Origin of the sequence: Nocardia sp. NPDC050175, from assembly GCF_044459885.1 — a bacterium.
Lineage (GTDB): Bacteria > Actinomycetota > Actinomycetes > Mycobacteriales > Mycobacteriaceae > Nocardia.
In genome coordinates, this window is sequence record NZ_JBITJI010000020.1 from 57476 (window position 1) to 111353 (window position 53878).

Here is a 53878-nt window from a genome sequence, read left to right on the forward strand (position 1 = left end):
TGGCGGTCGGCGAGTACGTGTCGGTCAGTACCCAGCGCGATTCCGAGCGGGCCCTGCTCGCGAAGGAACAGCGCGAACTGCGTGACGAGCCGGAATTCGAGCTGGCCGAGTTGGCGGGCATCTACGAGCGCAAGGGACTGTCCGCGGCCACGGCACGCAAGGTCGCCGAGGAGCTCACCGCGCACGACGCGTTCACCGCACACGCCGAGGCCGAGCTGGGGCTCAATCCCAATGAACTGACCAATCCGTGGCAGGCGGCGTTCTCCTCGGCGGTGTCGTTCACGCTCGGCGCGCTGCTGCCGTTGCTCGCCATCCTGCTGCCGCCGGTTTCGGTACGGATTCCGATCACCTTCGCCGCGGTGCTCGTCGCGCTGGCGGTCACCGGTTCGGTGAGTGCCCGCCTCGGCGGCAGCGAGCGTGGCCGGGCGGTGCTGCGGGTGGTGATCGGCGGGGCGCTGGCCATGGCGGTCACCTACGGCATCGGGCAGCTGGCGGACGTCGCCGGGATCTGATGCGCTGGCAGGGATTTCCAGCCCATCAGATCCCGAGGGGGGAAGCGACGATCAGGCAACGGCACTGACCGGCTGCGCTTCAAAAGTGGCGTCGAGCCAATCGAATACCCGCTGGTTGGTCAGCAGCATCGCGCCCATGTGGCAGTGCGCGCCCGCCCCCTCGGCGTTGGTGCCGACGATCAGCTCCTTCTGGCAGGTGAGCGCCGCGTAGACGCGCTGTGCCTCACCTCGGAAGAACAGATCGTTCTCGGCGTCCAAAACCAGTGTCGGGCAGTCGATCTGGTGCGCGATGCCGTCCAACGTGTAGGGCTTGGTCTTGCGAATGTAGTCGGCAGGTGAGTCGGCGCCGAAGGTCCAGGTGCCATTGCGCAGCGCCCACCGAGCGGTGGTGTTGAATGCCATGACCATTCCGATGACCGGGAGCGCTTCGGCGTCACGTCCGGCTTCGACCCACTCGGCGAGGAACTCGGGCAGCGAGTTCATGTTGCCCGCGTGGTAGTCGAAGAGACCATCGTTGAGCACCAGCGCGGCCAGCCGGTGGTCGAAGGCGGCGGCGCGGGCGACCAGGTAGCCGCCGAGGCTGTAGCCGTACAACGCGATTCGCGTCGGATCCACCTCCGGCAGGCCGAGTGCGTAGTCGACCACCGGGGTGATGACGGCCTCCCAGTCGGGCCGGAAGGTCAGGCCCTGCTGCCGGATGGCCGCGCCCTGGCCGGGGCCGTCGAAGGCGAGCACCTGGTAGCCGCGCTCGACCGCGGCGGCGGCCAGCACGAACCAGGCTTCCTCCAGGGTGGAGTCGAAGCCGCTGTTGAAGATCACCGTCGGCCGTGGCGCGCCGGAATCGTCGACGAGAAAGAGGTAGCCGGGAAGGGTGGTGTCCTGGAAGGGAATCGACACCGAGCGCACCGGGGTGTCGAACAATTCCGCTGCCTGCGCGAATGTTTCGCGCGAGCGGTTGGACAGGTCGCGAGCCTCGGGGTCCTCGGCCGGGTTGTCGCGGCGGTAGAACTCGGCGGTGCGGTAGTAGTTCGAGGCGCGCAGCAGGGCCTGGCGGGCGCTCACCCTGCGGCCCTTCGCCAGGCAGTCGGTGCCGATCGCGTGTACCCGCTCGGCGGTGGCCCGCCACTCGCGCAGCCACGCCGCCTCGTCGCCGTCGGTGATCCGGCTCGCGGTGGCCAGTACCTCGCCCAGCTCGGCGCCGCCGTAGCTGGCGAAGCCCGCCGCGCGCAGCGCCTCGAAGTCGAAGGACTCGTCGTCGAAGAGGAATTTCATGGCTCTACCTCGTTCTTAGCGTCGATACGGTTGCGTTTCGTCGTACGAGAAGAACGGTACGACTATCTACGACGAAACGCAACCGTATCGACGTTGCTAGGCTGTGGACATGACAGAGCCACTCCCCGACCGCAAGCGCGTCCCCGCCGGGGCCGCGGTGATGCAACCGCAAGTCACCACCGCGATCACCAGCGCCGCGTTCACCGAGTTGGCCGAGGTCGGCTACGGCAAGCTGACGATGGAGGGGATCGCGCGGCGCGCGGGCGTCAGCAAGCCGACGCTGTATCGGCGGTGGGCGACCAAGGAGCAGATGGTGCTCGCGCTCGTCGAGCAAGTCGCGGTCGCAGCCGCCGAGGTGCCTGACACCGGGTCGCTGCACGGTGATCTGCGGGCGTTTCTCGAGGTGACCGCAGGCGGTTTCAGCCATCCGCTGGCCGCGCGGATCATCCCCGACCTGCTGGCCGAGGGCATCCGCACGGCCACGGTCGCAGATGCACTGCAGACCGTCGGGCACAGCCGGCGCGAGAAGGTCGGGCAGCTGCTGCGGCGCGGGATCGATCGCGGCGAACTCCCGGCGGATCTCGATACCGAGCTCGCGTTGGACCTGTGCATCGCCCCGCTGTTCTGGCGGCAGCTGATGGGCGGCCAGCCGACCAGGCCCGATTACCTGGATACCCTGACGAATACGCTGATCGCAGCCTTCCGCGGCTGAGGCCGCCACGCGGATCAGAATTGCCCAGCGAACCTTTCGCTATCATGGTGCGTGCAGGTCTCCGGGCGGTGGCTCCGTTCGTGGACACGTCTCCGCCTTGGGATATGGGTTAGGCGCAGGCGGCCTGGTACGTCGACCGAAACCGGGGTCGATGCCGCCGGGTTCGCGATCGATGCCCCGTCGATCGTTCGCCGCCCCGGTCCGGCTAGCAGGACGGAGGTGGGTGCTGCCTATGTTCGGCACCGGAACATCATGTCGCAGAAGGACTTACGCGGCCAGTGCGGTATTCGCTGCCGCGCTGATGATCGGAACGGGCGCACCGGCGTACGCGTCGAAAATCGTGGCGGCACCGGCGCCCGCGATCACCGAAGCACATGCGGTGAACGATCGGACCGTGCAGCTGCTGGTCTATTCGGCGGCCATGGGACAGGACATCACCGTCAATGTGCAACGTGCGGCCGATGACTCGGTGCCGCGACCGACGTTGTATCTGCTCAACGGCGGCGGTGGCGGCGAGGACGAGGCGACCTGGCAGCGCAACACCGACGCGCTGACCTTCCTCGGCACCAAGGATGTCAACGTGGTGCAGCCGGTCGGTGGGCAGTGGAGCTATTACACGGATTGGCGGGCACCCGACCCGAAATTCGGGCCGTACAAATGGAAGACGTTCCTCACCGAGGAATTGCCGCCGCTGATCGACGCGAAGTTCGGCACCAACGGCCTCAATGCCATTGCGGGGCTGTCGATGTCGGGGACGTCGGCGTTGCAGCTGCCGATCGCGAAGCCGGGTCTGTATCGGGCCGTCGCGGCTTACAGCGGGTGCGCGCAGATCAGCGATCCGGTGGGCCAGAGCTTCGTGAAGCTGGCCGTGGAGATGTGGGGCGGCGGCGATACGGTGAATATGTATGGGCCGCCGAATGATCCGATGTGGGCGGACAACGATCCGTACCTGCACGCGGACCAGCTGCGTGGCCTGAAGTTGTTCCTGTCCACCGGGACCGGCGTGCCGGGCAGGTACGACTTGCCCGGCGGCAAATACGTACAGCAGGGGCCGAACGGCTTCATCGATCAGGTCGCCGGTGGCGGCGTGATCGAGGCGGCGGCGGACTGGTGCACGCGGAATATGCAAAATCGGTTGAACGGCTTGGGTATTCCGGCGACCTACGATTTCCAGCCGACCGGAACCCACTCGTGGGGTTACTGGCAGGACGCGTTGAAAGCGTCATGGCCGGTGTTGGCCGAGGGGCTTGGATTGCCCCTCGGCTGACACCGGCCATCAGGTCAGCGCTTGAACGCGGCCCGTAGTTTGTCCGCGGCGCGTTTCACGTTGCCGCTGGCTTGTTCTCGACGTCCCTCGGATTCCAGGCGGCGGTTTCCCATCGCCCGGCCGAGGTATTTCTTCGCATTACCCCTGGCGGCTTGCACCTGGTGCGCGATTCTGTCTTCGAACTTGGTCATGATCGGCACCTAGTAATACCAGCGCCGACCACCGACCGGGCGGCCCACCGATCCGGCGACCATCAGCACGAGGCCGATGACGAGGATGATGATGCCTGCGGTGGTGAGCAATCCGATTCCGAGCAGCCACCCCGCGATGAGGAGGACAAGTCCGAGAACAATCATGGTCGTATTTCCTTTTCTCGATGACTATTTCGACGCCGGCGCCTGCACGCGGGGCGTGCTTGCGACGCGCGGGGTGTCACCCGCGGGAGCCGTGGCCGGACGGCGCACGAACCGACTCCAGACGGGTTCGCGGTGCGGCTGCGATACGGGCTCCTTGCGGACCGGCGGTGTGCCGCCCGCTAGATCGCGCCGGACCGCCGCCATTTCGCGGCGGGATTGCCTGAGCTCACGACGTGCCGCCATGCTGCGGCGGGAGACATGCCAGACACCGGTCAGTAGGAGGGCAAGGCCCGCCATGCCGATGGCGCCGAGGACGATGCCGTAGCCGAACAGCAAACCGCTGGAACCGTGGAAGTGGTAGTCGAAAACGGCGAAATCACTTGGTAGGAAGTTGGCTTCGCCGTTGTTCGCCACCACGCCGGCGACTCCGACGATCACTGCTGCGATCAAGACGACGAGCCCGATGATGATGATCATGACAATCCTGTTGTGTCGAGTTGTATGACATCCCGGCTATTCCCGGGGACCCGACGACCAAACGTAGGGAATCGAACTCGACTGTTCGTCGGCGTTTACGGCCGTCGAATCGGTCTATTCGATGGTCATGAGTTCGTACACCTTCTCCTTGCCCAACGTCACCCACGAGTCCGCCTCCGCCATCGAGTCCACGTTGCGCGGGGTCAACGGCGTCGATTACGTCGATATCAACGTGCCGTCCGAGTCCGCCACGGTCAACTCCGACCTCACCTACAACGAGGTGCTCGAGGCGATCCGCAATACCGGCGTGGCGGCCAGCTGATCTTGTTGCCCGCCTGGCCAACTCGCTGACGGCGACTCAGCGCCTGCCGAGATCGAGGCGCCTGGTTACCCGGTCGACGAGATCCGGCGGCATGCCGGGTTCGCGGCGGGCATTGAGGGCTTCGCGGCGGCCCGCTTCGACGACGTCCTCGCGGATGCCACGAAACTTTTTGGCCAGCTTAACGTTTCGTGCGGCTTCCGACTTGGCATCCGCGTCCGCGGCCTGCGGGTCGGCGCGCGTCATGCGTTGGCGGAAGCCGTCGCGGAGCCGTTCGTAGACATCGTCGGGTAGATCTTGTTCGGCGGCAATCTCTTTCAGGCGGGCCATTTCCGCCTTGATCACCCGCTCCCACAGCTGGCGTTCGAGTTCGCGCTCCTTCTGGGTGTCCGCGTGCACGCCGGTGAGCCGGACGACGAGCGGCAGCGTCGGCCCCTGCAGCAACAGGGTGAACAGGACGACTACGAAGGCCGTGAACAGGATTTCGGTGCGGCCGGGGAAGTCCTTGCCGTCGTCGGTGATAAACGGAATGGCCAGTGCCAGCGCGACAGTCGCGACACCGCGCATCCCGGCCCACCAGGTGACGACCGTCTCCCGCCAGGTGTATGGCTCATCCGCGTTTGGCCACCAGGCTCGGCCGATCGCCCAGGTGGTGAGCAGCCACACCAGCCGGAGGGCGACCACGACGGCGACCACCGCAGCAGCACCGCCGAGCAGTTTCGGCCAATCATGGCCTGTCGCATCGAGTACCGCGCCGAGCTCCAGGCCGATGAGGCCGAACGCGAAGCCGCTCAACAGCATTTCGATGATGTCCCAGAACGAGGCGCCGACCAGCCGGTAGTCCGAGTCGGCGAACTCGGTGACGGCGTCGGTCAGATACAACGCGCAGACCAGCACGGCGAGCACGCCGGACCCGTGCCACGCCTCGGCGAGTCCGTAGGCGGCGAACGGCAACAGCAGGCTCAGCGCCACCTGCCAGGTCGCCTCCGCGAGATAGTTGGTCAACCGGCTGCCCGCCCAGCCGAGCACCAACCCGACGGCGATCGCGACCACCGCCGAGATCACGAATTCCGCAGCGGCATGCGGAGCGGAGAACTTGCCGGTGACGACGGCTTGGACCGCGACACCGTAGATGACGATGGCCGTGACGTCGTTGAACAGCCCCTCCCCACCCAGCACCACCACCAGTCGGCGCGGTAAGCCGAGACTGCCCGCCAACGCGGTCGCCGCGACCGGATCGGGCGGTGCGACCAACGCGCCCAACGCGACAGCGGCCGCGATCGGCAACGCCGGGTACCAGGCATGGAACACCGCGGCCACCGCGGCTGCCGTCGCAATCACCAGGCCGAAGGCACGCAAGGCGATCAAGCCCCAGTTCTCCGCGAACTGCCGCCACGAGGTCCGCCGCGACGCCGCATACAACAGCGGCGGCAACACCAACGGCAGAATCAAATCGGGCGGAATGTCGATCCGCGGAGCGAACGGAACCAGCGCCACCACACACCCGAACACCGTCATCAACACCGCCGACGCCACCCCGAGCCGCTTACCGAGCGGCTCAGCAAAGATCGCGGCAAACAAGATGACAAACATCAGCACCAACTGGTCCATGACCGTCCAGTCTGCGATGCCGGTCCTGAGTTACCCGCCTGGCGCGCCGTACCGAGGCCGCCGGTGAAGCTCGGCTGATCCGCCGCCAGACCACACCCGATGCCGGTCCGGTGATCGCGTGCCATCGCGTATGCGAACCTGCGGTGCGCCCAATCCATGCTCTCGGCAGGATCGAATGCCTGGCGAGTGATGAAAAGCGCGGCCGAAAATAAGGGGGATCTGCGATGCAGCTTCTACGACCAGGAACGTATGGACCTGTTCGATCTGGTCTACGTACCGCTACCGGCGGTACAGTCGACGGTATGGCTGGACGGAAGACGTCGATTTCGCTCGATGAGGAGACGCTCGAGATTCTCAAACGGCGGGCTGAGGCCGAGCAGTTGGATCGCTCCGCATATCTTGCTCGGCTGATTCATCGCGACGACCTCCGGCAGCGGATCGCTGCGGACAGCGCCACGCTCAATGCCGCTGGCCACACTCCCGACCGCGCCACCGCGGTCACTGCCGCTCTCATCGCGCAGCGGCGGTCCGCCGACTGATGGGACTGCCTCGATTCGGCGAGGTCTGGCACGCCCCGTCCGGTTCCGTGCTACCCGGTGGCATGCTCTGCCTCATCGTGAGTTCAGATGACTACCACCGCATTCGGCGTCAGTACATCATTGTCGAAGTCGTCACCGATCCGCTGTCGGGCGATGCGATCATCTGTCCGCTCGGGCCAGTTGGGGCGGCCCTTACCGGCGCCCCGTTCACAGTCGGGCCGGGGTGGTTCGCCGGTACCGATGAACCCATCGCCGTCATCGACGAGGCCATCGCCCGCCGTGCCGCCGACCAGATCCGGGCGATACTCGGGCCATGACCAAGCCGGTGGCCTCGGTCAGCGATACCGGACGGGTTCCGGTAGGCGGCGGGCGGGGACGAGTTCCCACCAAGTGATGCAACGCCAGATCCATTCGACGGGGCCGTAATAGAACAGCTTCAGCCAGGCCCAGCTGGCGATCGCTTGGATGGCGATGATGGTGGCGGCCAGGCATAGGAGGACGCCGTACTTGTCGGAGCCGGAGAGGTGGAGGTGGGGTTCGGCTAGGAGGATCAGGGCGGTTGCGGAGATGTAGTTGGTTAGGGCCATTCGGCCCATTGGTTCGAGTACCTCCGAGAGGACTGCGCCGGTTTCGGTGCGGAGGATGAGTAGTAGGCCGGTTAGGTAGGTGAGGGCGCCGAGAAGGCCTGCGATTGGGGGTGCGGTGCTTACCAGGAGGTCCTGGTAGGGGGTGTGGTATTCCCACATTGCTGTCAGTACTGCGGCGGGGAGGGCTAGGGCGAAGACGGCGGTGAGTTGCCAGGTGCGTTCGTTGAGGGTGTCGGCGATGCCGTAGCGGTCGGCGGCCAGGCCGAGGAGGAAAAGGCCTGGTACGAGGGCGAGGCCGCCGCCGAGGGTTAGCGCGACGCCGATGGTTGCGGCGAGGCCGGCGACCAGGATTGCCAAGCGCGGCAAGCCTGTTGCGGGTAGGAGGACCACCAAGCCGACTAGCGCGTAGGGCAGTAGCGCTTCGCCGGATTGGAACTGGTGGTGGATGAGGCCGAGGATGCCGAGGGCGACGAGGCGGCGGATCAGGATGAGGCGGGGGCGATCGGTGCGTTGCGCCGCGCGGTCGAGGAACAGCGCGAAGCTGAGGCCGAACAGGAACGAGAAGATCGGGAAGAAGCGGCCCTCGAACAGGACCGAGAGCAGGTGTCGCAGCGGGACCATTTCGCCGGGTGCGCGCACCTCGGTCATGTCGGTGAGCTGCCAGATGTTGACCACCAGGATTCCGCACAGGGCGAATCCGCGCACGGCGTCGAGCTCGTGGATGCGGCCGGTGTCGTTCTGCATGGGTCTCAAACTAATGATCACCGGCGCCGGAACCACGCTTCTCCGGCGTGATGTCGCGCATATACTTCATGCACTAACTGTTTGTGCGTTAACATTGAGGGCAGTTCGACAGGAGGCCAGATGGACGATCCGTTGCAGCTCGACCGGCAGGTGTGCTTCGCGTTGGCGGTGGCCAATCGCGCGGTGCTCGGCGTCTACCGGCCGCTGCTGGAACCGCTCGGGCTCACCCACCCGCAGTATCTGGTGATGCTCGCACTGTGGGGCGAGGCGCCGATGTCGGTGAAGGCGATCGCCGAGGCGATTCAGCTGGACTCGCCGACGCTGTCGCCGCTGCTCAAGCGGTTGGAGAGCGCCGGGCTGATCACGCGCGAGCGGGACAGCCGCGACGAACGGAACCTGGTGGTGAACCTGACGCAGGCCGGTGTCGCGATGCGCAAGCAGGCCGAGCGGATCCCGCCCGCGGTGGTCGAGCGGCTCGGCGTCACCCTCGCCGATCTGGAGGAACTGCGCGAGGTGCTCACTCGCGTCAACGAGGCCGCGCGCAGGTCCCTGTCGGTCCAACCCACTTCGTAACACCCGTCAGGAGATCGCGCATGACCCGAAAAACACGGCGGCCCAACCCGATCCAGTGGATCGGCTACGCATTCGGTCGCCGCCTGCCCGATTCGATGACCGACTGGGTGCGCAACGACCTCGCCGGTAAGCACGCGACCAGCAGGCACATCGTGCGCGGCATGATCCCGTTCACCCCACTGTTCGTCGTCTTCCTACTTTTCCCGGGCGAACTGTGGTTACGCGGTTCGATGGTGCTGCTCGCCGTGCTCCTCGCGCTGTTCTACACGGCGGCCTTCATGCCGATGAACCGTGCCCATCGTCTGGCCAAGCACGGACTCCCCGCCGACTTGGAGAGCCCGGAACGCACGCGGCGGCGCGCGCTCGAACGCGCGAGGTACGCCGCACAGCACCCGCACTGACCGCCGCGCACGAGCTGTTGCGCCGCGCATGAAGTTGCCAGCAATTCAGTGCGCGAGTTGATGATTCGTGCGCGAGGTCAGCTGATGGTCAAGACGAGGCGCTGGTGGCGGCGGACGAAGATGCTCGGAACCCATTGGGCAGCACCGGGAACCAGGCGGTACGTATCGGTGCGGTCGAGGAGCGTGGCGAGCGCAATCCTGGCTTCCAGCCGCGCCAGTGCGGCACCGACGCAGAAATGAATGCCCTTGCCGAAGGCCAGATGTCCGCGCGGGACAAGCCGATTCAATTGGATCTCGTCCGGATCGGCGAAGACCGCCGGGTCGCGGTTCGCGGCACCCCACAACAACAGCAGGTGACTGCCTGCGGGCAGCTCGACGCCGCCCAGCTCGGTATCGGTGACAACGTGGCGATGGTGGGCGCGGAACGGCGATTCCAGCCGGAGCGTCTCCTCGAGGAACGGCTCGAGCAGATCGGGATCCGCACGGACGCGTCGTTGCATGGACTGGTCGGCGAGGAGCCGAGCGGCATTGCCGATCAGACCCGCGGTGGACTCACCGCCCGCGCCGACCAACTGAACCAGCATCACCACGGCGACCTCCCGGCTGAGATCGCCTGCGGCACAGGCACGGGCGAGGTCACCGAGCAGATCGTCCTGCGGATCGTCGCAGGCCGAGGCGAACTTCTCGTACAGGTAGCCCGCCAACTCCACCGAGGCTGTCACGACCGCGCCGAGGCGGTCGGTCGTGACTACCCCGGCGAGCAACTCGGTGCTGGTGTATCCCCAATTCATCAGCCGCGCAACGTCGCTGTCCGGCAGACCGAGCAGACCGGCTACTACGGTCATCGGCAGCTGGTCGGCCACCGCCGACATCCACTCGATACCGCTGCCGTCGAATCCCTTCTCCCACAATCGATCAACGATCGCAGCGATCGTCGCCTCCAGTGCTCGAATACGTTTCGCGACCAACGCGGGTAGCACGGTTTTGCGGTGCGACAGGTGCGCGGGGTCGTCTCCGGTGGCCAGAACGTGTACGGCCGCACCGCGATCGTCCAAACCGAATACCGCCGAGGACCCATCCGGCTGGCGGACCAGCGCGCCGGTCAGGTTCGAGGAGAAGTCCGTGACACGGGAGGTCGCCTCGACCACCAGGTCCCACCGGCTGACCAGGAAGAAGTCGGTGTCTGCCACGCGATACACCGGCGAGTCCGTCCGCAACCGCGCATAGAACGGGTACGGGTCGTCGAGCACGCTCGGCTCGAACAGGTCGATCGCGTCCAGCGCATTGGTCATCGCCGCCGCCTTTCCGTTGGGCCGATAACTGTTTCTCTACAACAGATTTCGCATGTTCCCGGCACGAGTCAACCGTTTCGGAAAAGTGAGAATCCGCTGCTCATCGCCTATATCGGCCGATATCTCGCACGTCGAGGAGACCTGCGGATACCTGTGGCAAACTGGTCCGATCCGTCTCACCGTGAGACAAAATTGTTCGACCGTATCTCGACCGAATCGAGGCCCGTGATGCCCGGACAGCCCGATTGGCTCGCCGGCGGCGACCGCCAGGCCCTCGCCATCGAGCGCATTCACGCAGCCGCCGCCGACCTGATCGGCCGCAACGGCATGGGCGGACTGACTATCGACCAGGTCGCCGCGCAGGCCGGATGCTCACGGGCGACGGTGTACCGGTATGTCGGCGGGAAGTCCGCCCTGCGTGCGGCGGTGCTGGCCGGGGCGACCGCCCGGGTCGCCCAGCTCATTCAGCGCTCGGTCGCACCACTCAGCGGACCGGAACGGGTGGCGCAGGCGATCCTCGCCGCGCTGACGGCGGTCCGCGCCGATCCGGTGGCGGTCGCCTTCCTGAACGCGAGCACACCGCAGGAGATCGACGCGTTCCTCGCGGGCAATCCCGACCTCGCCGCGACCGCCCTCGCGCTCACCGGAATCGCCACCGCCGACCCCGCCGCAGGGCAGTGGATCGTCCGGGTGGTGCTGTCACTGTTGTTTTGGCCCGCACCCGATCCCGCCACGGAGCGTGCGCTGGTCGAACGGTTCGTCGTGCCCAATTTCGCCGCATAGCAAGCAGACTCAGCGCAGGGCCCACGGCGCGATGTCCCGCACCGCGAAGTAGCCGTCGTCCTCGAGATCGTCGTCGTCCAGGAAGTCCAGCCAATTGCGCAGGGCGCGAACGAGTGTCCACGCTCTGGCACGATCGGGGTCGAGGCCTGCGCCGTCGACGATCGCGGCGAACCGATCGTCGATCGATGACTCGGTTCGGCGGTTCCAGATCAGCGACAGGGTGGTGAATTCGGGGTCGCCGACGAGTGGTTGCGGATCGATCACCAACCAGGGCTCGCGCGTCCCGCCGAGCACGTTCTCGTAGTGCAGATCCTCGTTGGCTAGTAGCCGGGCCGCGCTGGGGCCCAATTGATTACACGCATCGACCGCCGCGTCCAGCAGCTTGCGCGGGAATGGCTCACCGAGGCGCGCCCAGTCCTCGGGGAGTTCGGCGGCGTATCGCTCGGCCTCGTGCCGCAGGTCGCGGCTGAGGCCGGACGGGGCAGGAATCGCGAGCCGGCGCAGCAGGCCGGTGGCGATCCGCACGGCCTCGTCGATCGGTTCGGTCAGCAGCGACCGGGTCGGATCGAGGCGCTCGAGCAGCAGGACGCCGCGCTCAGGGTCGCTGTCCAGCAGTCGCACCGCGCCCACGCCGTTCCAGGCGGCGAGTGCGAGCGGTTCGTCGCGGGTCTCCGGCGTCATGAGGCTCAGTTTCAGCACGACCGCATTGCCGTCGGCCCTGGTGGCGGGCAGCACCAGCCCGGCGTAACCGTGCATGACGGGACCGTCGAGGCTCAAGTGCCACCGTCGCAGGTATTCCTCGGCCAGCCCGGGCAGCCGGTCCAGAAAGTCCCGCGCCTCCTGCCCCTCATTCCTGGCAAGGCGCTCAGCGAAAAACTCAGGAACAATGTTCACGTATCGAGCCTCTCAGCCCTGTCCAGCCAATTTCAGCGGACGCGCACGCCGAGGACCGCCAGTTGCACGCGGTTGGTGGTCCCGGTTTTGGCCATCAGGTTGGTGATGTGGGTTTTGACGGTGGTGATGCCGAGGTGCAGGCGGGTGGCGATGTCGGCGTTGGCAAGGCCCCTGGCGACCAGCGCCAGCACCTCCGCTTCGCGGGTGGTCAGGCCCTTGGGGGCGACGAAATCAGTCGCGGGCGCAGTGGTGCGTGCCGCGAGGGCGGAGTCGACGACACGGCGCAGGACGTCGGGCGAGAACGGGTGATCTCCGGCGGCGGCGCGGTGGATGCCCTGGAGTAGGTCGGTGGGTGAGGCGTCCTTGACGAGGAAGCCGCAGGCGCCTGCCGCCAAGGCCGGATAGAGGTGATCGTCGTCGTCGAAGGTGGTGAGCGCGAGCACGCGGGCAGTGGGTCGAGCCGCGAGAATCGCTGCGGTGGCACGGATTCCGTCCATGCCGGGCATGCGTAGGTCCATCAGGACGACGTCGGGAGTCAGTTGCTCCGCGAGCCGGACGGCATCCGTCCCGGTGGCCGCCTCCCCCACCACTTCGAGATCGTCGTCGGTCTGACAGAGCATGCGCAGGCCCGCACGGACCAGGTGCTGGTCGTCGACGATGAGGACGCGGATCGTCATGACGACACCGGCCTGCCGAACGGAAGACGCGCTGCGAGTTGCCATTCCGCGCCGACGGCGCTGGCGGCGAATTCGCCGCCGAGCAGTTCGATGCGCTCGTGCAGTCCGATCAGGCCGAGCCCGTGGCCGCCGGACCGATTCGCCGCAGCACCGTTGCCAGCGCTCGACTTCGGCGAAGATCCCTTGTCGCGCAACATGAATCGAACATCACCGTCCTGCATCGCAATGGTCAACCGCGCGGTCGCTCCCGATCCGGCGTGCTTCGCGATGTTCGAGATGCCCTCCTGGGTGAGGCGCAGCAGCGTAAGGGCAAGTACCGCATCGACATCGATGACGTCGTCAGGCACCTCGGCAACCACGGTGATCCCGGACTGCCGTGCACGGTCTACCACGGCGGCGAGCGCGGCGGGTAGATCGGCGGGCGCGATGAACGAGTCGCCGGTCATCGCGGGATCACGCAGGATGGCGACCAGCCTGCGCAGGTCGGTGAGGGTTTCTTTCCCGCTGGCGTGGATGTCGTCGAGCACTTCGAGCGCACCGGGTGGCGCGTCGGGCATGGCATGCCGGGCAACGCCGACGCGCAACACGGTCGAGGACACGTGGTGCGCGACCAGGTCGTGCAATTCCCGTGCGATGGCGGTGCGTTCGAGCGCTCGGGCGGCAGCGACCTCGGCATCGCGGCGCTGGGCGATCTCGTGCGCCTCACGTAACGCGTGGTCGGCACCCTCGCGCGCCGTGCGCAGCAGGACACCGATCAGCACCGGCGCGCCCGCCATGACGACCGCGCGATAACCGTGCGCGGCGAGGTCACCGTGCGGATGCAGCAGATAGGCACCGGCCAGCACGCCCGCGGCCAGCCACGGCTGCCAGCCGGATCGACGGGCCGACAATTCGACCAGCGCTATCGCGGCGGCCACCTTGGCGACCACCGGGCCCGTGTCACCGACCTCGAAACCGAGCACCAGCAGACCGCTGACCAGCAACGACGTGACGAACGGCCAGCGCACCCCACCCGCGCTCACCAGCACCGCGAGCAGCCCGATCGTCCAGTCGAGCACGCTCGGTGAATCGGCCAGGAACAGCAGACAGCCCATCGCCGCGATCACCAGCACCAGCAACCGCACCGGCAAGAACCGCACGTCGAGCCACGATTCCACCCCACGCGTCACCCCTGCCGAACTCACCACGAAACCCATCATGCCGTGCGCATAGCCGGCCCGGCTCCGCCCTCCGGAGGAGCGCCCTCCTCCTCGCGGCCGAGATTCGGGCCCGCGGGCGGAGTCGCCGGACCTCGGTTGCCGCGAAGGTTTCTGGCATGACGAACCAAGACGACTCGGCGCGAGTGTCCGACGGTGGCGAACTCCGCGATTCCCCGAGCGAGGCAGACCGACCCGACCGCGCGGCCGAGAACAAGAAGCCGAGCCGCAGGCGACTGCTCGGGACGATGGCTGCGTCCGGTCTCGCGGTCGGCGCGGCCGCGGGTCTCGCCGGAGGTGTTGCGCTGGGCGCGAATTCCAACCCACCCCGGTACACACCGACCGCGTTGCGGCGGTTCGAGGGCAAGACCGTGTTGATCACCGGCGCGACCTCGGGCATCGGCGCGGCGGCGGCGCATTTGTTCGCGGCGGAAGGCGGGCGAGTCGCGTTCTGCGGGCGACGTGAGGACCGCGGACGCGCAGTGGAGCGTGAGATCCGAGCGACAGGCGGTGAGGCGACCTACATCCGCGCGGACGTCCTGATCGAGGAGGATGTCCGTAATTTCGTCGACGCGACCGTGAAAACCTATGGCGGACTGGATGTCGCGTTCAACAATGCCGGCATCACCGTGCAGAAGAAGCTGCACGAGTACAGCACCGCCGAATTCGATCGGGTGCTGAACACCAACCTGCGCGGAACCTTTCTCGCGATGAAATACGAAGTGCCGCACATGCTTCAGCGCGGCGGCGGCACCATCGTGGTCACCTCGTCGAGCAACGCGCTCGCCACGGATGCAGGCCGAGGCGCGTACACGGCGAGCAAGCGTGGCCTGGTCGGCCTGGTCCAGGCCGCGGCGCTCGACTACGCGGCCAACGGCATCCGGGTCAACGCGCTGGTCCCCGGCACCACGGACACCGAGTTGGTGCGCCGGGCAGGCGGATTCGAGAACATCCCCGATGACGTGTACCAGGTGATGATGAAACAGTGGGCGAGCAGCAATGTTCCAGGGCTCGGCCGATTGGCGACAGCAGCGGAGATCGCCGCGTTCGCGCTTACTCTCGCCTCCCCCGAGCATCCGTATCTCACCGGCGCTCAACTCGTCATCGACGGCGGAAAGACCGCGCATGCTTAGGGTTCAGCGCAGCGCCCACGGTCCGATCTCCTGGACGGACGGGTAACCGGGGTCGTCGCAGTCTTCGTCCTCGACGGCCGCGTCCAGCATCTTGCGCGGGTACGGTCCGCCGAGCCGGGCCCATTCCCTGGGCAGTTCCTCGGCCCAGCTTGCGGATTCGGTCCGCAGGTTCCGCGAAATGCCTTGTGGCACTGGGATAGCCAGCCTGCTCAGTAGTTCGCAGGTGATCCGGACGGCGTCGTCGATCGGCTCGGTGTGCAGCGAACGTCCGGCATCCAGACGCTCCAGCAGCATCGCTCCGTTCTCCGCGTCGCTCTCGTAGAGCAGTACCGCACCGTCGCCCTGCCAGGCGGCCAAGGCGAATTTCGGCGGGCCTAATTGGGGGCGGGCTGCGGGCCCGGATTCGGGGGTGGCGGCACCGGAATGAACGGTGGCAGCCCAGGAATGATCGGCGGCGGAGCCGGATTCGCAGGCTGCGGAACTGGATTCGCGGGCGGCGGACCCGAATTCGCGGGCGGTGCACCTGGATCGGCAGGCGGCGGGACCGGGTCCACCTGGGGCGGTGGGCCCGGATTCTGCGGCGGTCCCGGGTTCGCGGGCGGCGGCGGATTGGCGGGCAGCCCGGCCGGCCCACCGCCTTGCTCCTGCGGGAGGCAGACCCAACGACCATCCGGCGGCAAGAACCACTGAGCGACGATCCCGTCGTGCGTACAGTCGTCGCCGACCGCGTGGACGTCCAGACCGGACCCTTGCGGTAGGCAGACCGAGCGTCCGTCCGGGCCCCGGCCCCACCGCGCGATGATCCCGTCGTGCGAGCAGTCGTCGCCGATCCGGTGCACGTCCTGCCCGGCCGGGACACACGCCCATTGACCGGCGCGCAGATCCCACCGCGCGAGGATGCCGCCCGCCGAGCAGTCGTCACCGAGCTTGCGGGCGGGCTGTGGCACCGGCGCGACCGGCGTCGCGGGCCCTGGACTCACCAGGTGCGGCGCCGAGGCGGCGGTGCCGCTGGACGACGGGCTCGCGGTGCTGGTCGCCGCGGCCGATTTCGTGTCCTTCGCGTCGTCATTCGACCCGAGCAGCAGCCCGATCGCGACCACGAGCACCAGCGCCGCCGCGATCACCGCCGCGACGACCAGGCCACGGTTGTCGGCGCCGCCTTCGGGTTCGTGACTGCCGCCGGGTGCCACCATCGAAACCGCCTTCACTGTATGGACAGGGAAATACCGGCACGAAAGTTGATCTTCACGGCACGCTACCCGAAGGTTGCTGAGTCGATGCTCACTTTATGCAATTTTCATTTACGCAGGTAGAAGCCATTTACCAGGATTAGCTACCGATAAACGCGTTTGCTGGCGGTACCGGTCACTGCTTGGGCAGCGCGCCGGCCACCCCGCCGACGTCGGCGACCTTCCAGCCGTTGTCCGGATCCACATTCACCGTGTAGGTGACGGTGGTCTGCGCGCCCTCGGGCGTCTGCGCGCTGGTCGAGGTGACGTTGAGGAAGACGTTCACCTTGTAGATCCCGTTGTCGGTGTTCATCACCTTGGCGGTGATCGGGGTCGAGGTCGAGGTCCACTTCAGCGGGACCAGGATGTCCTGCAGCTTGGGCGCGGTGGCGTCGAACTTGCCCGCCAGCTGCGGGGTGGTGTTGGTCTTGAGCTTGGCGACCCAGGCGTTGACGTCCTGGAAGTTGATGTTGGAGGCGCCGACCGCGTAGTCGGTGGCGACCTGCTCGGCGTGCTTGTCGGCGGCGGCCGCGGCGTCGCGATCGCTCACGTCACCGCGCGCCGATACCCACAGCGCGGCGAACACCGCGGTCGCAGCGCCCAGTGCCACCAGCGCGGCACCGACCGCGACGGTCGAGACGCGGATCGACACGGTCCGCGCGGCCTTGGCGGGCGGGGCCGCGGTGACGTCCTCGTCGGTCGTCGGCTTCGGTTCGGTCACAACGTCGTTCGACATCGCGGCCTCCTTTCCTACTTGATAGCGACCCGCACCTTGACGGCGCCGTCGGCGTCGACCTCGGCGAGGGCCTGGGCGATCAGGGCTGAGATATCGATCCGCGGCGCGGCCGAGACGGTCGCATCGACCAGGGGACGCAGGATCGGCGCCAGCGAACTCAGCTCCGGTTGGAGCTCGCGCAACGCGGCGATGGTCTTCTCGGTGAACGGGGCGAGCCCGTTGCCGGTGGTGTACTGATCGATCGGCTCGCCGTCGACCATCGTGCCCACGTGGGTGACCAAATTGCTCAGCGTCTGGGCGAACTTGGTCCACTCGGGTGCGGCGGCGCTGAAGGACGGGCCGACCCAATCCATGTTGGTTGCCGTGTTCTGCAGGCTGTTGAGCAGCGAGACGATCTGCGGGTTGCGGCTCATGATGGCCGCGGCGAGCAGGTCGCCGGAGCGTGCCAGGTTGGGGATCGCGGCGTCGGTGCCGACCAGGGACTGCTCGGCCGTGCTCACCAGCGAGCCGACCACCTTCGGATCGAGCTGGTTCAGCGTCGCGGTGGCCAGCCTGGCGACCTCCGGAATCGACAGCGGCGTACGCACATTCGCGGTCTTCAGCTGCTGACCGTCCCGAATGTAGGGTCCGCCATCGGAATTCGGCCGGAACTCGACGTACGGCTCGCCGAGCGCCGACAGATGTTCGATGGTGACCACGCTGTCGGTGGGCACCCGGCGGTCGGCGACCAGCTTCATCCCGACCTCGACCCCGCCGACGCTGTTGGTCACCGAGTTGACCCGGCCCACCTCGATGCCGGTGAGCAGCACCGGCGAACCGACCGCCAGCCCACCGGAATTGGCGAGCACCATGCTGGCGTGGGTGTAGTCGGCCAGCGGATCGACCCGCACCACCCCGAAGGTCAGATAACCCGCGCCGAGCACGATGATGGCGGCGATGCCGCCCAGCGAGGCGAGGTGCCCGAGCTTCATCGGACGACTCCGATCATGCGTAGCGTCTGGATGATTCGGTCGGTCTGGTCCTGCACGGGCACCGCTGCCGCGCCGTCGGTCTTGACCCCGACGATGTTCACCTTCGGGCCGCGCTCGGCGAACGGAATGATCTTGTCGCGGATCAGCGAAACCAAGGTCGGCAGATTCCCAGGCCGGCTCAGATCCAGCGGCCGGCCCGAGGCGAGCAGGGGCAGGAAGGCCTGCACCGTGCCGTCGGCGCTCTTCAGCAGCGGGCCGAGCCAGGTGAGCCCGGTGCCGATCGGACCGAGCGCGTTGAAGATCTTGGTCACCCCGATGATGGACGGCGCGATGCCGTTCATCTGATCCACCGACTCCTGGGTCAGCAGCTGGGCCAGCTCCGGCCGAATCTCGTGCAGGACATTGGAATTGTTGTCGATGCCGTCGAGCAGCGAATCGAGCTTGTCCAGGTGATTGCCCAGATCGACCGCGTCGTCGGACATGGTCTTGCCGATCTGCGCGGTCCGGCCGACGTCCTTGGGCAATACGTCGTTGAGCTGTTCGATGGTGTCCTGCACCTGCTGCACCGCGCCGCCCTGGGTGAAGGTGGCGAGCGCGGCCATCGTATCTTCCAGCTGCACCGGCGGTTTCGTCTGCGACAGCGGAATGGTGCCGTTCTCCGGCAGCAGCTTGTCGAAGCCGTTCGGCGGGGTGATCAGCGCGAGATGGATATCGCCGAGCACCGTGTTCTGCCGCAGTTCGGCGCGGGTGGCCGCCGGGAGCCGCACCGACTTCGAGATGCGAGCGTCGACAATGACATAGCCGCCGCGACCACCGGCCTTGGCCGAATCCACCACCGAGACATCGGAAACCGTGCCGACCTGCGCGCCGTTGGCCATGATCTTGGCGCGGGCAGGCAGATTCAGCACGTTCTCGAACTGGATCCGAATGTTGTAGGTGGCGCCGGAGACCTCGGCGCCTGGCACGGGAACCGAGGAGGGGTCGAAGGCACAGCCTGCGGCGGGCAGCACGGCCGCCATGGCCACTGCCAGACCGGCAACGAAACGCGCACCACCCTTAGGGCTTTCGTATCTCCGCTGAAATACGATGTGCAACCGCCCCGTTTCGTCTCGATGGAACTTCATCGCGCACCTGCCGATCCGAACACCAGGGCCGCCATATCGACCTTCACCAGACCGCCGTCCGCGGTGCAGCGCCCCGGCGCGATGGCATTCGCCGCCGCGCAGACCAGGTCGGCATTCGGCTGCGGAATCGCGACCTTCGGTGGGGCGTAAGCGATTCCGGAGTTGCCCACCGAGCGGAACGCGTCGGTCAGCACCGGCATCATCGACACGACCTGGGCCAATGAGCCGACCCTGGCGCGCAGGAACTTCACCAGCGGCACCGTGAAATCGAGGGCCTTGCCGAGCGGGCCACCGAAGGCGGTGGTGAGGTCGTTGAGCACCGGGAGCAGCTGCGCGAGACCATCGATCACGTCGGCACCCGGCATCAACAGGTCGTCCCGTGCCGTGACGAGTACCGGCGTCAACCGGGTGAACATGGATTCGATATCGCCCCAATGCTCTTCGACCTTCTTGCCGACCGAGGAGAAGGCATCGAAAACACCGACCAGGTGCGCGATGTCGGCGTCGGGCGAGGCCATGGCGCCGCTGAGCTGGTTGATGATCGCGTTGATCTGCGGGCCGGTGCCCGCAGTGGCCGCGTTCAACTGAGACAAGCCGTTGGAGAGCGCGTTGGGTGTCTTGGAATCCGGACCCGAGATCTCCGCCGACAGCTGCGCGACGGCGTTCAACGTCTCGGTGACGCTCTTGGGCGTCATCGTCTTGGTGATGCATTGCGAGGAGTTCCAGCGCGCGGTGTTCTTACCGCTCGACACCACGGCCAACTGCCGAGCCGCGACGATGCTGTCGGCCAGCGTGGTGGCGCCCGCGTCGGCGTACACCGGCTTGTCGGCCTCGACAGCGAACTCCACCTTCACCGATTTGCCCTGCGCGGCAATGGAAGTCACTGTCCCCACCGGAATGCCGCGCATGGTCACCTGATTGCCGACGTACAGGCCGACGGTGTCCGGCATGATCGCGCAGTAGCTCTCGGTCTTCTTCAGCGGATCGAAGGCGATGAAGTAACCGACCACGACCAGCACCACCGCGACGGCGGCACCCGAGACCGACATGAACGCCCGTGAACCGAGGACCTTGTGCAGCATCAGCAATCCTTCCCCGGTAGCGGCACGCACACCCGCGTGATCGCGTCGGCGGGCGCGGTGATGGTCTGACCGGACTGATCGACCGTCACGCCACCGTCCGGTATGGCCAGCGCCGACACCTTCTGCTGCATGTCCTGCACCGAGCCGATCACCGGATCCAGCCGATTCAGCAGCTCCTCCATCCGCGGCAGCACGTCGAAGAGCGGCTGCAGCTTCGGCTTCGCCTCCGCGTAGGTCGGCGCGATCGCCGCGGCCTTGGTGATGACCTGCTTCAGCAGCCGAATGCCCTCGGCCAGCTCGGCGCGCTTGCTGAGCACCAGGTCCTCCAGCAGGTTGGTGGCCTGCACCAACTTGCCGAGCGAGCCCTTGGCGCCGTCGTACATGGTGGTGTACTCGTCGGCGTTGGCGATCGCCTTGGAGATCATCACGTGCTGGCGATTGAGGTCGTCGACGAAGCTGTTGAGGCTGTCGAGGGTGGTGCGCAGCGTGTCGGGCGCCTGTGCGACGGAGGTGCCGAGCGCGGCGAGGTTGCGCCGCAAGGTATCTCCGTCGATCTTGCGCAGCGGCTCGGCCGCGTCCTGGAAGGTCTGCACCAGGCTGTACGGCAGCCGGACCCGGTCGGTCGGAATGTGCTTGCTGCCCAACGGGTTCGTCCCCGACGGGAACAGCGCGACGTAGTTGCCGCCGACGATGGTGAGCATGCGCACGTCCAACGTGGACTGGTCGCCGACGAACACGTTGGAGTCGACGGTGAAACGCATGAGCACCCGATCCGGTTTCAGCTCCAGCGATTTCACCGTGCCGACGCTGATGCCCGCGACGCGGATATCGTCACCGGACTTCACCGACTGCGCCTCGGACAGCTCGGCCGTGTAGGTCTTCTTGCCGAACGGGACGACGTAGAGCACGCCGACCCCGACGGCCAGGATCGCCACCAGCACCACACCGACCAGGCCGAGCCGGATCTCGCGCCGCTTCTTGTCCGCCTCACCGACTACCCGGCGATCGCCGAAGATCTTGCTCAACCAGCGCATACCGCCACCTGCTGTCCTGCGATCAGCACGCCGAAGACCTGCGGTACATCGGCTTGTCCCTTGGTGCACTGCGGCTTCCAGCCCGTCGAACCCGACTTGGGAATGGCGGCGTCGAACCCGGCCAGCAGCCCCGGCAGCTTGTCGAAGACCTCCAGGGCCTGCGCGGGATCGGGAAAGATCTGGTGGATCAACGCGTCCACGTCGTCGGGGCTTTGCAGACCGAGCGCGTCGAACATGTTGTTCAGCGGACCGAGCACCGAGGGCGCGGCCGCCGCGAACTGGGCCAGTCCGGTCATATTGGATTGCAGGCCGGAGATGACGTCGGCCAGCCGGGCCAGAATCGGCACCATGTAGTGGATCTTCCCGCCTGCCGTCTCGTGCAGATCGGACAGATTCTGCAGCACCTTGTCGATCACCGTCTGGCGGTCCTTGACGTGCGCCGCGAGCTTGTCGATGGCCTCGAGCGCGGGCCCGATCCCGTTGCCGTCGCCCTCGATCAGCGCGACCATGCTCGCGCTGAACTGGTTGATCTCCTCGGGCGAGATGGTGGCCAGCACCGGCTTCAGGCCGTTGAACATGCTGGTCACATCGAACGAGGGCACCGTGTGATCGGCGCTGACGGTCGCGCCGCCGGGAATGCGCTTGCCGGGCTGCGGCTGTTGCTGCAGGTCGACATAGCGTTGGCCGGTGAGGTTCTGATAGCGGATGGCCAGTTTCGAGTTGTCGTAGATCGGCGCATCGGTCTTGAGCGACAACTGGACTCGCGCCTGCGTGCCGTCGAGGGAGAGACTGTCGACCTTGCCGACCTGCACGCCGTACATGCGCACGTCGTCGCCGACCTTCAGACCGTTGGCATCGGTGAACAGCGCGGCGTGCTGTTCGGTCGGACCGGCGACCGGCCGCTTGATCGCCGTGCAGACGATGAACAGCACCCCGATCATCACCGCCGCGAACAGGGCGAGCCGCCAAGCGGAAGAACGTACGTTCATCGAGCACCACCCAACAGCGGTGCCAGCACCGGCACACCGCTGATATCGATCTCGGCGTTCAGCACCGGACCATTCGGGGTGTCCGGCATCGACGCGCGCAGGCGGCGCAGCAGTTCGGTGAGGTCGGCGCCCGACTGACGCGGCTGCGGCACCATCTGCGCGAGCAACTGCAGCACCGGGGCGAGCATGTCGGTGAGGCCGGAGAGGCTGCCGCCGAGCGTGCCGCCGAGGTTCGCGATGCCGGGCAGCAGTCGCTCGGTATGCATCCGCACGCCCGCGTCGAACGCGTCCCGATTGCCTTGCAGCCGTGGGATATTGCGCAGGATGTACACCATCAGCTCGTTGGCGCCCGCGAAGTCACCGGCACCGTAGAACGCGGGTCCGAGCCGGCCGGCCAGCTCCGAGGGCGGCATCCGCTGGTTGTCGGTCACGATCTGGGCCACCTGGATGATCGACTGCGCGAGCGGGGTGAACGCCTTCATGTTGTGCGAGACCTGGCTGATCACCGTGGCCATCTGCGGGGTGAGCACCGAGTCGCCGGTCTGCGACAGGCTGCGCAGCATGCTGCCCATGGTGGCGTCGAACACCGCGTCGGTATGGCCGCCGGTCAGGTCGATCACGCTGTCGTCGCGCAGCGCGGACCCGCCGGAGCCGCGGCGCAGGCCGATCTCGCTGATGCCGAAGAGGTTGGCAGGCGCGTAGTCGACCCGCATGCTGTCGTCTAGTCCGTGCAGTTGAGAGGGGTTCAGTCGCAAGGTGATTCGCTGCGTGCCCTGCTCGTCCGGCGCGATCGCGGCGACCGTGCCCACCTGCACGCCGTCCATCCGCACCGGCGTACCGGCCAGCACGCCGTCACCGATCTGCTCGGTGTGCAGGGTGATCTGTAAACCGTTGTCGGAGCGCAGCTCTCGATACAGCACGGTGACCGCCAACACCGCGATGATCACGCCGACCGCGATCACGCCGACCAGCCGGGTCTGGTGCTTGTCGATGGCCACTCCGGGCATTCCGTACTTCGGCATCGCCGTTACCCCGTAAAGCTGATCGTCGCGTTGAAGCCCCACAGCACGATGGTGAGGACCATGTCGATGGCCACGATCGCCACCGATGAGGCGCGCACCGCGCGGCCGGAGGCAATGCCGACGCCCTCGGGTCCGCCGGTGGCGAAGAAGCCGTAGTAGCTGTGGATGAGGATGACGACGGTGGCGAAGATGGCCACCTTGATCACCGCGGCGACCACGTCGAACCCGGACACGAACTGGAAGAAGTAGTGGTCGTACACGCCGCCGGATTGGCCGTGCACCAACGTGATCAGCCCGCGGCAGGACAGGTACGCCAGGATCAGCCCGATCAGGAAGGTCGGCACGATCGAGATCGCGCCGGCGATCACCCGGGTGGTCACCACGAACGGCACCGAGCGCAGGCCCATCGCCTCGAGCGCGTCGATCTCCTCCGAGATGCGCATGGAGCCGATCTCGGCGGTGATCCGGCAGCCGGCCTGCGCGGCGAAGCCGATGGCCGCGGCGATCGGCGCGAGCTCGCGGGTGGTGGCGTAGGCGGAGACGATGCCGGTGACCGGGCCCATGCCGAGCATGTTCAGCATGGTGAACGATTCGACGGCGACGGACGCGCCCATCACCAGGCCGAGCACGATCATCATCGGCACCGTGCCGCCGCCGACGATGACCGAGCCGCGGCCCCAGGTCATGTCGGAGATGATGCGCAGCGTCTCGTCGCGATAGTGCTTGAGCGTCGAGGGAATCGACGAGAGCACCTGCCAGACGAAGGCCAGCACGAAGCCGAGCGACTCGAACCGCGCGAAGACCAGGCTGCGGCGACGGTAGATCCAGCCCAAGCCCTTGGGCACATAGGTTGACGCCATCTCAGACCAGCCTGGTCGGCAGGAACATCTCGACCACCTGGGTGACGCCGAGGTTCACGATCGCGATCGACACCACCGAGAGCACCACGGCGGCGTTCACCGCGTCGGCGACCCCGCGCGGTCCGCCCTTGGCCTCCAGCCCGCGCTGGCAGGCGATGACCACCACCAGGAAGCCGAACAGGGCCGCCTTGAGCAGCGACACCCACACGTCGGCGACGGTGGTGAAGGAGCCGAAGGTGGCCCAGTAGCTGCCGGGAGTGACGTTCTGGCCGCCGACCGCGACCGCGTAACCCGCGACGATGCCGACGAAGATGATGAGGATGTTCAGCAGCGGCGCGACGACGATCATCGCGACCAGCCGCGGAATCACCAGGCGCGGAATCGGACTGATGCCCATGGTGTTGAGCGCGTCGATCTCCTCGCGGATGGTGCGCGCGCCGAGATCGGCGGCGATGGCGGCGGCGCCCGCGCCGCCGAGCAGGAATCCGGTGGCCAGCGGGGCGCCCTGCTTGATCACGCCAAGGCCGCCGGTCGCGCCGAGCAGCGAGTCGGCGCCGAGGGTGTGGATGAGGTTGCCGACCTGAATCGAGACGATGACGCCGAACGGGATCGCGATGAGGATCGCGGGGATCGCCGTGACGGTCACCAGGCGCCAAGCCTGCGTGGTCGCCTCGCGCCATTGGAACTGGCCGCGCACTATCCCGGTGACCGTGCCGGTCACCGATTCCCGCGCGATATCGACGGCACGACCGAACGTCCGCAAGGACGAGACGACCGTGTCGGAGAAGTTCCTGCGGACGATACGAACGGCAGAGGCGCTCGAGCGAGCCCGGGTCACAGGCGCCACGCGTGGCCCCGGCCAAGCCGGTGTGTCTCAGGTTTCACAATTGCTCTCTCCATGATGGGCGTCACTGCCAACAAGAAGCTATCGGTGACGATCGGTCACAGTAAAGCTGATCACGGTGTGATCATCACCTCCTCTGTGATCGCCGCTGACTAGCCGAAATAGCTGGTCAAAGCATCCGAATGGAAGTAGCTCGCCGTTCTGCAACAAGTTATCAGCGCATTTTGCTAAGCAATATGATGCGCGTCACGTAATCCGGTTAACTCTGAGCAAGATCTCGGTGCGATTACGGCGTGGACCGAATCAACAAAAAGGACAAGGTAGACGCAATATCGCAACGAGCGGGTGCACACCGGGACAACAGTCAGCACACCGAATATGAGTGACGCCGGTCACTCGTTGACGAATTCGGTTTCTTATCCGTGAGCTGAGTCACGCTCCGCTAAGGACTGGCCGCGAGGAACACAAAAGCGGAGAAAAGCGCCAAATGCACCCCGCCCTGTAAAAGCGTCGCCCGGCCGGGCACGACCGTCAGCACGCCGACCACGATCGTGAGCGCGAGCAACACCATCTGGGTGGCGCCGAGCCCGAGTTCCAGCGGACCGTCCAGCCAAATGGTGGCCACCGCGATCGCCGGGATGGTCAGGCCGATGCTCGCCATGGCCGAGCCGAGCGCGAGATTGAGGCTGATCTGCACCTGATCACGACGCGCGGCGCGGACCGCAGCGAGGGTCTCCGGCAGCAGCACCAGCAACGCGATCACCACGCCGACCGCAGACGGCGGCAGCCCGGCATCGGCGACGGCCGACTCGATGGACGGCGAGACCACCTTGGCCAGCCCGACCACACAGACCAGCGCGACGAACAGCATCGCCAGGCTGAGCATTGCGGCTTTCGCGGTGGGCGACGTGCTGTGCTCGTCGTCGTCGGTGACCACGCCGTCGCCCTCGACGGGCAGGAAGTCGTCCGGATGACGCACCGTCTGGACCATCACGAACAGCCCGTACAGCGCGAGCGAGGCGACCGCGGCGAAGGCCAGCTGCCCGGCGGAGAACTCCGGGCCCGACTGGCTGGTGGTGAAGGTCGGCAGCACCAGGCTGAGCGTGGCCAGCGTCGCGACCGTGGCCAGCGCCGCGCCGGTGCCCTCGGCGTTGAACACCGCCACCCGCCTGCGCAGCGCGCCGACCAGCAGGGAGAGGCCGAAGATGCCGTTGCAGGTGATCATCACCGCGGCGAAGACGGTGTCGCGAGCCAGCGACGCCGCCTTGTCACCGCCGGAGATCATCAGCGTGACGATCAGCGCCACCTCATACCATGATCTGTTACTGTTTTAAACATGCAGGTAGACGAAAAGGCGTTCATCTATGTCCGCATCTCCAAGGACAAAGAGGGCGCGGGGCTGGGAGTCGAACGTCAGCGGGCCGACTGCGCCAAGCTGGCCGCAGAACTGGGCTGGACCGTGGTGAAGGTGTACGACGACAACGACACCTCCGCCTACGCGCTCCGCAAGCCACGCAAGGGTTTTAACGAGATGTGCTCGGCGTTGGAGGAAGGAGTAGCGGACCGCGTGCTCGTGTGGCACACGGACCGGCTCGTACGTAGGACGCCGGAACTGGAGTCGTTCATCGAACTGTGCGAGCGTCGCAACGTCACCGTTCACACAGTCAAGGCGGGCATTCTCGACCTGTCCACGGCTACCGGTCAGATGATGGCGCGGGTGCAGGGCGCGATTGCTCAGCATGAGGTAGCGCGCGGTATCGAGCGCATGAAGTCAGCCAAGCGGCAGGCGGCCGTCGACGGGCGGTATCGGGGTGGGCCAAGACCGTTCGGCTACGAATCCGATGGAGTTACGTTGCGTGAGTCGGAGGCGAATGCGGTAAGAGAAGGCGCGGCCCAGCTGCTGCGTGGGACATCGCTCCGGCAGGTAACGCGGGAATGGAACGAGGCAGGTTTCCGGACATCACGCGGCGGCCTCGAGTTCAAGAGCGGTCAAGTCCGTAATGTCATGCTGCGCAAGCGCAATGCGGGGATGATCGAACATGAGGGCAAGATTCTCGGTGAAGCAAGCTGGGAACCGATCTTCGATCGTGACACCCTCACAGCCTTGGAGTCACTGTTGCGTGATCCGGCGCGAGCCAGCGGAGTGACTTACGAACGACGCTGGACGGGATCGAATGTGTACTTCTGCGGCAAGGAAGGGTGCGGCGCGCGAATGCTGACTACCGGTGCGCAGAGAGGGAAGGAATCACTTCCGGCGTACCGGTGTAGTCGGTCTTCCCACCTGTCGCGACTTGTCGAGCCAGTAGATGAGTACGTGGAAAGCGTTGTCCTCGAACGCCTTTCGCGACCAGATGCAAAGATCGTGCTCGGTAGTGACATGCAGGTGAACGTCGAGGCTTTGAAGAAGCGGGAGGCAGCCGTCGAGGCTCGACTGGATGACCTCATGACGATGTTCAACGCTGACGAAATCACAGGGCCGCAGTTCAAGAGCGGCACGGCCGAGAAGAGGCAAGAACTTGCCGATGTCAGGGCAGAAATAGCGCGGGCACGTGAACAATCCGTTCTCGCAAACCTGATCTTGGCTGGTGACGACATGAAGGCGGCCTGGAACGCGTGCAGTCCCGACGTGCGGGGCAAGATCGTTGATGCCCTGATGACGGTAACGATCCTTCCTGCGTCTCGTGGTCGCAAGATCGGCGGTAAGTACTTCGACCACCGATTCATCAGGATCGTTTGGAAGGACCCGAGCGCGGCTTAGCTCGATACGCGAGAAGCCCCGCCCTTCTTGCCGTTTGGCGAGTTGGACGGGGCTTCGTTGTGGGTGGCGGGTTACGCGGCGTCCGGCGTGACGGGTCGGCCGCTGCCGATCCAGTGCGCGACTTGCGCTCCGGGGGTTTGTGGCTGATATCCGTGGTTGTCGATGGACTGGTTTTGCTGCCGGAGAACGCAATCGACATGCGCGAGTCCGTTGCCCTGCTTGGGTTTACCGCAGATGTTGCACAGTCGGGTCGCAGTGGGCTCATGCTCGCTCGGGTGAGCCGACTGCGATTGCGGCTCAGTTGGCTCACAACGTTTGTCCTGGTCGGACCCAGTCGGCTCAGTCGGCCCAGTCGGCTCACGCATAGGTGAGATGACCGTGGCGCAGTGAGCCGACTGGGCGGGCAGTGCCCAGTAGGTCAGGCGGGGGAAGCCCACGGGTTCGCTGTGGACGCCGATCTTCTTGGCGGCGCGTTTGAGTGTGGATTCGGAGATGCCGATCTTCCTCGCGTTGGTCTTCACCTCCGAGGAAGCGACCCGGCCGTGTTCGGTGAGGTAGTCGGCCAGCCACATCTCAGCTTCGCTACGGTCCTCCGAGGTGGCGTCCTCGGCAGCCAGGAGATCGCGCACGTCGTGGTTGGATTCACCGAGCCAGCGCAGCACCCCGACGCTGGTTTCGCCGTCTTCGGTTGCCAGGGTGGCCGATTCGATCGTTGCCTCCATCGTGCGCATACCCCCAGCCAAGTTGCCCTTGGTGTTGGACACGACCAGGTTCCCGGACTCGGCATCGAGAGCGACAGAGAGCACCGAACGCGCCACTTGCGACCATGCCAGCGATCCGAGGATGAGCTTTCCGGTGTCGGCACCGTCACGCTTGCCGAAGTGCACGAGCCCGAGCACGACACAGCCCTGCCGGGCCGCGAGTTGGCCCAGGGGTTCGAGGTAGGCGCGCACGTCGTTGTTGTCGTTGCCCCGAAGACGGGAATCCATGGCCGACGTCGCGGCGTCGAGCACCACGAACGCCACATCGTGTGCGGCGATGACTCGTTCGAGTGCTGAGGTATCGAAGGGAAGGACCAGGGTTCCGGATTCGGTGGTGTCGGTGTGTACGTCAATGAACAGCACCCGGTCCATGTCCGCCCCGGCAGCCCGCAAGCGTGGCGCGACAGTGAACTCGCGAGCATCTTCGGTGTGGATGTAGATGACATTACGAGGCTGCCCGTGCAGGGCACCTTCCAAGGTGCCGTTGGTGATGTGGGCGCAGAACGAAGCGGCGATGGTCGACTTGCCCAGACCTTCGCGCCCGGCCAGCAACGTCAACGCGCCAGCGGGAGCCCACTCGGGGATAACCCATTCCAGGCGTTTGGTCTTGACCTCGCTGCCACGAACCACTTTCAACCGCCGACCACCTGCCGGTTCGGAATCGAAATCCGTAGCGACAGAATCGAATTCATCGACAGTATGTCCGGCAGCGATGTGGTCGGCCGCATCCTTGCCAGCGCGAGCCACCACCACGGATACCGACTCGGCGATCCCGCTGAGCTGGTCCACGACCCCAGCGGCGTGCTTGGCCCCAGCCTCGTCCTTGTCGGCCACCACGACCACCGTGCGCCCTTGCAGCGGTGTCCAGTCGAACAGGTGCGCCTTGCCCGCGCCGCCTGCCGAGCACACCGCCAGCTGTCCGACAGCTTCCAGTGCCAGGACATCCTTTTCGCCCTCGACCACGAACACCAACGCGTCGGGTGCGCCTGTCAGCTTCTCGGCACGAAACAGGCTGCGCCCCTTGGTGTTACCAGACTGCCGGAACTTCTTTTCCGGACTGCGGTGCACCTGTCGGCCATCGGCATAGGTGTAGGTGATGCCGGTTTTGGGGTTGTCGAACAAGTCGGCGGAGGTGAGGCCGACCGCGTCCAGGACATCGGCGGTGGGGTCACTGTGGGAGTAGATGAGCACCTGCCCGGATGTGGCAGTGATGACCACCGACCGGTCGGCCGCGCTGTGCCCCGGTGCCTGCGCGTACGCGCGCCCGGACTTCACCTCGACAGCGAGGCCGTGGCTGGTGAACGCTTCGAGGACCCGGTCGTAAGCGGTGCTGCTGGTAGGGTGGGACACGGTTTTCGGAATGTCCTTCCTGGTAGGGGGATGTTCGTTCGTCCCGGTCGGTGCGTCAACACCGACCGGGATTTCTTTTTGCTCTGGGCCGCTCATGCGGCGATCTGCCAGACCTGTTCAGGCTCGGCGGCTTCCGATGTCGTCATCGCCTGCTGTCCGGTCCGCAGCAGCGCGGTAATCCGTTCGCGCTGCCCTGCGGTGAACGGCGGAGCCTTGTCGACCAGGGTCTTGATGTGCGCCCGCATGTCGCTCACGCCGCAGCCTCTGGCGTGCCGTGCAGTTGCACCACCAAGGCGTCGAGTTCGTCTTGGTCGACCATGAAATTGCGTGGCCCGACCCGATACCCCCGCAGCAGCCCGCCGTGAATCCATGTCCGGATGGTCTGCGCGGTGCGCCCAACCCGCTTGCCCGCCTGCCCCGTCGTAAGACGAATACCCATCGTGTACTGCTCCTTATTCAGTTGTGGGTCACTACCGTTCGGCAACCGCATGTCCTTCTCCCGCGCTTGCCTGCCCCCAATTCTTGGGCAGGACGAATGAAATGCCAGATGTTTCCGACGCGAACAGGCATGAGCCCGCTCACAACCGAGACATCAAAACCCCTTGGAACCCGTATGGACTCCGAACAACCGAGTGGTGCGCTACCGGCTCGCCCCCCCAGGGGGAGGGGTCCCCGCCCGGTCTCTAGCTGCGATGACCGTCCGCGTCGCCCTTGTCGTTGGCCCTAGTATTACCCCCGCGAAATAGCCTGTGCGGAGTTGTAGTAGCCGTATGGCATTTCGCTATGTCTGGACAGGTTTCGAGATGCCTCGAGATTCCTCGAGATGCCTCAAACCCGACCGAAACCGGCCGAATGCCCGTGCTCGACATCACACGAGAAACCTTGTGTCGCACCGCCGCGAACGGTTGATGTCCCGCGTTCATGCGTCCCTCCCTTTTGTCCCGCACACGTGTCGGCCGGTCCGGTGCGCAAACCATGCCAGATTTTCGGCAACCCCCTGACGAAACAGACGACAGCGCTCCCGCTCCCGGCACCCGAACATGCCTCTGCGTCGCGTTTATCCCCTGTCTCGAAAACGTTCGTTATACGAGACGAGACACCCTCGACCCGAGACCCGTTGCCGTCCTGGGGTTTTGCCCGCCTGCACTGTCTTGCAACCCTGTCTCAAAACCCATAGTCTCAAAACCGGTAAATCGACGGGATTATGAGACAGGCGGGGCAATGGCAGTCATCGGGTACGCACGAGTGAGCACCACCGACCAAGACCCACAACTACAACTCGACGCACTCAACACCGCAGGCGCACAACGGATCTTCACCGACCACGGCGTATCCGGCACCAAGACCGAACGCCCCGAACTCGACGCCTGCCTCGATCACCTCCGCAAGGGCGACGTACTGACCGTGTGGAAGCTCGACCGGTTGGGCCGCAACACCGTTCACGTACTCCAGCTCATCGAGGAACTGACCCACCGCGGAATTGGGTTCCGCAGTCTGACCGAGGGATTGCACACCGACGGACCGATGGGCAAAGCCATGCTCACGATCATGGCCGCGTTCGCCCAACTCGAACGAGACACCATGATCGAACGCACCCGCGCCGGACTCGCCGCCGCAGCAGCCAACGGACGCAAGGGCGGTCGCCCCCGCAAAGTCGATGACGCCGACGCCGCCAAGGCTCGCGCGTTAAAGGCGAAGGACGTTCCCGTGCCCGACATCGCGAAAATGCTCGGATGCTCACGCGCCACCGTGTATCGCTACCTCTCCACCGCTAAATCGGTCTGAGCCGAAACCCCAACTACCCGCAAGCAATTCGGTTGCGGGTTCAAGGTCTACACCTAGTGTCAGGTCTATTTGTACGGTCGTGAACACATCTGTGGCATCGGCCGAACCTCCCCGGCGTCGATACCACCGGGGAAGGACTCGCCGACCCCACGGAATGGTTCCGGCGCTCCTCACCCCGAAGTTGCACCAATCTGGTGCACTGCTGAAGATCACAATTCGTTCCACCGACATGCGACACCGGCCCGATACCTGAGTGCGGGTAGCAGATCGATAGCTCTCTCCTCGCCGGCTCCGGCATCAGCGCAGTTCAGATCGATGCACCCGAGATAACTGAACGAAGGCAAGCGGGACCGCACCGCTCGATCCATCTCGGGGGGATACCGGCCCGCATGCCAGAGAGCAGGCCAATGGTCGCCTCCAACCCCTCTCCCCCTGGCTGCGGTTCCTCGATCGGTGCTGGCTGGGGCATCCTGGGAGTGTGGCGACCGATGAGCAGTTCCACCGGGAAGCGCCTGCTAGTGGTGGCAGGCAGCGTTTCGAAGCGGGGCAACAACGGGCCGATGACCATGGCTGGGTCTCGATCGCAGCGCGGTCGGCGGCGTTGCAACAGAGTCTGATCGATGCAGCCCACCGGCTCGCCGCAACCGAGGACGATGCAGCCCGCCTGTACGACGAGATCGCGTCTCTCGGCCGTACCAGAGAAGCCACCGCGCGCCGACTCGCCGAGCACGCCCGCGCTTCTGCCCGCCGAGCACGCGAGATCGCCGACCATTTTCACGCTGCGACCGATCCCGACTGATCTCGCAGGAGGGCAGGCCAGCGGTCATCTCGGACCCCCCTCCCCCCGGCTGCGCAGATATTGCCCCATATGGCTGAGGAGTGGGCCACGCCCTGGTAGGAGGGGCCTACCGGTACCCCCATCGATCTCGTGTTCGGCAGAAAATGGCGAACGATGAGACCCGAACACCCCCATGTCGGCGAAGCTGAGCGAGGACGACGAATGCCACCACACCGTGGTCCGGCCGGACCGGATCAGCGACTCGCACCCCCATCCTCGGTGCCACCGCAGCACAACCGCACGGACAGTCGGCCCGACCGACACCCGTATGCATGAGCCGACTGAGCCAACTGGACCAACTGATCGTGACCAGGTCAAACGCCATGAGCCAACTGCGAGACGATTCCCAGTGGGACCACACATCGCAGTGAGCCGACTGGGGGCTCGACCCCCTCCCCGCCCGGTCTACGCATGGCGGTTGGCATAGGGCGCGCCAAGCTGTACGGATTCCGGAGTTCCGGCCTGGTGGGTAAAAGCGTTTTGGTAAATCCGACTTTCTGGGAGAGGGCTGGAGAGAACGGTCCCTCGCTCCCCGCACCGGAGATCCGCACCGGGGGGTAGGTGCGAAGCACCGAAAAATCGGAACCCCCGGTCCCCTGACTCGACAGGGGTAGTCAGGAATTTTTTACACGGGCGAACTTTTCAGCGTGCACACTCCGATTCGACAGCCCGAAAACCCGTACGGGCGCGCTCCTGCTATACGGGACGCATCCACCGATACCGGGGCGGGGGCACCTACCCCAGGCATGGGCAGCGAGTAGCTAACGGCCATCACGAGTTATGCCGCGCGAGCGGTCCGGTCCTTGCCCTGTACCGCCGCGCTCAACCCCCGGCGCGTGGCCTGGCGGCGTCAGTACTGCCCCTTGCGGGTGAATTGCCTGCCCTAGCCAGGCGAGCCGTTCCACCTCCGTCGCGCGATCTTGGCGTTCCTTGATCGCAGCGTCTCGCGCCGCGTTCAGCTCCGCCAACCGTGCGTCTGCGCGCTCGCGTTCTTTCGTGGCTTCACGTTCCACGCTGGCAGCGTTGACAAGCTCTGGGGTAGGTCGTTCCCCAATCTCGACGGTTTCCCGCTCATTGGACTGGCTAGGCACTGGGAACGGGAATTCCTTCAGTACTCGTTCGGCGGATTCCCTTGCGACCCTGTCTCGTTCGGATTCCGATGCTGCGCGTTCCCGCGCTACCTGCTTGAGCACGTCGAGCGTTTTGCGTTCCCGCTCGACACGTTCAGGAGCGTCCACCCGCCCGCGTGCGGCGGCTTCGCGAAACTGCTGCATTTTGCGGTTTTGCTCGGCACGCACTTTCGCCCGCTCGACGGCTTGCTGCTGCGCCTTGCGCTGCCGCTCTTTCTCGGCCCTCTCCTGGGCTCGGGCTTCTTTCTCCTTGGCCTGGCGCTGCTTTTCGACATGTTTACCGATCGTGAGCGCTAGACGCCGCTGTTCGCGGGTGACCTCCTGGACATCGAACTGGCGGCCCCACTTCTTATTTAACTCCTGGAATCTGTCGAGTACCTCACGGTCAACCCTAGCGCCTTGAACTACTGTCCAATTTATTTGGTAACCCTGCTTGAGTAAGTGTTCTTCTTTTTGGAGCTGGGGTAACGCCTTCTCTTTGTCGACCCTGCCTGCTTTGTACTCGTTCCCCTCTTGCATCCTCACGTTTGCAACGTCGTGCACTCTGGGGCCGGAGGGTGTGACGTGGCGGACTTCTTTCTCGTACCCACGTTCGGGGGTCTGACCACGTATTAGGGCCATGCCATCGCGAAACCGGTTGCCCACGTCGCGGGAGCGTTTCCACTGCTCTCTAGCTCTGAGGTAGCCCTGGCGGTCCCTGGCGTTAAGCCCTTGGAACCATTTCCCGTCGACATATCGGGTGTAGTCCGCTTCTAGCCTGTCGTTCCATTCATAACCCATCGGCTCCCCCTGAGCCCGGTGAAGCTTAGGTGATCAGCTCTTAAGTTGTTCGGTCAAAGTTGGCCGTCCGGCGCTTACCCATTCCCGATAGCTCTCCGAACTATTGGCGAAGATCGTGGACAGGTTGTCTCCCCATTTCCTGTGCACGGTTGCCGTAATCAGATTTCCAACGTCCAGATAGGCATCAACCCATTCATGCCGGATCACCGGTCCGAAATCCGGATAACGAGCACCGCCCATGCTCGGAGCGTTGAACCAGCGCCCTTCAAAATTCCGGCGGAATACTTCACCAATGAATCGACTGAATTGATCTGCTACGACCCAGTTCTCTGCTCGGTCGACATCATCCATATCCGAAAAACGTTCAAGCATGTCGCGCTCAACCCGGTCTAAACCCTCAGCCGTCCAAGGGTTGTCCGGCATATCCGGAACGGTCTCGTTCAGGAACGCGTCGATCTGCGCGTTCATCTTCTCCGAGTCCAGCCATGCCAACCACTGCGGATCATGCTGATCCCGCTCTATCTGCTCAAGCTCTGCCTTTGTGTACGGCCGGAAGTCGCCCATGAGCACCCCTCGTGTTAGGTCAGAACAGGACAGTGTCCCGCGTGCATGGTCAACATACAAGCTGGTCACGACAGAGTTCGGTCTTCCTCGCTCGTATCCTCGGGGCGCTGCGCGCTGGTGAACCGTTCACGTGCAGCGTTGAGCCGGTCTATGACCGGCCCGTCTTGGGGCTCTCCGGCCCAGTTCCATGCTCCAACGGCGTGACGCCATTCCGTGAGCGCTTGGTCGTACTCGCTCTCGTTCTGGTTCATGGTCCGTCGTACAGACGCTCGCCCGGCAACCGCCGTAAACCCGTTGTAGCTCCGGGGATCACGTCGACGTCATCCATGAAATGCCGCTGGCGCTGCTCCTCGAGGAAGAACAGCGCCGAGGTAAGGCAGGCGGCGAAGTCGAGCCGTTCGCCGCGCAGCGTGACGCGTAGGTGTAGATCCGGCTCCTCAGGATGGGGAGAGCGCTGCTCGGCAGTCATCGCGGTTACCGATCACTGCCGGACTCGCCAGCCAGAACAGCCGCCACGCGGTCATCTATCACCCGCACACCGACCAGCGAGCATTCACCCGCCATACCCAGGTGCGCGGCGATCATCCCGTCGACTACCGGCACCGTCACCCCACACTCACGCGATGGGCACGACACCGCCATCAGCGTGACCGTGGCCGCACGAAAAACCGCCGCACTGCATTGGGACAGCAACACTGTCTGACCTGCGGTGTTGTCAGCCACGATGCACCGCCAACGATCGCGAATCGCGATTGATCCCGGTACACCCGCGTATCGCTACGACCACCACATTGCCCGAGGGCCGAAACGTGTTGCGCGGTGGTTCTATCCACCGCCTGCTACCGCCTCCAGGGGCCGCAGTCGGCGACGGTAACGCGATAGCACCGTCGCGAACGATCATCACGTTGAGCCGGAACAAGTCTTTGAACAACCCGGTGTCGTCATCGGGCACATCGGGCCGGACCAAAAACGACCACCGGTTAGAGCCGACGTGCGCCACGATCGGACCGAGCGCTATCTGGTGGCGCTGCATATAGTTCCGCAGCACGATCCCCAACGGTCCCGGCATGGTCAGCGCAGCCGTACTCCCGGCAGAAAACGTCAGACGCCCGGAACCAGGCGGATCGATGTTGGCGGGCAGGCCGCACACCAACCGGTAGTAGACGCATCGAGAGACTGGTGTATCCCCAAAAGATATGTGCTCCATCGTATTTCAGTCCCCTGCTCGCGTCGGCGGTTATGGTGCGCCCGACCCCTGTCGCCGCAGACTGACACTCGCTCAGCGTGGGGGCCATAAGGCAATGGTCCGGGGCATTAGCGAAATGAACCACGGCGCGCAAGACGTACCTACGATGCACTTATGCGCAGAGAACGCCTCATCGACGCTCGCAAGGCAACAGGCAAGACGCAAGAGCAGATTGCCGAAGAAGTCGAGGTGGATCGAACGACGCTAGGGCGCTGGGAGCGTAACGAGGGAACACCGCACCCGGCGCAACGCCCCAAATATGCGGAGGCCCTGGGCATCACGATGGACGAACTCTCAGCAATGCTGAGCAGCGTTCCGTCCGTGACCGGCGAAATGCCCGAATGGCTATCGACGTATCTCGGTATGGAGCAGTCGGCAACCTCGATTCGCACACACGAACCGCGCGCGGTGTACGGACTCCTACAGGTTCCGTCCTACGTCGAAGCGTTGGTCAGCCGCGTCGGTATAAGCGGGGTGTCCGACACTTACGTGCAACAGGCCGTAGATCAACGGCTACACCGCCAGAAGCGAGTTCGATCCGGTGACTTGGTACTCGACGTGATTCAGCCGGAACCTGCGCTACGACTCCGAGTCGGTGCCCCGGCGGTTATGGCTGAGCAGCTACGTACGTTGGCGGAACTGGCAGAGCTGCCCAACGTCACGGTGCGAGTGACGACGTTTGAGGTAGGGCAGTACGAGGCGCGCAGACTCGGAGGCTTCTCCCTGATGTCCCATCCATGGGGCAACCCACGGGTGCACATCGAGAGCTACCGTGGCGGTACGTTCATCACGGATGCAGACGAAGTGGGCTACTTCGCGGCGGCGTTCGATCACGCGGCTAAGGTCGCACTGAGCCCTACCGAATCCCGCCGTTTCGTACTTGGGCTAGCTGAGGAATGGGAGAGCAGGAACCATGGATAACCTCGAATGGCGAGTGTCGAGCTTCACCGACAACGGGACGTGCGTGGAAGTCGCCGGAGCCCCGGACACGGTTTTCGTCCGCAACTCGAACGCGCGTGATGCCGGAACCGTCGCGTTCACCCGCGACGAGTTCTCTGCCTGGTTGAAGGGCTGCAAGTCCGGCGAGTTCGATGACTTGGCCTAGAGCGCTCGGGTGAGTGGTCCCCCTTCACCTGGAGTGGTGGACGGCGAGTTCGATCGTCCGTCAACATGACGAAGCCCGGTACGACGGTTCGATCAGTCGACCGGGCTTCTCCATGCCCTGAACAGGGGTTTTAATAACGTTGTACCGGTCAGTTGGAGACCTCGATGACGGTCACCGCGACCGCGAGCACCAGCGACCCGAACGGTTCGCCGACCCGGTGCGCGACCACCTCCGCGTGATAGACCGCCGCGAGCACCGCGCCGATCAAGGCCGCGGCCACCACGACGACCGCCACCCCGGACAGGCTGCGCCCCCAAGTGGCGGCCAGCGCGAGGGCGGCGAGGATAGGAACGAACACGGTCCAGCGGTCGGTCAACACACGGATCATGAGATCCATCGTTGCAGCTAACCCTCCGCATACTGGTCAGAGCGGTGCCGCAGGGCGATTTGCCCGGTTTTGCGGTCAGTCGCGGTGTAGCGCGTACCCGGTGAGGCCGGTGGGCCGGATCGCGATCGCCACCCGGTCCTTCGCGTCCGGCGGCACCATCGGACCGTTGCCGTAGCGCTCGGACAGGCTGGAGTAGAGCTCGCCCGCCGGGTCGTCATCGATGTGGTCGACGACACCGCGGACCTCGATGTACCGGTACGGGTTGTCCGGGTCATAGATCGAGATCGAGACGCGCGGCTCGTGCGCGAGGTTCTTGAACTTCTGCCGGAAGTTGGTGTGGGTGAACCAGATGAACTCGCCGTCCCACTGGAACCACATCGGGTTCACCTGCGGCGCCCCGTCCGGCCTGGTAGTGCCGAGGCTCGCGTAGATGGGTCGCACCAGCAGGTCCCGCACCTTCTCGGGAATTTCGATCGTCATACACCCTCCAGTCGATATGTGCGCTGTCCGCAGGTACGAAACTACGCGTCGCGCGGCGGTTTCCGGCGCAACGACCGGTGCCCCCACTGACGGGGGCAGATAACTGGACGTGGAGCCGATAGCCTGGCTCGGCCTTGATCGAGACGAACAGCAGCGGGGGCGCATGTCATACCCACCCGGCCAATACCCCGGGCAGCCTTACGATCCATACGCGCGACCGGACGCGCCGGAAGGCGGTCAGCAGGCTCCCCAACGCACGGATCCGACGCTGCTCAATCCGATGGGTCAGCAGGGTCCGGCCTATGTGCCGCCGTCGGATCCGACGCTGCTCAATCCCCTGAGCCAACCCGGCCCGGGCTACGTGCCCCCATCGGATCCGACGCTGCTGAACCCGCTGAGCCAACCGGATCCGGCCTACCAGCAGGGCCAGCCCTACACTCCGCCACCGCAGCCGTACGCGCCGAATCCGCAGTATCAGCAAGCGCCGCAGTACCAGCAGATGCCGTATCAGCAAGCGCCGCAGCAGTATCCGCCGCAGCAGGGCGGTTTCCCGCCGGGGCCGCCCGGCCAGGGATACCCACCGCAGCACGGACCCAACGGATCCGGCTCGGGTGGCGGCGGAAAGGTGCTCGCCGTAATCGGTTCGATCCTGCTCACCGTGGTCGTGATCGCCGGGATCATCGGGCTGAAGGTGTGGAAGAGCACGGTCAAGCACAACCGGATCGACGCGGGCGACACCACCACCAGCTTCACCGTCTCCCCCAGCACCTCCGACGCGCCGACCACCCGGCCGAGCGCCAAGCTGCCCCCGCTGACCACCGCACCGCCGACTACGGCGCCGACGACGAAAGCCGCCGCGATCGTGTGGATCGCGGCCGCCTACAACGACAAGACCAACGAAGTGCATTGGGCCAGAAGCTCACTCGGCCAGGACGCCGCGGTCGGGCAGGCGCAGGCCGCGTGCGGCGCCTCCTGCCAGGAACCCATCTGGTCGAAGGACGCCTGTGTCGCGTTCGCCTTCGGCCGGGGCGGCGGCTGGGCCTCCGCCTGGGGTACCACCATCAGCGAGGCACAGGACAAGGCGGTGGCCAGGGCGCAGGGCGACTGGAATGTCCCGGGCCCCTTCGAGTTCTGGTCGAAGTGCGCCAAGGACTAACTGGCAGTTAGTTGTCCAGGTCGATCCGGACGGTGAGCAGGTCGGTGCCGACCAGCTGAACCACCGCGCTATTGCCGCGCGGCAGCGCACGCAGCCGGGCGCGCGCGTCGTCCTCGGGCAGCAGCTGCGCGGTGCCGGTGTACCAGTTACCGTGCAGTCGCACGCGAACACGGTTGTTCGCCTTGATGTTTCGGATGTACTGGGAGCGGTCGCCGAACTCGGAGACCAGCCAGAAGGCGTTGTCGACCTTGCGGCCGCCGATCGGGGTGATGCGCGGTTGCCCGCTCACCCGGCCGACGGTTTCCAGCAGTTGCTGGGCGGGCAGCTTGCGCTGCAACGGATTGACGACGCGACGCTGCAGCGTCGTCACCACTCGATGCTGAAGATCGCGCTTGCTCGGCATGCCGCGACGGTAGCACCGGGGCGCGATATGGGCACAGTGCCGCGCGGCGTGCGCGAATGTGCGACACAGTGACGAAAGTGCTTTTGGCGCAATGCCACACCGGATTACCGGCCCGGTGGGCAATCCGACGAATTGGCGGGATTACCATCGCTTCTATGTGATGTAGGTCATAAAGTCCGTGCCCTGTAATAACTCTCCGCACACCAGGACAATTCATGGACGCTTCATCTCTGCATTCGCGCGGCCTAGTTCTCGCCGCGGCCACCGCGGCACTGTCCCTGATCGGCACCGGCCTGATCGCTCCCGCCCCCGCGCACGCCGCGGGGGCGATCTCTTTCGCGCCGAAGGTGGATTCGCCGTCGGGCGGCCAGTTTCCGTCCTGGGGGCCGGGCCCGTCCCCGATCGGCACCGTCACCGCCGACTTCAACGGCGACGGCAAGGCCGATGTCGTGGCGGCCGATTTCCAAGGGGCGGGGCCGATTCTGATGACCGGCAAGGGCGATGGCCGATTCAACACCGGCTCCAGGGTGGGCGATGTCGGCATCGGCTTCGGCGCGGTCGGCGTCGGCGACCTGAACGGCGACGGCAAGCCCGATGTCGTCGCGCAGGCGTGGACGACGATCGCGACGTTCGTGAACAACGGCGACGGCAGCTTCCGCCCGGCCAAGAAATACACGACTCTCGAAGGCGCGCAACAGGAAGTGATCGTCGCCGACGCCAACGGCGACGGCAAGGCCGACGTACTCAGCCTGGCACCCGCGGGCGTGCAGACCTGGCTCGGCAAGGGCGACGGCACCCTGGATGCCGGGCCGACCAGCCTGATCCCCGGTGTCGCCGCCGCGTTCACCGTCGGAAAGTTCAACTCGGACAACAAGATCGATATCGCGGTGAACAACGACGCGCTGCAGCAGGTGCACGTCTTCACCGGCAACGGGGACGGCAGCTTCACCCGGCGCGGCGCGAGCACGTCCGGCCTGATCACCGAGGACGTGCGCGCGGGCGACTTCGACGGCGACGGCATCGACGACGTGATCACCGCCGACTCGTTCTCCTTCAGCACCACGCTGCTGCTGTCCGACGGGAACGGCGGCTTCAAGAAGACCGACCGGGTGAACGTGTCCGGCCTCGGCCCGACCAGCATCGCGGCGGCCGACTTCAACAAAGACGGCAAGCTGGACGCCGCGATGTCGGCGGTACTGAACTCCCGGATCGTGATCTTCACCGGCAACGGCGCGACCGTCAGCAAGACCGGCGATTTCGGCGTCACCTCGCAGCCGCAGACGCCCGCCATCGCCGACTTCGACGGTGACGGCAAGCTCGACGTGGTGGTGGCGGGCAGCGCTAATGCGGTGTCGTTCTTGAAGAACATCTCCTGAAGGTGATCAGCAGATCGACGTCGGGGTGACGTTGTCGTCGAACGGCAGGTAGCCGTCGACCAGGGCGGTGATCTGCAGGCTGTTCACGATGATCTCGCCGCCGTGGTTGTCCAGGAACGCGACATCGGAGGCGTCCCGGCCGGTGGCGATCCGGACCAGCGTCGAACGCGGGGCCAGTCCGGTGGCGTCGAGGGCCCGCCAGGCGCCGTCGATGTAGGCCTCGGCGACCGCGTGGAAGTCCATCGGCGAACAGCCCGGCGCGTACACCGACACCACCCGCGCGGGCACCTTCACCGCGCGCAGCAGGGCCACGACCAGATGCGCGAAGTCGCGGCACACCCCGGCGCCGGACAGCAGTGTCTCCACCGCACCGTCGATGGGGTCGCTGCTGCCCGCGACGTAGCGGATCCGGCGCCCGACCCACCGCGACACCTCGACCGCGAGCTGGGCATCCGGTGTGCCGGAACCGAATTCGGTGGCGGCGAAGCCGAGCAGCTTGTCCGACTCGGCGAAGCGGCTCGGCCGCAGATACAGCGCGCGGTCGTAGTCGGAGCTCGGCTCCGGTAGCGCGGTACCGAGCACGGTCGCGGTGTAGTGCGCGCGCAAAGTGCCTGGGCCGACAGAGAATTTGTGGATACGGGTGCCGTGCGGGCCGAGGATCTCCCACGGCGCGATGGCCCAGCCGTCGAGTTCGAACACCAGCGACTCGTTCAGGTCCAGATTTGTCTGCCGCGCGACGGCGATCTGGAATTCGAGCGTGGTCGGCGCGGTGATCGCCACCTCCAGATGGACTGAGACATCGCGCTTCACACCACAATCCTGTCAGCCGCGGTCAAGTGCCCTTCCCATTTTCGACCACATAGTGCCGACTTCGCATCATCTGCACTGTCAATTCATGTTCAAGCGGGGATTAATGTGCCCGGCCGCCTGGATATGGGCGAGAATTTGCGCGTGCGCACCCAGTTCACTCGCGAGCTCGTCGCGTTGACCAATGATTTGACGCTGATGTGCCGGCTCACCCACGACGCGGCCGAGCGGGCGACCGAGGCACTCGTCGGCGCCGATCTCACCGCTACCTATGAGGTGTTCGCCCTCGACGAGCAGCTACAGAAGATGTATGGCGCATGCGAGGCACGGACGGTGGTGCTGCTCGCGTTGCAGGCGCCGGTCGCCCGCGATCTGCGGCACGTGGTCACCGCCATCCAGATCGCGACCGAGTTGTCGCGGATCGGCGGGCTGGTCAGTCAGGTCGCCGATCAGGTGTATCAGAGTCATCCGGGACATGTTGCGCCGCAAGCGATTCTCGAGATTCTCGCCGAAATGGGAAGGCTCGCCGCGACCAGGACCGCGCTCAGCGGTGAAGCCGTCGCCACCGGTCACCAGGAGCCGCCCGCCGAACACGATCCCGGCCTGCACGCGATGGAACTCCTGCACAAGCAACTACATTCGGCCCTCGCCGCCCCCGCGTCGCCGCAGCCGACCGCCGATGCCATCACCATCGCGCTGCTCGCCAACCACTTCGAACGCTGCGTCGACCACACTGCGCGCATCGATCGCCTGATCCGCTTCCTGGACACCGGAGTTCCGCCCACCGCGCAGCCCGCCGACAGTGCGTGAGCCCTATCGGTCGGTGGCGCGGGCGATCGCGTAGAGGTCGCGGGCGGGGCCGGTCAGTCGCTGGCCCGTCGGCCACACGGCGCGCAGGGTGCGGTTCATTTCGAGGTCGGTGACCTGCGGGGATACCAGGGTGCCCGCGGCGATTTCGGCCGCTACCGCAAGGGAACTCAGTACCGCGGGACCGGCGTCGGACGCGGCGGCGGTCTTGATGGCGGTGGTGGAGGACAGCTCTAGGGCAACCTCGGGTTTCCAGGCAGGCAGCTGACGAGAAACCGCGTGCTCGAACCAGTTTCGGGTGCCCGAGCCGGTTTCCCGTTGAATCAGCGCGGTTTCGGCGAGCTCGGCCAGGGTGACCGTGCCGCGGCGTGCCCAGCGGTGCGTCGGCGCCACGACGACCACGAGGCGGTCGTGCGCGACGACGTGCGACTCGAGGCCGGGGAAATTCTGTGGACTCTCGATGAAACCGATGTCTGCCTTGTTGTCGAGGACCTCCTTGGCGACCTCGACGGAGTTGCCGGATTCCAGGGCGATGGCGGTGCCCGGCGCGGTGGCCCGCAGCTTCATCAGCCAGGCGGGGAAGAGGTATTCGGCGATCGTCTGGCTGGCCGCGACGCGCAGGTGTGAGGCGCGCTCGGCCCGCAAGGTGTCGATTCCGGCGTCGAGTTGTTCGGCCGCGCGGACCACGCCGCGAGCCCACTCCGCGATCAGCGAACCGGCGGGCGTCGGCCGGGAGCCGAGGGTGGTGCGCTCCAGCACGGGCATGCCGACGAGCTTCTCCAGGTAGCGCATGCGGGAGGACGCGGAGGGCTGGCTGATGCCGTGCGCCGCCGCCGCGCGACCGAGGCTGCCCAGCTCGATCACCGAAAGCAGCAGGTCGAGCGCGGCCAGGTCCGGGACACGGGGCGACAAGGGCATAGAACGAGTCTATGCATACATAGGAACACGGCGGCTACCTGACGCCGCCGCATCCGGCGACGCTGGAGCCATGACCGCCACAGTGACCTTCCGCCCCGCAGCGCAGCGGCGTCTGGTCGGCGAGCTTCGTGCCGACCGCCGCCGACGCGGCTCGCTGCGCCAACTCGGCCCGAACTGGTTCGCCGCGGTGATGGGCACCGGCATCGTCGCCACCGCGGCGGCCACCCTGCCGCTGCAGTTCCCCGGGCTGCGCGGTGCCGCGACCGTGGTGTGGGCGCTGGCCGCCGCATTGCTGGTGACATTGACCGTCGCGTGGATCGCGCACTGGGTGCGTTTCCCCGATACCGCCCGCGACCACCGCAATCACCCGGTGATGTCGCAGTTCTTCGGCGCACCGCCGATGGCCTTGCTGACCGTCGGCGGCGGCACCCTGCTACTCGGCTCCGACGTGATCGGGATGCCCGCCGCAGTAGCGATCGACTGGGTGCTGTGGACCGTCGGCACCGTGCTCGGCCTGCTCACCGCCTTCGCCATCCCCTACCGGATGTTCACCAGGCACCGCGTCGCCGCCGACGCCGCCTTCGGTGGCTGGCTGATGCCCGTTGTGCCGCCGATGGTTTCGGCCGCGATGGGCGCACTGCTCGTCCCGCATACCCCGGCTGGTCAGCTGCGCTTGACCATGATCCTGCTCTGCGTCGCCATGTTCGGCCTGAGCCTGCTCGCCGCCCTGGTCACCATCACCATGATCTGGTCGCGCCTGGTGCATCACGGCACACCCCAGGCCGGCATGGTGCCCACCCTGTGGATCGTGCTCGGCCCGCTCGGCCAATCCGTCACCGCCGCAGGCCTACTCGCGAACGCCGCACCCGCCGCCCTGCCCGACCTCTACGCCAAGGGCTTCCTGGTCTTCTCGGTCATCTTCGGCATCGCCACCTGGGGCTTCGCCATGCTGTGGCTGGCACTGGCCCTCGCCCTCACCGTAAAGACCGCCCGCGCAGGCGAATTGACCTTCACCCTGACCTGGTGGGGCTTTACCTTCCCGCTCGGCACCTGCGTCACCGGCAGCACCGTCCTTTACACCCACACCGGTGCAAATCTTTTCGCCGCCAGCGCGATCGCCTTGTATGTGTTGTTGATCGCTGCCTGGTCGGTAGTCGCCATCCGAACCGCTCGTGGCGTACTGAGCGGCGATCTCCTCCGGCCGGTCACCAGTTGACCTGTAGCCGAAGGCTTTCCGGCAGTCTCAGTCCAGCATCGGGAAGCGGCCGGAGTGCAAGAGCCCCGCGATCGCGTCCATCTTCGCTTGCGGCGCGGCGTAATCCGGGTGGGCTCGCAGGACGGCCGCGGCGTCGTGTAGCCGGACCATCTGCTGCTCGGCCTGGACGACGGTGCGGCCGCCCGGAGTGATCGGATGGCGGGCGAAGTTCGGCTTGCGTGGGTCGACGCGGCCCAGTGCAACGGCCTTGTCCACCCGGCGTGAGCAGCGGCAGAACGCCTCGGGGTTGGCCAGTCCGCAGGTGGCGGTAAGGAAGTTGCCGAGGCGTTTCTTGGCGCGCTCCAACCGTTTTCGGTAGGCGGCCGGGGTGACGGCGAGGATCCAGGCGGCGTCGGTGGAGTTGAGTTCGAAGACGTCGCCGAGGACGAAGGCGATTCGCTCGTCGCGGGCCAGGCACTGCAGCATGGCCTGGCTGCAGTTGAGGCGGACCTCCTCGGTGAGCAGGGTCGCTTCCGGGCCGCGGTAGTCCGCTTCCGCAAGCCCGTCGGCCAAGCCGTCGCGATAGGCGTCCAGGCTCAGGTGGGCCGCCTCCTGCGGCGTCTGCCGTTTCAGGTTCAGCAAGTAGTTGACGCCGATCCGATACGCCCAGGTCAGCAGCTTCGCTTCGGCCCGCCAGGTGCCGAGATTGCCGAGCACGCGCAGCAGGATCTCCTGGGTCGCGTCCTCGGCCTCGGTGGGGCGCCACACCATCCGCAGCGCGAGCCGATACACCGGATCCTGCAGCAGGCGCACCACATCCGCGATCGCGTCGCGATCCCCCGCGACGGCGCGCCCGACCAGCTCCCGCTCCTCGGCCCTGACCAGCTCGCCCTCTTGCGCCTCCGTGCTCATTCAGCCATCTTTCGGCTGGTCGGCACTGCGGCGCAAGCCGGTTTGTCAGTAGTTCTTCAAGGTGAGGAATTCCGGGTCGGCCTCCGGCGGATTGGCGGCCATGGCGTCGAAGAACTCCTGCGGCGGCGGCTCGGCGAACTGCATGCCGACCACTTCGACGGCACCCGCCTGATTGGTTTTCACGTATTCGCGCAGCTGGCTTTCGTAGCTGGCGAACGCGGCTTCGTAATCGCCTGCGGCGGTGGCCAGTTCACCCGCCAGGATATAGGCGCCGACCAAGGCCTGCGAGGTGCCTCGGCCGGACAGCGGCGAAGCGCACGCACACGCGTCGCCGAGGAGCACCACCCGACCGGCCGACCAGGTGTCCATCTGGACCTGACTGATCGGGGTGAAGTACAGATCCGATGACGCCGCCAAATCCTTCAGCAGGCGCGGGATCACCCAACCGTCCCCGGCGAAGTGCGCCGCGATGATCCGCTTCTGTTCCTCGACGTCGCTCCGGTCGTAGTCGAGCGGGTCGGCACTGAAGTACAGCGACGCACGGGCCTCGGTGTTGTTCCTGGTGCTGAACACATTTGCTGTTCTGCCGCTGGCCAACTGACAGCCCTGGCCCGCGTAGTCGAGGTTCAGAAAGTTGTCGGTGGCGAAGATCGCGTTGTACAGGCCGAGGTAGTGGATGTAGTTCGCGTGGTCACCGAAGGCGATCGCGCGCACCTTCGAGTACAACCCGTCGGCCCCGACCACCAGGTCGAATCGGCGCGGCTCGCCTCGTTCGAAGCTGACCAGCACGCCGTCCGCGTCCTCGTCGATGGCGGTGATCGAGTTGTCGAACAGGTACTCCGTCTCCTCCTTGGTGTGGGCGTAGAGGATGTCGGTCAGGTCGCTCTTGAGCACCTCCAGCTCACCGGCGAAGATCGCCGCGGGCATCGTCACGACGTGCCTGCCGCCGGTGTCGACCACCTCGCTGTCGCCGATCGTGGTGCTGTACTCGCGGACCTCGTCCAGGATGCCCATCCGATCGAGCACCGTCATGGCCGCACCGCGGAAGTCGACCGCGTATCCGCCGGCGCGCGGTGCCGCCGCTCGCTCGATCACCGTCGCGGTGAAGCCGTATTTGCCCAGCCAGTACGCGAGCGCCGGGCCCGCCACTCCGGCACCGGAAATCAGGATGTTCTTGTTCGTCATGACGTTCCCACTTCTCTGCACATTGCGTTGATGAGATACAACGTACATGGTGCTCAATACGATGTACAGACCGTACTAGTAGAGATTGTGCTGGCGAAGTGTCTACTATTGGCCGCATGCGTACTAGTACAGCTGGCGCTGCGGACTCGACCCCGCCCTACCTGCGCATCGCCGGAGAGATCCAGGACCGGATCAGCTCCGGCGAGCTGCGGGCGGGCGATCGCGTGCCGTCGGCGCGCCAGATCACCAAGGAGTGGGGCGTCGCCATCGCTACGGCGACGAAGGTGCTCGCCGTGCTGCGTCAGGAGGGCGTGGTGCGGGCGGTGCCCGGCGTCGGCACCGTGGTGGACACCCCGCAGGCCACTCCCCCGCGCGAGCACGTCCGCGATACCGAACTGACCGCAGCGTTGGTGGTGCGCACGGGCATGACGATCGCCGATGCGGAGGGGATGGCTGCACTGTCGATGCGCCGCGTCGCCGCCGAGCTCGGCGTGCCGACGATGTCGCTGTATCGCCATGTGGGCAGCAAAGATCGGCTGGTGCTGCTGATGGCCGACGAGGCCTTCGGGGAAGCCGAACTGCCCGATCCGCCGCCCGCCGGTTGGCGCGAACGGCTGGAAGTCCTTGCGCGCCTGCAATGGGCGATGTACCACCGGCACCCGTGGGTGGTCGCGGCCCTGTGGGTGAACGACCCGGAGCCCGCGCCGAAGTTGCTGGCCCACACCGAATGGGCCGTGCACGCGTTCGGCGATCTCGGGCTCGATCCGGATGCCGCGCTCTACGCGCACGTCTCGTTGTACAGCTACGTGCGTGGCATCGCGGTGAACCTCGAACTGGCCACGGGGGCACGGCGGGCGGGCACACCGGTCGAACCGTGGGAGGTCCGCGAGCGCGAGTACGAGCACTTGCTGGCCAGCGGCCGGTATCCGACGCTCGCGAACTTGAACGAGCGCAACGACTTCGAGTTCGACATCGACAAGCTCTTCGACTTCGGCCTGCACCGTCTGCTGGACGGGTTCGCCGCCTTCGTCGCGCCGCGCGACTGATCGACGGCGGCGGGGCCGGTCGCGACCGGCCCCGCTGCAAGGCCGTTCAGGAGATGACGGCCGCCGCGTCGACGAGCGCGTGCCGCCGCAGCCAGCCCGCCACCGCCGCACCGATCTCGTCCGGCCGGTCCTCGGGCACGTGATGCCCGGCGGGTCCGATCGACTCGACCTCGACACTCGCGAAAGTCTTTGCAGCCCAATCGATCACCTCAGGCGATCCGAGCCCGACCCCATTCTCCAAGCCCATCACCAGCTTGGACACCTCGGGCGTCCGCGCTGCCCACTGCCCATAGTTCTCGACGATCGCCACCACATCCGCGGGCTCGCCGCCGAGCGGGAACTCGCGCGGCCACACCAGCATCGGCTTGCGCGACTCCGGCGTCGGGTAGGGCGCGCGGTAGACCTCATGGTCCTCGGGCGACAGGTTCGCCACACCCCTTGGCAGGTTGAATTCGATGAACATATTCTCCGCCAACACCATTCGTTCCCCTTCCGCGCTGCGGAACTTGCGGAACAGCTCGGCGCCGAGCGGCGGCATCTCGTCCCAGCTCATCGGCCGCAGGAAGGTCTCGATCAACGCGATGCCGCGCACCCGGCCCGGATGCCGCGCGGCCCAGTCCAGGCCGAGCGCGCCGCCCCAGTCGTGGCCGACGATGACCACCTGGTCCAGTTCCATGGCATCGAACCAGGCATCGAGGTAGCGGGCGTGATCGACGAGCCGGTACTCGATATCAGGCTTGCCGGACTCGCCCATGCCGATGAGGTCGGGTGCCAGCGCCCGGGTTTGGTCGGTGACGTGCGGAATCACATTGCGCCACAGGTACGAGGAGGTGGGATTGCCGTGCAGGAACACCACCGGCACCGAGCCGGTGCCCGCGTCGCGGTAGGAAATGAACGAGTCGAGAACGTCGACGGTAGCCATGAGCTGTCCTTCCAAAGGTCCGGCTTTGTTGCCTTCACCCGGTTTGGACACGGGATATCGCCGCACTGTGACCGCCGCGAAAGTGACGCTCATCACGGCTTTGACCGGCCGGAGGTCGCTCCGAGCCCACCGTTGCGATCCCGCAACTGACCGGCACATCCGTAAGCATCCAGTAGATATAGCTACCAGTCTGAAATGAACCTGAGAATACTGCCGAATCAGGGCGACCGACTTGCCAAGATCACACCCCGTTATCTACTGTTTCAATACGTAGCAACAAGCAAGGTCGGGACGGAGACAAGCGGTGCGAGAGCGAGAGGCGAATTCCCAGTCGTGGGTAGCACTCTCAGCTGACACCGAGCGAATCCCGATCTGCCCCTAGTCATCACGAGCGAGCTCGCCCGGCGCGGCTCGACACCTCGGGTCCTCCCTCATCGGCCCTGTGGTGTCGGCGGGTGCGGAATACGGACTGGACAACCATCCGCCCCACCGCGCGACCGTCGATCTCCCTCGTGATCAGCCACCCTCGAGTCGGCGCCGGCACGGCGACTCGAGGGTGGTTTCATGTATCAACCCCCCTTGCCTGTGCGGAACGTCATACCCCGCAATCACTTCCGCGACCTCGCCCTCCGGATACGTTGGCGCCCGATATAGTTCAGGGTGGTTGGCGTTAGGAAGCTCGATGAAGTTCACAGTTCAGCGGCTCGCTCTGATAGGGCTGGCCATCGCGACATTCATCGGACTGTCCTACTACTACGTGAACCGAGTCGAATCCCCCAGCGCGAACGCGGCGTGCGGCAACGGATCCGCGCTGGCCTGCGCCAATGCCCCGGCCAGCATGCCGAGCCACGACGCGCTCGCCATGCTCGACACCATCCGGGTGGCCGGCCGCGCCGCCAAAACTGGTTATACCCGTGAGCAATTCGGCACCGCCTGGACTGATGACGTGTCGGTCCCCGGTGGTCACAACAAGTGCGACACCCGCGACGACATTCTGCAGCGTGACATGACCGAGGTCACCTTCAAGGACAACAGCAAGTGCGTCGTCGCCACCGGCACCCTGAACGATCCGTACACCGGCAAGACCATCAAGTTCGTCCGCGGCCCGAAGACCTCCGACGACGTGCAGATCGACCACATCATCCCGCTGTCGGACGCCTGGCAGAAAGGCGCACAACAGCTTTCCGCCGCTCGTCGCCAGGATCTGGCCAACGATCCGCTGAACCTGCAGGCCGTCGACGGACCGACCAACCAGTCCAAGAGCGACTCCGACGCCGCCACCTGGCTGCCGCCGAACAAGGGCTACTGGTGCGCGTACCTGACCAGGCAGATTCAGGTCAAGGCGGCCTACCAGCTCTGGGTGACCCAGGCCGAGAAGGACGCCATGACACGGGAACTCACCGGCTGCCCCTAGTCAGGGCATCGTCACGACGACCTTGCCGAACGGGTTGTCGTCGCGGAAGTACCGGTACGCCGCCACTGCCTCATCGAGCGGGAAGACCCGATCGATGAGTGGCCGCATCCGATGGTCGCTGATCGTCCGGTTCATCGCCTCGAAGTCGGTGCGACTGCCGACGGCGATCCGGCGGATCGACGCGTACTGGGTACCGAACACCTCGGCGACCGACTCGGCCACCGGCGACTGCGCCGCGCCGATCATGGTGACCTGCGTGTTGTATCCGCCGGAGCGAACCGATTTCGACAAGGTCGGCAGCCCGACCGCGTCGACGACGTGCTCGACGCCGAGGCCGCCGGTCAGGTCCCGCACCGCCTGATCCCAGTCCGGCGTCTCGGTCGAGACGATCACCTCGTCCGCCCCGAGCTTGCGCAGGCCCTCGGCCTTGCCCGGGCTGGAGGTGATGGAAAAGACCCGCGCGCCCAGCATTTTCGCGTGCTGCACGGCGAACAGCGCGACCGTTCCACTACCCACCGTCAGCACCGTCTCGCCGGGCACGACCGGCACCGGCTTGGTAAGTGCTGCCCACGCAACGACTCCCGCGCAGGTCAGCGTCGCCGCCTCCACGTCGGTCAGGTGCGCGGGCACGTGCACCACCGAATCCTCTTCGATCACCGCGTAAGTGGCGAGCAGGCCGTTGAAGTTGGCGCCGTACTGCTCGGCCGCCATGGCCAGCCGCTGCGGGCCATCGATCCAGCGCACGAAGTAGCTCGCGGTGATCCGATCGCCGAGCGCGGCCCGGGTCACGTTCGCACCCAGGGCGATCACCTCGCCGACGCCGTCGGAGAGCGGGATGATGCCCGGGGTGGCGGGCAGCGGGTAGACGCCGTCCATCAGCATCAGGTCGCGGCGGTTGACCGAGGCCGCGCGGACCCGGATCACCACCTGATGCGGACCGGGCTCGGGAACATCTTGCGCCGCGATGGTCAGGCCGTCGAGGCCGCGCAGCGGATCCAGGTGGTAGGCAATGCCATTCATCGCACACCCACAATGAACTGGTGATCGGACAGGATCCGGCCCTCGTCATCGAGGCCGATCACTTCGAAGCCGCCACCGGCGACCGAACCGTCGGCCTTGGCCACCATCGTCCAGCTCACGCCGAGCAGCCCGGCGGGCAGCCGGATCGCCGCCTCCTCGACCGCGAATTCGTACTCACCCGACTCGATGAACATCTCGTAGGCCCGAGTCACCCTGCGATCCATCGCCGCATGGCCGCGGACCTCCAGCGCGGGCATCGGGAACTGCAGGCGCTCAGCCTCTTCCCGCATTTCCACCGGCGGATCCACCAGAGTCTGCGCACCGGTCGGCGCCCAGAGTTCACGGATCTGCTTGCTGCGGAGCGCCGCGTCGGACTCATTCCACTGCGCGGCGTACTGCTGGGCGAAGCGGGTTAGCTCGTTGTCGTTCAGTTGCTTGCTCATGGGACATAGTTTTGCGATCACGGCGATACCGCGCGATTCCCGCGAGGGAATCGCGCAATCACCGCGCAACTGCTTGCTCATACCCTCCGCGGAATCGCACTCCGGCCCAGGTCGGGCCAAAATGTGGACATGACAACGGCGATAGAAGCACCGGGGTTCGCCCGTGAGCTCAAGCACTGGCGGACCCTGCGCCGGGTCAGCCAGCTCGACCTCGCGATCCGCGCGGACACCACGCAGCGACATCTGAGTTTCCTGGAACAGGGGCGTTCGCGGCCGGGCCGCACCATGGTGGTGCGGCTCGCGGAATCGCTGGATCTGTCCCTGCGGGAGCGCAACGATCTGCTGCTGGCAGCGGGATACGCGCCCGCGTTTCCCGAATCCGATTTGGATGCACCGGAATTGGGCCCGGTGCGGGAAGCGCTGACGACGATTCTGGACGGTCACCTGCCCTATCCGGCGATCGTCGTGAAGCCGCGGGGTGTGCTGCTCGCCGCCAACGCGGCCTTCACGGTGCTGACCGAGGGTGCCGCGCCCGAGCTGCTGAAGTCGCCGGTCAACGTGTTGCGCCTCGCGCTGCATCCGGACGGGCTGGCCAAGCGGGTGGTGAACCTGCCCGAGTGGGGCAAGCACGTGACCGAGGCCCTGCGCGGGCGAATGTCCCGCAGCCCCGATCCGGCCTTGGCCGAGTTGATCGTCGAACTGGAAAGCTATCTCCCGCAAGCGGAACCGGGCCCGGACCACCTCGGTTTCGCGGTGCCGCTGCGGCTGCGTAGCGACGACGGCGAGCTGCGGCTGATCACCACGCTCACCTCGTTCGCCACGGCCACCGACATCACCCTGGCCGAGCTGCACCTGGAGGCGTTCCTGCCCGCCGACGAGCAGACGGCCGAGATCCTGCGCAAACGCGCGGCGCCGGGTTAGCAACCGGTCGAACGCCCGAAGTTCCGCATCAGCATCTGACGCACCACTTCTGATCTCCCGCACCGAATTTCGCATGCGATTTCCCGTGCGGGAAATCGGGAACGGTGCGGCGGCTACCAGGTTCGGGCGGCGGTGCGTAGGCGGGCGTGGACGAGGTCTACGTGCGGGCGGGTGTCCGGGCCGGGGCGGCGGACGAGGAAGCCGGTGTTGATCGGCGGGTCCGATGGGTCGAGCAGGGTGACCAGTGCGCCCGAATTCAGTTGGGCCGCACAGAGATAGCGCGGTAGGACGCTGATGCCCGCGCCTGCGGCGACCGCGGCGGCGACCGCGCGCAGGTCCGCGACGATGACGGCCGCTTCGCCGGTCAGCCGGATCCCGAAGACGTGTCGCCAATACCGGCGCAGGATCGGCAGATCCGGCGCGTAGCTGACGAGCGGCACCGTGGCCAGTGCGGCCGGGCCCTCGACGCCCAGTCGCGCGGTATCGATCCGTCCGGCCACGGCGGGCGCGGCGACCAGGACGAATTCCTCGTCCGTCAGCGCCTCTGCGATCACGGTGCGGCCCCGCGGCCGCACCGTGGACACCACCAGGTCGTAGTTCCCTGCGCGCAGTCCGGCCAGCAGATCCTCCGAGAGTCCGGCCGTCACGGTCAGCCGGACGCCCTGCGAGATAAGCGGAGCGAGGGCTGGGATTGCTTGCACCGCAAGCATTTCCGCAGGACCAGCCAGCCGGACCGGCGGCTGCGGCTCATCCTCGGTGGAAATGGATCGTCCGGCAACGGCACTCAACGCGTCCAGCGGTTCGGCGATCCGCGCGGCCAATTCGGCGGCCGCCGCGGTCGGCGCCACCCCGCGCGGCAGTCGCTCGAACAGCCGCTGCCCCACCCGCTTCTCCAGCGCCTGCAACTGCGCGGTCACCGTGGGCTGCGACAA

At 66.0% G+C, this 53878-nt stretch carries 60 protein-coding genes and 2 pseudogenes (2 of these 62 cut by a window edge); 22 read left to right on the plus strand and 40 right to left on the minus strand.

Annotated features, from left to right (window positions below; genetic code table 11):
* On the plus strand, positions 1-512 hold the 3' portion of the coding sequence (locus ACIBK2_RS42510; protein ID WP_379289678.1) for a VIT family protein. The gene continues 220 nt to the left of window position 1, outside the view; the window shows 512 of its 732 coding nt (coding positions 221-732); the start codon falls outside the window, past its left edge; it ends in the stop codon at positions 510-512.
* 51 nt (positions 513-563) lie between these two features.
* Here the strand turns inward: ACIBK2_RS42510 and ACIBK2_RS42515 are convergent, their stop codons facing one another.
* The gene (locus ACIBK2_RS42515) at positions 564-1784 is read right to left on the minus strand and encodes an alpha/beta hydrolase family protein (RefSeq protein ID WP_396976358.1); all 1221 of its coding nucleotides are present in this window, start codon (positions 1782-1784) and stop codon (positions 564-566) included.
* 109 nt (positions 1785-1893) lie between these two features.
* Here ACIBK2_RS42515 and ACIBK2_RS42520 point away from each other — a divergent pair, with 109 nt between their 5' ends.
* Both ACIBK2_RS42520 and ACIBK2_RS42525 read left to right on the plus strand, forming a co-directional pair.
* Positions 1894-2496, plus strand: a complete 603-nt coding sequence (locus ACIBK2_RS42520; protein WP_396976360.1) for a TetR/AcrR family transcriptional regulator — start codon at positions 1894-1896, stop codon at positions 2494-2496.
* Positions 2497-2728: 232 nt separating this feature from the next.
* Positions 2729-3763: an alpha/beta hydrolase gene (locus ACIBK2_RS42525; protein ID WP_396976568.1), complete on the plus strand. Its 1035-nt coding sequence runs from the start codon at positions 2729-2731 to the stop codon at positions 3761-3763.
* A gap of 14 nt (positions 3764-3777) precedes the next feature.
* On the opposite strand, the gene ACIBK2_RS42530 is transcribed toward ACIBK2_RS42525, so the two are convergent.
* The 3 genes from ACIBK2_RS42530 to ACIBK2_RS42540 are packed head-to-tail and all read right to left on the minus strand — an operon-like array spanning position 3778 to position 4596.
* The gene (locus tag ACIBK2_RS42530; RefSeq protein WP_396976362.1) at positions 3778-3954 is read right to left on the minus strand and encodes a CsbD family protein; all 177 of its coding nucleotides are present in this window, start codon (positions 3952-3954) and stop codon (positions 3778-3780) included.
* Positions 3955-3963: 9 nt separating this feature from the next.
* The gene (locus ACIBK2_RS42535; protein WP_379289670.1) at positions 3964-4119 is read right to left on the minus strand and encodes a DUF6131 family protein; all 156 of its coding nucleotides are present in this window, start codon (positions 4117-4119) and stop codon (positions 3964-3966) included.
* Positions 4120-4143: 24 nt separating this feature from the next.
* A complete protein-coding gene (locus ACIBK2_RS42540; protein ID WP_396976365.1) occupies positions 4144-4596 on the minus strand; it encodes a hypothetical protein in 453 nt (150 codons plus the stop codon).
* Between the two features lie 127 nt (positions 4597-4723).
* Here ACIBK2_RS42540 and ACIBK2_RS42545 point away from each other — a divergent pair, with 127 nt between their 5' ends.
* Complete coding sequence (locus tag ACIBK2_RS42545) at positions 4724-4918, plus strand: heavy metal-associated domain-containing protein (protein ID WP_357390705.1); 195 nt, start codon at positions 4724-4726, stop codon at positions 4916-4918.
* Between the two features lie 36 nt (positions 4919-4954).
* Here ACIBK2_RS42545 and ACIBK2_RS42550 read toward each other — a convergent pair whose 3' ends face one another.
* Positions 4955-6526: a Na+/H+ antiporter gene (locus ACIBK2_RS42550; RefSeq protein WP_396976367.1), complete on the minus strand. Its 1572-nt coding sequence runs from the start codon at positions 6524-6526 to the stop codon at positions 4955-4957.
* A gap of 302 nt (positions 6527-6828) precedes the next feature.
* Here ACIBK2_RS42550 and ACIBK2_RS42555 point away from each other — a divergent pair, with 302 nt between their 5' ends.
* Positions 6829-7065 (plus strand): ribbon-helix-helix protein, CopG family, encoded by a 237-nt coding sequence (locus tag ACIBK2_RS42555; RefSeq protein WP_396976369.1) that lies wholly within the window; start codon positions 6829-6831, stop codon positions 7063-7065.
* Positions 7066-7142: 77 nt separating this feature from the next.
* Positions 7143-7382 (plus strand): hypothetical protein, encoded by a 240-nt coding sequence (locus tag ACIBK2_RS42560; protein ID WP_396976371.1) that lies wholly within the window; start codon positions 7143-7145, stop codon positions 7380-7382.
* 18 nt (positions 7383-7400) lie between these two features.
* Here ACIBK2_RS42560 and ACIBK2_RS42565 read toward each other — a convergent pair whose 3' ends face one another.
* Positions 7401-8396 (minus strand): DUF418 domain-containing protein, encoded by a 996-nt coding sequence (locus ACIBK2_RS42565; RefSeq protein ID WP_396976373.1) that lies wholly within the window; start codon positions 8394-8396, stop codon positions 7401-7403.
* 120 nt (positions 8397-8516) lie between these two features.
* Between ACIBK2_RS42565 and ACIBK2_RS42570 the strand changes: the two genes are divergently transcribed.
* Both ACIBK2_RS42570 and ACIBK2_RS42575 read left to right on the plus strand, forming a co-directional pair.
* Positions 8517-8969, plus strand: a complete 453-nt coding sequence (locus ACIBK2_RS42570; protein ID WP_396976375.1) for a MarR family winged helix-turn-helix transcriptional regulator — start codon at positions 8517-8519, stop codon at positions 8967-8969.
* A gap of 20 nt (positions 8970-8989) precedes the next feature.
* Complete coding sequence (locus ACIBK2_RS42575) at positions 8990-9370, plus strand: DUF5313 family protein (RefSeq protein ID WP_396976377.1); 381 nt, start codon at positions 8990-8992, stop codon at positions 9368-9370.
* A gap of 77 nt (positions 9371-9447) precedes the next feature.
* Here the strand turns inward: ACIBK2_RS42575 and ACIBK2_RS42580 are convergent, their stop codons facing one another.
* Positions 9448-10662: a cytochrome P450 gene (locus tag ACIBK2_RS42580; RefSeq protein ID WP_396976379.1), complete on the minus strand. Its 1215-nt coding sequence runs from the start codon at positions 10660-10662 to the stop codon at positions 9448-9450.
* Between the two features lie 228 nt (positions 10663-10890).
* Here ACIBK2_RS42580 and ACIBK2_RS42585 point away from each other — a divergent pair, with 228 nt between their 5' ends.
* Positions 10891-11445, plus strand: coding sequence for a TetR/AcrR family transcriptional regulator (locus ACIBK2_RS42585; protein WP_396976381.1), 555 nt, complete (start codon positions 10891-10893; stop codon positions 11443-11445).
* Between the two features lie 9 nt (positions 11446-11454).
* Here ACIBK2_RS42585 and ACIBK2_RS42590 read toward each other — a convergent pair whose 3' ends face one another.
* From ACIBK2_RS42590 to ACIBK2_RS42600, 3 genes are read right to left on the minus strand one after another with little or no spacing between them, the layout of a single operon-like run.
* On the minus strand, positions 11455-12339 hold the full coding sequence (locus ACIBK2_RS42590; RefSeq protein ID WP_396976383.1) for an aminoglycoside phosphotransferase family protein: 885 nt from the start codon (positions 12337-12339) through the stop codon (positions 11455-11457).
* Between the two features lie 32 nt (positions 12340-12371).
* Complete coding sequence (locus tag ACIBK2_RS42595; protein WP_396976385.1) at positions 12372-13016, minus strand: response regulator; 645 nt, start codon at positions 13014-13016, stop codon at positions 12372-12374.
* Positions 13013-14212, minus strand: coding sequence for a sensor histidine kinase (locus ACIBK2_RS42600; protein WP_396976570.1), 1200 nt, complete (start codon positions 14210-14212; stop codon positions 13013-13015). The genes ACIBK2_RS42595 and ACIBK2_RS42600 overlap by 4 nt, the downstream gene beginning before the upstream one ends.
* Before the next feature lie 119 nt (positions 14213-14331).
* Here ACIBK2_RS42600 and ACIBK2_RS42605 point away from each other — a divergent pair, with 119 nt between their 5' ends.
* A complete protein-coding gene (locus tag ACIBK2_RS42605) occupies positions 14332-15345 on the plus strand; it encodes an SDR family NAD(P)-dependent oxidoreductase (protein WP_396976387.1) in 1014 nt (337 codons plus the stop codon).
* 3 nt (positions 15346-15348) lie between these two features.
* Here the strand turns inward: ACIBK2_RS42605 and ACIBK2_RS42610 are convergent, their stop codons facing one another.
* The 12 genes and pseudogenes from ACIBK2_RS42610 to ACIBK2_RS42665 all read right to left on the minus strand — a co-directional run.
* A complete protein-coding gene (locus ACIBK2_RS42610; protein WP_396976389.1) occupies positions 15349-15702 on the minus strand; it encodes an aminoglycoside phosphotransferase family protein in 354 nt (117 codons plus the stop codon).
* A 17-nt stretch (positions 15703-15719) separates the two neighbouring features.
* Entirely contained in the window at positions 15720-16538 is an 819-nt protein-coding gene (locus tag ACIBK2_RS42615; protein ID WP_396976391.1) for a hypothetical protein, read from the minus strand.
* Positions 16539-16710: 172 nt separating this feature from the next.
* Complete coding sequence (locus ACIBK2_RS42620) at positions 16711-17310, minus strand: hypothetical protein (protein WP_396976393.1); 600 nt, start codon at positions 17308-17310, stop codon at positions 16711-16713.
* 14 nt (positions 17311-17324) lie between these two features.
* Positions 17325-18281, minus strand: coding sequence for an MlaD family protein (locus ACIBK2_RS42625; RefSeq protein WP_396976395.1), 957 nt, complete (start codon positions 18279-18281; stop codon positions 17325-17327).
* A complete protein-coding gene (locus tag ACIBK2_RS42630) occupies positions 18278-19405 on the minus strand; it encodes an MlaD family protein (RefSeq protein WP_396976397.1) in 1128 nt (375 codons plus the stop codon). Before ACIBK2_RS42630 ends, ACIBK2_RS42625 begins: the two co-directional genes overlap by 4 nt.
* Entirely contained in the window at positions 19402-20487 is a 1086-nt protein-coding gene (locus tag ACIBK2_RS42635; RefSeq protein WP_396976399.1) for an MlaD family protein, read from the minus strand. Before ACIBK2_RS42635 ends, ACIBK2_RS42630 begins: the two co-directional genes overlap by 4 nt.
* Positions 20487-21521, minus strand: coding sequence for an MlaD family protein (locus ACIBK2_RS42640; RefSeq protein ID WP_396976401.1), 1035 nt, complete (start codon positions 21519-21521; stop codon positions 20487-20489). The genes ACIBK2_RS42635 and ACIBK2_RS42640 overlap by 1 nt, the downstream gene beginning before the upstream one ends.
* Positions 21509-22510: an MlaD family protein gene (locus ACIBK2_RS42645; RefSeq protein ID WP_396976403.1), complete on the minus strand. Its 1002-nt coding sequence runs from the start codon at positions 22508-22510 to the stop codon at positions 21509-21511. The genes ACIBK2_RS42640 and ACIBK2_RS42645 overlap by 13 nt, the downstream gene beginning before the upstream one ends.
* Positions 22507-23574 carry an MlaD family protein gene (locus tag ACIBK2_RS42650; protein WP_396976405.1) on the minus strand — a complete coding sequence of 356 codons (1068 nt, stop codon included), beginning with the start codon at positions 23572-23574 and terminating at the stop codon, positions 22507-22509. Before ACIBK2_RS42650 ends, ACIBK2_RS42645 begins: the two co-directional genes overlap by 4 nt.
* Entirely contained in the window at positions 23538-24392 is an 855-nt protein-coding gene (locus ACIBK2_RS42655) for an ABC transporter permease (RefSeq protein WP_396976407.1), read from the minus strand. Before ACIBK2_RS42655 ends, ACIBK2_RS42650 begins: the two co-directional genes overlap by 37 nt.
* A 1-nt stretch (position 24393) precedes the next feature.
* Positions 24394-25239: an ABC transporter permease gene (locus tag ACIBK2_RS42660; RefSeq protein WP_379289637.1), complete on the minus strand. Its 846-nt coding sequence runs from the start codon at positions 25237-25239 to the stop codon at positions 24394-24396.
* Between the two features lie 439 nt (positions 25240-25678).
* Positions 25679-26545 (minus strand): annotated as a pseudogene (locus tag ACIBK2_RS42665) (calcium:proton antiporter); the annotation flags it as partial.
* A gap of 27 nt (positions 26546-26572) precedes the next feature.
* On the opposite strand from ACIBK2_RS42665, the gene ACIBK2_RS42670 reads away from it, so the two are divergent.
* Positions 26573-27994 carry a recombinase family protein gene (locus tag ACIBK2_RS42670; protein WP_396976410.1) on the plus strand — a complete coding sequence of 474 codons (1422 nt, stop codon included), beginning with the start codon at positions 26573-26575 and terminating at the stop codon, positions 27992-27994.
* Between the two features lie 71 nt (positions 27995-28065).
* Here the strand turns inward: ACIBK2_RS42670 and ACIBK2_RS42675 are convergent, their stop codons facing one another.
* From ACIBK2_RS42675 to ACIBK2_RS42685, 3 genes are all read right to left on the minus strand, one after another.
* The gene (locus tag ACIBK2_RS42675; protein WP_396976412.1) at positions 28066-30105 is read right to left on the minus strand and encodes an AAA family ATPase; all 2040 of its coding nucleotides are present in this window, start codon (positions 30103-30105) and stop codon (positions 28066-28068) included.
* Positions 30106-30197: 92 nt separating this feature from the next.
* On the minus strand, positions 30198-30359 hold the full coding sequence (locus tag ACIBK2_RS42680; RefSeq protein ID WP_396976414.1) for a hypothetical protein: 162 nt from the start codon (positions 30357-30359) through the stop codon (positions 30198-30200).
* Positions 30356-30544 (minus strand): DNA-binding protein, encoded by a 189-nt coding sequence (locus tag ACIBK2_RS42685; RefSeq protein WP_396976416.1) that lies wholly within the window; start codon positions 30542-30544, stop codon positions 30356-30358. Before ACIBK2_RS42685 ends, ACIBK2_RS42680 begins: the two co-directional genes overlap by 4 nt.
* Before the next feature lie 782 nt (positions 30545-31326).
* Between ACIBK2_RS42685 and ACIBK2_RS42690 the strand changes: the two genes are divergently transcribed.
* Entirely contained in the window at positions 31327-31890 is a 564-nt protein-coding gene (locus ACIBK2_RS42690; RefSeq protein WP_396976418.1) for a recombinase family protein, read from the plus strand.
* A gap of 478 nt (positions 31891-32368) precedes the next feature.
* Positions 32369-32689, plus strand: coding sequence for a hypothetical protein (locus ACIBK2_RS42695; protein WP_396976420.1), 321 nt, complete (start codon positions 32369-32371; stop codon positions 32687-32689).
* Between the two features lie 800 nt (positions 32690-33489).
* Here the strand turns inward: ACIBK2_RS42695 and ACIBK2_RS42700 are convergent.
* The 4 genes from ACIBK2_RS42700 to ACIBK2_RS42715 form a co-directional block, all read right to left on the minus strand.
* Complete coding sequence (locus ACIBK2_RS42700; protein ID WP_396976422.1) at positions 33490-34638, minus strand: hypothetical protein; 1149 nt, start codon at positions 34636-34638, stop codon at positions 33490-33492.
* A gap of 33 nt (positions 34639-34671) precedes the next feature.
* The gene (locus ACIBK2_RS42705; protein ID WP_396976424.1) at positions 34672-35202 is read right to left on the minus strand and encodes a hypothetical protein; all 531 of its coding nucleotides are present in this window, start codon (positions 35200-35202) and stop codon (positions 34672-34674) included.
* A 247-nt stretch (positions 35203-35449) separates the two neighbouring features.
* On the minus strand, positions 35450-35671 hold the full coding sequence (locus ACIBK2_RS42710; RefSeq protein WP_396976426.1) for a hypothetical protein: 222 nt from the start codon (positions 35669-35671) through the stop codon (positions 35450-35452).
* A 5-nt stretch (positions 35672-35676) separates the two neighbouring features.
* A complete protein-coding gene (locus tag ACIBK2_RS42715; RefSeq protein WP_396976428.1) occupies positions 35677-35925 on the minus strand; it encodes a hypothetical protein in 249 nt (82 codons plus the stop codon).
* A gap of 637 nt (positions 35926-36562) precedes the next feature.
* Here ACIBK2_RS42715 and ACIBK2_RS42720 point away from each other — a divergent pair.
* Complete coding sequence (locus ACIBK2_RS42720) at positions 36563-37369, plus strand: Scr1 family TA system antitoxin-like transcriptional regulator (RefSeq protein WP_396976430.1); 807 nt, start codon at positions 36563-36565, stop codon at positions 37367-37369.
* Positions 37362-37553, plus strand: coding sequence for a DUF397 domain-containing protein (locus tag ACIBK2_RS42725; RefSeq protein ID WP_396976432.1), 192 nt, complete (start codon positions 37362-37364; stop codon positions 37551-37553). Before ACIBK2_RS42720 ends, ACIBK2_RS42725 begins: the two co-directional genes overlap by 8 nt.
* Before the next feature lie 154 nt (positions 37554-37707).
* On the opposite strand, the pseudogene ACIBK2_RS42730 reads toward ACIBK2_RS42725, so the two are convergent.
* Positions 37708-37941 (minus strand): annotated as a pseudogene (locus ACIBK2_RS42730) (ionic transporter y4hA); the annotation flags it as partial.
* A gap of 75 nt (positions 37942-38016) precedes the next feature.
* Complete coding sequence (locus ACIBK2_RS42735) at positions 38017-38421, minus strand: PPOX class F420-dependent oxidoreductase (RefSeq protein WP_396976434.1); 405 nt, start codon at positions 38419-38421, stop codon at positions 38017-38019.
* Between the two features lie 163 nt (positions 38422-38584).
* Here ACIBK2_RS42735 and ACIBK2_RS42740 point away from each other — a divergent pair, with 163 nt between their 5' ends.
* Positions 38585-39577, plus strand: a complete 993-nt coding sequence (locus tag ACIBK2_RS42740; RefSeq protein ID WP_396976436.1) for a DUF4189 domain-containing protein — start codon at positions 38585-38587, stop codon at positions 39575-39577.
* A gap of 7 nt (positions 39578-39584) precedes the next feature.
* Here ACIBK2_RS42740 and ACIBK2_RS42745 read toward each other — a convergent pair whose 3' ends face one another.
* Entirely contained in the window at positions 39585-39980 is a 396-nt protein-coding gene (locus tag ACIBK2_RS42745; RefSeq protein WP_396976438.1) for a nitroreductase/quinone reductase family protein, read from the minus strand.
* A gap of 215 nt (positions 39981-40195) precedes the next feature.
* On the opposite strand from ACIBK2_RS42745, the gene ACIBK2_RS42750 reads away from it, so the two are divergent.
* Positions 40196-41356, plus strand: coding sequence for an FG-GAP repeat domain-containing protein (locus tag ACIBK2_RS42750; RefSeq protein WP_396976441.1), 1161 nt, complete (start codon positions 40196-40198; stop codon positions 41354-41356).
* A gap of 6 nt (positions 41357-41362) precedes the next feature.
* Here the strand turns inward: ACIBK2_RS42750 and ACIBK2_RS42755 are convergent, their stop codons facing one another.
* A complete protein-coding gene (locus tag ACIBK2_RS42755) occupies positions 41363-42166 on the minus strand; it encodes a transglutaminase family protein (RefSeq protein WP_396976443.1) in 804 nt (267 codons plus the stop codon).
* 141 nt (positions 42167-42307) lie between these two features.
* On the opposite strand from ACIBK2_RS42755, the gene ACIBK2_RS42760 reads away from it, so the two are divergent.
* The gene (locus ACIBK2_RS42760; protein ID WP_396976445.1) at positions 42308-42973 is read left to right on the plus strand and encodes a phosphate signaling complex PhoU family protein; all 666 of its coding nucleotides are present in this window, start codon (positions 42308-42310) and stop codon (positions 42971-42973) included.
* A gap of 3 nt (positions 42974-42976) precedes the next feature.
* Here the strand turns inward: ACIBK2_RS42760 and ACIBK2_RS42765 are convergent, their stop codons facing one another.
* Positions 42977-43888, minus strand: coding sequence for a LysR family transcriptional regulator (locus ACIBK2_RS42765; RefSeq protein ID WP_396976447.1), 912 nt, complete (start codon positions 43886-43888; stop codon positions 42977-42979).
* 70 nt (positions 43889-43958) lie between these two features.
* Here ACIBK2_RS42765 and ACIBK2_RS42770 point away from each other — a divergent pair, with 70 nt between their 5' ends.
* Positions 43959-45104 (plus strand): TDT family transporter, encoded by a 1146-nt coding sequence (locus ACIBK2_RS42770; RefSeq protein WP_396976449.1) that lies wholly within the window; start codon positions 43959-43961, stop codon positions 45102-45104.
* A gap of 27 nt (positions 45105-45131) precedes the next feature.
* Here ACIBK2_RS42770 and ACIBK2_RS42775 read toward each other — a convergent pair whose 3' ends face one another.
* Together ACIBK2_RS42775 and ACIBK2_RS42780 are read right to left on the minus strand one after the other, a co-directional pair.
* Positions 45132-45995, minus strand: coding sequence for an RNA polymerase sigma factor (locus tag ACIBK2_RS42775; RefSeq protein ID WP_396976451.1), 864 nt, complete (start codon positions 45993-45995; stop codon positions 45132-45134).
* A gap of 45 nt (positions 45996-46040) precedes the next feature.
* Positions 46041-47180: an FAD-dependent monooxygenase gene (locus ACIBK2_RS42780; RefSeq protein WP_396976453.1), complete on the minus strand. Its 1140-nt coding sequence runs from the start codon at positions 47178-47180 to the stop codon at positions 46041-46043.
* A gap of 116 nt (positions 47181-47296) precedes the next feature.
* Between ACIBK2_RS42780 and ACIBK2_RS42785 the strand changes: the two genes are divergently transcribed.
* Entirely contained in the window at positions 47297-48226 is a 930-nt protein-coding gene (locus ACIBK2_RS42785) for a TetR/AcrR family transcriptional regulator C-terminal domain-containing protein (RefSeq protein ID WP_396976455.1), read from the plus strand.
* A 46-nt stretch (positions 48227-48272) separates the two neighbouring features.
* On the opposite strand, the gene ACIBK2_RS42790 is transcribed toward ACIBK2_RS42785, so the two are convergent.
* Positions 48273-49148, minus strand: a complete 876-nt coding sequence (locus ACIBK2_RS42790; RefSeq protein ID WP_396976457.1) for a haloalkane dehalogenase — start codon at positions 49146-49148, stop codon at positions 48273-48275.
* Between the two features lie 682 nt (positions 49149-49830).
* Here ACIBK2_RS42790 and ACIBK2_RS42795 point away from each other — a divergent pair.
* A complete protein-coding gene (locus ACIBK2_RS42795) occupies positions 49831-50562 on the plus strand; it encodes an HNH endonuclease family protein (RefSeq protein ID WP_396976459.1) in 732 nt (243 codons plus the stop codon).
* On the opposite strand, the gene ACIBK2_RS42800 is transcribed toward ACIBK2_RS42795, so the two are convergent.
* Both ACIBK2_RS42800 and ACIBK2_RS42805 read right to left on the minus strand, forming a co-directional pair.
* Positions 50563-51582 (minus strand): NAD(P)-dependent alcohol dehydrogenase, encoded by a 1020-nt coding sequence (locus tag ACIBK2_RS42800; protein WP_396976461.1) that lies wholly within the window; start codon positions 51580-51582, stop codon positions 50563-50565.
* Complete coding sequence (locus tag ACIBK2_RS42805; protein ID WP_396976463.1) at positions 51579-52025, minus strand: hypothetical protein; 447 nt, start codon at positions 52023-52025, stop codon at positions 51579-51581. Before ACIBK2_RS42805 ends, ACIBK2_RS42800 begins: the two co-directional genes overlap by 4 nt.
* A 129-nt stretch (positions 52026-52154) precedes the next feature.
* Here ACIBK2_RS42805 and ACIBK2_RS42810 point away from each other — a divergent pair, with 129 nt between their 5' ends.
* Positions 52155-52946 carry a helix-turn-helix domain-containing protein gene (locus tag ACIBK2_RS42810; protein WP_396976465.1) on the plus strand — a complete coding sequence of 264 codons (792 nt, stop codon included), beginning with the start codon at positions 52155-52157 and terminating at the stop codon, positions 52944-52946.
* A 113-nt stretch (positions 52947-53059) separates the two neighbouring features.
* Here the strand turns inward: ACIBK2_RS42810 and ACIBK2_RS42815 are convergent, their stop codons facing one another.
* Positions 53060-53878, minus strand: the 3' portion of a protein-coding gene (locus ACIBK2_RS42815) for a LysR family transcriptional regulator (protein WP_396976467.1). 105 nt of this gene lie beyond the right edge of the window; the window shows 819 of its 924 coding nt (coding positions 106-924); the start codon falls outside the window, past its right edge; its stop codon occupies positions 53060-53062.

Bases quoted from the DNA above. Each gene is read 5' to 3' on its own strand.
- ACIBK2_RS42575 (WP_396976377.1), top strand. From the start codon at position 8,990: ATGACCCGAAAAACACGGCGGCCCAACCCGATCCAGTGGATCGGCTAC.
- ACIBK2_RS42515 (WP_396976358.1), bottom strand. From the start codon at position 1,784: ATGAAATTCCTCTTCGACGACGAGTCCTTCGACTTCGAGGCGCTGCGC.
- ACIBK2_RS42670 (WP_396976410.1), top strand. From the start codon at position 26,573: ATGCAGGTAGACGAAAAGGCGTTCATCTATGTCCGCATCTCCAAGGAC.
- ACIBK2_RS42745 (WP_396976438.1), bottom strand. From the start codon at position 39,980: ATGCCGAGCAAGCGCGATCTTCAGCATCGAGTGGTGACGACGCTGCAG.
- ACIBK2_RS42625 (WP_396976395.1), bottom strand. From the start codon at position 18,281: ATGAAGCTCGGGCACCTCGCCTCGCTGGGCGGCATCGCCGCCATCATC.
- ACIBK2_RS42615 (WP_396976391.1), bottom strand. From the start codon at position 16,538: ATGGTGGCACCCGGCGGCAGTCACGAACCCGAAGGCGGCGCCGACAAC.
- ACIBK2_RS42580 (WP_396976379.1), bottom strand. From the start codon at position 10,662: ATGACCAATGCGCTGGACGCGATCGACCTGTTCGAGCCGAGCGTGCTC.
- ACIBK2_RS42545 (WP_357390705.1), top strand. From the start codon at position 4,724: ATGAGTTCGTACACCTTCTCCTTGCCCAACGTCACCCACGAGTCCGCC.
- ACIBK2_RS42635 (WP_396976399.1), bottom strand. From the start codon at position 20,487: ATGCTGCACAAGGTCCTCGGTTCACGGGCGTTCATGTCGGTCTCGGGT.
- ACIBK2_RS42585 (WP_396976381.1), top strand. From the start codon at position 10,891: ATGCCCGGACAGCCCGATTGGCTCGCCGGCGGCGACCGCCAGGCCCTC.
- ACIBK2_RS42535 (WP_379289670.1), bottom strand. From the start codon at position 4,119: ATGATTGTTCTCGGACTTGTCCTCCTCATCGCGGGGTGGCTGCTCGGA.
- ACIBK2_RS42645 (WP_396976403.1), bottom strand. From the start codon at position 22,510: ATGAACGTACGTTCTTCCGCTTGGCGGCTCGCCCTGTTCGCGGCGGTG.
- ACIBK2_RS42740 (WP_396976436.1), top strand. From the start codon at position 38,585: ATGTCATACCCACCCGGCCAATACCCCGGGCAGCCTTACGATCCATAC.
- ACIBK2_RS42750 (WP_396976441.1), top strand. From the start codon at position 40,196: ATGGACGCTTCATCTCTGCATTCGCGCGGCCTAGTTCTCGCCGCGGCC.
- ACIBK2_RS42780 (WP_396976453.1), bottom strand. From the start codon at position 47,180: ATGACGAACAAGAACATCCTGATTTCCGGTGCCGGAGTGGCGGGCCCG.
- ACIBK2_RS42725 (WP_396976432.1), top strand. From the start codon at position 37,362: ATGGATAACCTCGAATGGCGAGTGTCGAGCTTCACCGACAACGGGACG.
- ACIBK2_RS42655 (WP_396976407.1), bottom strand. From the start codon at position 24,392: ATGGCGTCAACCTATGTGCCCAAGGGCTTGGGCTGGATCTACCGTCGC.
- ACIBK2_RS42690 (WP_396976418.1), top strand. From the start codon at position 31,327: ATGGCAGTCATCGGGTACGCACGAGTGAGCACCACCGACCAAGACCCA.
- ACIBK2_RS42810 (WP_396976465.1), top strand. From the start codon at position 52,155: ATGACAACGGCGATAGAAGCACCGGGGTTCGCCCGTGAGCTCAAGCAC.
- ACIBK2_RS42570 (WP_396976375.1), top strand. From the start codon at position 8,517: ATGGACGATCCGTTGCAGCTCGACCGGCAGGTGTGCTTCGCGTTGGCG.
- ACIBK2_RS42620 (WP_396976393.1), bottom strand. From the start codon at position 17,310: ATGTCGAACGACGTTGTGACCGAACCGAAGCCGACGACCGACGAGGAC.
- ACIBK2_RS42630 (WP_396976397.1), bottom strand. From the start codon at position 19,405: ATGAAGTTCCATCGAGACGAAACGGGGCGGTTGCACATCGTATTTCAG.
- ACIBK2_RS42565 (WP_396976373.1), bottom strand. From the start codon at position 8,396: ATGCAGAACGACACCGGCCGCATCCACGAGCTCGACGCCGTGCGCGGA.
- ACIBK2_RS42710 (WP_396976426.1), bottom strand. From the start codon at position 35,671: ATGACTGCCGAGCAGCGCTCTCCCCATCCTGAGGAGCCGGATCTACAC.
- ACIBK2_RS42555 (WP_396976369.1), top strand. From the start codon at position 6,829: ATGGCTGGACGGAAGACGTCGATTTCGCTCGATGAGGAGACGCTCGAG.
- ACIBK2_RS42795 (WP_396976459.1), top strand. From the start codon at position 49,831: ATGAAGTTCACAGTTCAGCGGCTCGCTCTGATAGGGCTGGCCATCGCG.
- ACIBK2_RS42705 (WP_396976424.1), bottom strand. From the start codon at position 35,202: ATGGGCGACTTCCGGCCGTACACAAAGGCAGAGCTTGAGCAGATAGAG.
- ACIBK2_RS42640 (WP_396976401.1), bottom strand. From the start codon at position 21,521: ATGCGCTGGTTGAGCAAGATCTTCGGCGATCGCCGGGTAGTCGGTGAG.
- ACIBK2_RS42800 (WP_396976461.1), bottom strand. From the start codon at position 51,582: ATGAATGGCATTGCCTACCACCTGGATCCGCTGCGCGGCCTCGACGGC.
- ACIBK2_RS42775 (WP_396976451.1), bottom strand. From the start codon at position 45,995: ATGAGCACGGAGGCGCAAGAGGGCGAGCTGGTCAGGGCCGAGGAGCGG.
- ACIBK2_RS42550 (WP_396976367.1), bottom strand. From the start codon at position 6,526: ATGGACCAGTTGGTGCTGATGTTTGTCATCTTGTTTGCCGCGATCTTT.
- ACIBK2_RS42805 (WP_396976463.1), bottom strand. From the start codon at position 52,025: ATGAGCAAGCAACTGAACGACAACGAGCTAACCCGCTTCGCCCAGCAG.
- ACIBK2_RS42770 (WP_396976449.1), top strand. From the start codon at position 43,959: ATGACCGCCACAGTGACCTTCCGCCCCGCAGCGCAGCGGCGTCTGGTC.
- ACIBK2_RS42720 (WP_396976430.1), top strand. From the start codon at position 36,563: ATGCGCAGAGAACGCCTCATCGACGCTCGCAAGGCAACAGGCAAGACG.
- ACIBK2_RS42765 (WP_396976447.1), bottom strand. From the start codon at position 43,888: ATGCCCTTGTCGCCCCGTGTCCCGGACCTGGCCGCGCTCGACCTGCTG.
- ACIBK2_RS42785 (WP_396976455.1), top strand. From the start codon at position 47,297: ATGCGTACTAGTACAGCTGGCGCTGCGGACTCGACCCCGCCCTACCTG.
- ACIBK2_RS42790 (WP_396976457.1), bottom strand. From the start codon at position 49,148: ATGGCTACCGTCGACGTTCTCGACTCGTTCATTTCCTACCGCGACGCG.
- ACIBK2_RS42525 (WP_396976568.1), top strand. From the start codon at position 2,729: ATGTTCGGCACCGGAACATCATGTCGCAGAAGGACTTACGCGGCCAGT.
- ACIBK2_RS42605 (WP_396976387.1), top strand. From the start codon at position 14,332: ATGACGAACCAAGACGACTCGGCGCGAGTGTCCGACGGTGGCGAACTC.
- ACIBK2_RS42530 (WP_396976362.1), bottom strand. From the start codon at position 3,954: ATGACCAAGTTCGAAGACAGAATCGCGCACCAGGTGCAAGCCGCCAGG.
- ACIBK2_RS42685 (WP_396976416.1), bottom strand. From the start codon at position 30,544: ATGGGTATTCGTCTTACGACGGGGCAGGCGGGCAAGCGGGTTGGGCGC.
- ACIBK2_RS42595 (WP_396976385.1), bottom strand. From the start codon at position 13,016: ATGACGATCCGCGTCCTCATCGTCGACGACCAGCACCTGGTCCGTGCG.
- ACIBK2_RS42700 (WP_396976422.1), bottom strand. From the start codon at position 34,638: ATGGGTTATGAATGGAACGACAGGCTAGAAGCGGACTACACCCGATAT.
- ACIBK2_RS42540 (WP_396976365.1), bottom strand. From the start codon at position 4,596: ATGATCATCATCATCGGGCTCGTCGTCTTGATCGCAGCAGTGATCGTC.
- ACIBK2_RS42735 (WP_396976434.1), bottom strand. From the start codon at position 38,421: ATGACGATCGAAATTCCCGAGAAGGTGCGGGACCTGCTGGTGCGACCC.
- ACIBK2_RS42520 (WP_396976360.1), top strand. From the start codon at position 1,894: ATGACAGAGCCACTCCCCGACCGCAAGCGCGTCCCCGCCGGGGCCGCG.
- ACIBK2_RS42600 (WP_396976570.1), bottom strand. From the start codon at position 14,212: ATGGGTTTCGTGGTGAGTTCGGCAGGGGTGACGCGTGGGGTGGAATCG.